Raw genomic sequence first — 54,091 nt, 5'->3', positions numbered from 1 at the left:
CTCGACAGCGGCGTAGTCCACCAACAGGCCATGGCGTCCCACCTCCAGCAGATGCCCGATCACCGACTGGGACTGCTGGTAGATGCTGACGCCCTGCCCGTCGATATCCCGGGAAACGTAGTCGAGCGCGCCCGGCAGGGTCAGCGTTGGCCACGTCCGGAATACGGCGCCGACCAGGCTGTGTTTGGTGCGGCCGGTGGCGTTGAAGAACACCGCGCGCGCCTTGTAGCCCTTGTACCGCTCCTTGTTCTCGTCGCTGAGGTCGTGGGCGTTGGGCCTGGGCAGATACAGCTCGCCAGCCGCCTTAATGGTTTCCGAGCCTTTGCACACGTCACGCACCAGCCGCCAGCGGCTCTTCGCCGCGTCGTACTCCGGGCGAGTGAAGGTGACGTCGTTAGCCATCAGCGCGCGAACCCCATGTTCAAGGTGGTGACCGGTTTAATGATCGGGAAGTCTTTGTGAATGAAGTAGCCGCCCGCGTCGTTCGCGTGGTCGTTGCCCTGGCTCTTATCGGGTTCGCCGTTTGGCGCCCAGATCTGCTGCTCAAGGCCATCGGCGTACGTCGGGCACGTGAAGGGGTTGACCTGGTAACGACGCTCGCCCTGGGCGTTGCAGAACATGGCGTTCATCGCGTTGATGCGGTCCTTCACCGGCGGGTTAGCGGCCGGCGCGATGACCGTGAACCCCGCCTGCTTGAGCATGGCGATATCGGTGAGGCTGGCGTTCACCGACTTGCGCGAGTCGCCCGACGCGTCCGGGTAAATCCGAATCTCACAGGTCTTTTCAAACGTGTTGCCGTTGTACCGCCAGTACCGCTCCTTGATACGCTTGATCATGTCCGGCGTGTCGTAACCGTTGGTGAACTCGTCGACCGCGCGGGGCATGCCCTGATCGCGCTTCACGTGGGTGATCGCTGCCATCTTGCCAACGTTGAAGTCCATGCCGATGAACAGCGGCTCGCCCGCCTGGACCGTGTCGAAGCATTGGTTCATCTTGCGGTCGTACGCGTGGTAGATCGACCCGGACGTCAGGTTGACGAACTGACCGTTCAGATAGGCCCGGATCAACTGCTCCGGGTAAGACTCCATCAACGACGGTATGTAGTCGTCTGGCAGGTTCAACTCGTTGTCGAACGTGCTCGCTTGCACCAGGCCGTACATGCTGGTCAGCGCCGGCTTCTCGCGGAGCTGTTTGACGAACTGCTGGAACACGAACTTGAAGCCTTCCGGCGTCGTCGTGACATCGACGCCATTCTTTAGCCCGGGCACGTTGTAGCGCATCCGCGCGATGATCTTGCGCCAGGCGTGCTGCGCCTTGAGCGACGGCAACACATCGAGCTCATCGACCAGCGCATGACCGATCTTGAAGCCAACGATGGTTTGCGGCTTCTCCATCGACCGGCAGATCGTTGTGCTGCGGTACTGCCTGCCGCTGTAGAAATCGACCTCTTTGTCGCTTTCCTTGGTCCGTACTTTGAGGCCCCAGTCGTAGGCCACTTCTTCAATGGTCGGGAAGAAGATGTCTCGGATCTGCGGGTAGGTCGGCGCGAAATACCCAGAGTTGATGCCCGGCCATTCCCACACGTGTTTGCACAGCGCCGCGCAGCCCACCCACGTCTTGCCAGAACCGAACCCTGCGACGAATCCACGAAACTTGTGCGGCAGTTGCAGGAAGTCAGCCTGGGGAACGTTCAGGCTCGGCATCCCGCTTCCTCGCGTCAATCACATGAACCGACACTGCGGTTGGGACAACGGGCTCATCGTCTGCATCGGCCTTCTTCTGCCGGTTGACGTACATGTCGCCCGCTTCTTTGGCGGCCTGCTCCAGGATCTGCATTGCGAGCCCGATATTTTTCGTTTTCTCGGCGCGCTCGACGAACCTGTTCATGGCGCGCAGGCGATAGGCACGATTGGCGATCGGGATATCGGCAGTCTCTTCGCGGAACCTCTTGCGGGTGTCCTCAAAAAGCGTGACCCAGCGCTTGGCCAAATCTCGTCCGGCACGCTTGGTCGGGTCATGGGCTTCGCACTTCTGCCGAGGCACTTCAATGCCGAATTCTTCTCGGACGGCGGCCGAGACCTGCGAGGGGGTGTCAAAGCACGCCAGGGCCTGAACGATAAAGGCCTTCACCTCGTTGTTCAGGGTGGCCATAGGCTGGATTCCGTCTGGGGTCTGTCAGGGGTCAGGCAGACTTGAGTAGACAGGTTCCGCAGGCCCTCGAAATATTCAGTTTGCCCACCTCGGCGGGTTTGTTTGCTGCATCGACCAACGCCTGAACCTCGGCGCTCGCGCCATAGCGGCGGACCACACCGACAAACTCTTCGACGTCGTGACCCTGGAGCTTCAGCTTGGGTCCGCCTTCCTGAGTGAAAGCAGGCTGACCGTACTTGTCGGTGGCGTGAGCCAAGTGATACAGCTCGTGCTCGATTAAGGCGCAGAACTCGGTGTCGCTGCAGGTCGAGCAGTAGTCAGCCGCCAGGGTGATGATGAAAGCCGGCACATCGCAGAACCAATCACGCATCTGTTGCTCCATGCGTGCCTTCTGCCAACCACCGGCGCGGAAGGCGACCTGTTCGGCCTGGCCCAGCACGCGACGCCCCGCCTTTTCGAAGCTAGACGATGCCCACATGACGGCGATGTCAGCGTCGATGAGGTGGGCGTGGTCGGGGTTGTGGATGCTGCCGGTGTCGGCGAGGATCTCCATTTCAACCCAATCCCAGACCTCGGGTGCTGGCCCAAGCCTTATGGTTAAGTCGTGCAGCTCAACCAATAGTCCTGGCGGCATCGGTCTGTCCATTACACTTCGCACTTGAAATAGTGGCTGAATGCCGGTATCTGTGCCTGCTTTTTGCAGCAGCTTCCGGATCAAAGGGATGTATGAAGAAGCCACAAGTAGATTTTGAATACATGCGGGACCTTATTGAGGAGTTCTTCAAACGTCCGGCCATCCGATCGTCCCTCAAGGTCATAGAGGAAGCAGGCATAACCGGGTGGGAAATCTGGTTTCAGGTTGAGTTCGCTCGGTTTTTGGCAGCGCACGAATCAAAGCTCGACTGGGCTCGTGAGTGGCCTATCGAGTTTGATTATCGGCGCGAGAAGACCAGGAATTTTCTTAAGGCCGACTTCCTCATCAGGAAAAAGGGATCGGCTGTCGACCGATGGATTGCGCTTGAGATCAAGCAGCACGTTAACGCAGGTAACTGCATTAACAATATGGTGTCCGACCTCGCAAAGGTCGCCAAAATGCGCAAGTCCGAGTTGGACATGCGATCAATCTGGGCGCTGGGTATCTTCTTGCATGACGAGAAAGACATTCCAGAGATGATCAGAGAGAGGTTGATAATCGCTGGCCAGTCCTACCACGAAGGAAGAATGATTACGAAACCGATTTCCCGAACCGGCTTTAGCTACGCCCTTTTCTAGCGGCTCAGCTGCAGCGGCTTGTCGCCCTAACCGGTGGCTTCGATTTTTTGGTGGTTGGTTCGCCTATCTCGGATGATTGCGGCGGTGATCAATACTGGGCGATTGGATGGTCGCACGCCGATCGCGAAGGCAGTGCTCACTGCTAAGCTTAAAGCAGATCCATTTCTTCACTGCCTGCCAGTACGTGACCATGAACATATGGCGCATCCCAGCGAGGCAAAGGGACGCGTGAAACGTCAGCCCGGCATTCGTCGCGCCGATGAACAATGCCTGATCGCGCGTCATCACGACAAACCCGCTAATGGCGATCGCCGAATAGATGATCTTGCCGATGATCCCGTCGCGCACCTTTCCACTCAACACGCACCAGGTAGCCCACAACGCGATTAGCCCGCACGCGATGGAGTTGATCAGTTCGAGGTTCATGGTGGATTACCTCCCCCAAACCGCTGACGAATCAGCGCCCAAAGATCAGCGGCTTTGATGGCTCGGTTGGTCGCCGCCATAAGCGACCCGCCGAACGCCCCGAGCAGAAACGCCATACCCGCTACATCGCTAGGGTCGACGACGCTGAGCTGGTCGCACACGATACTGGTGAGGTAAAACGCGCAGGCAATCCCGGTGACTAGAAAAATCACCCAGGACCAGAGGTCCTTGAGGTCGTCCTTGTGCCACCAGCTGGCGACGATTGCCCCCATCAGACCTGCAATCAGCCAGTCGAGCTTGTCGAGCAGGCGGTGTAAAAACTCCATGCGCTCATGGCTCCAAGCAGACTTAAAGCGGAGTACCACATTTCTGTTGTAATACCACATATTTGATGTATAGTCGGCCCCATGCCTGATAACGTCCGGCGCTGGTCGACTTCTAAGACCTGCTCAAGACCGTCGGAACACAAACGATCAACGAGAAGTGACCATGTTCGACTATGCGATTCGATTCATCCGGGAAGATGTGCCAGGGCTCGCGGTTTTCTGCCGGGATCTACCAGAGTTCCACAGCTATGGCGACGATGAGCAACATGCGCTGAAGGAAGCGGTGGACGGGTTAGAGTCCACGCTTTCTCTTTACGTCGATGAGCGGCGGGTAATTCCAGAAGCCACTCCGCCTGAAAACGGCGAGCACGTCGTGCATTTGTCAGCCGTCACAATCACCAAGATTGCGCTGTGGAACGAGATGATGAAGCGAGACCTGAAAAAAGCGGATTTATGCAGGTTACTGGGCGTATCCCAAACTACAGGGGATCGACTCGTGGACTTCACTCACACTTCAAAAATGGAACAACTGGAGAAAGCCTTGGACGCATTGAACGCATCTGTACGTGTGACGCCAAACGATTCCGAATGGATCAACTTGCCCCATGGAGGGGGTCAGGCAGGGTTTTACGTAGGTCGTCTCGCCGATGAGCTTCGCACTCGATCCAACCAGGAGATGTTGATTGGGGCGGTAAAGAGCAATCTGGATCAGATCCGACCTGAGTCGCTGGATTATTTCCTGCGCACCCGGTACGCCAAGAATCCAAATACCATGCAGGCAGTACAAGCCGTGATCGAGGCGATCGTTTCGACGGGCAAATTCGATTATCTGCCAAAGGCGCCGGGCCAGCCTGCTGGGATTCTTCGGCTCAAATGATCAGAGAGCCCGGTGCTACGCCGGGCTTTTTACGAAAGAATCTTCGCCACCAGGAATTGGATTTTCCGGAGCGCAGATACCAAGCCGCTGCGCTCGCTTCGCCTCGATTTGGCGAACGATGGATTCTCTGTGCTGCAAGCTGTGCTTCTGAAAGGCTGTTCGAGGTAAAACCAATCGGATCGGCATTGGCAACAACTCAAAAACCTTTTCAACCGCCATCAGAAAAACCTCATCATCCTGAAGTCGGTCGTGAGTGACGGTCAGCAGACCGTCAACGACGACCCGCTCAATGTCGGTCCAGTGCTGTTCAACGTATCCGATCGTCGCGGACGCGCCCCCACCCACTCCTTCCAAGACGGCGTCTTTAGCAGACCCGACCTTTTCTCCAACGGCTTCACCGAATGCTTTTGCTTTATCTGCGAGAAATCCGAACATGATCCTGTCTTCCCTGAATTGGATATCAGGATTTATCGGCATGTTTACCAGAATCTTGATTTCGACGACGCAGGCCAAGGGCAGCTCGGATTAACTCGGTCGCAACTGTCCACAGTGCTGTGGCCTTGTAGACCTGAGCACCTTGGACCGGCAGTTAACGAAGGTGCTGAATTCGGCGTCATGACTTGCTAACCTTTTCCAAAAAAAGGCCAAAAAAAACCTGCTCAGGGCAGGTTTTTGAAGCAACTTGCCGGAGGCAAAATACTCAATGTGACAAAATGATGCCCTCAGCCGCACATGAAGTCAAGCGGCCGCCTTCATCGAATAGATCACCGCCCCTACCGGGCTTAACGCCATCCGATCCAAATCCTCGCAGCAATCAAAAGCCAACCTCACAAAGCACTGCCAATCGCGGTCCCAGTTGCATGACTCGAGGCGCACGCCGTACTCGGCCATCAACCAGCCACGAAAACCCTCCGGCTTGATCAATGGGTCCTCGTTCGCCGACTGCCCGCCCTGGTGCATGTAGCGGTACCGGAACATCACGCCCTTCACCACGTACTCCAGCTTCTCGCGCTTGGCGGCGGTCATGCGCTTGGACTTCGAGACGACCATCCCAAAGACGACCTCCTCCGCAGCCTCACAGATATCGTCGTCCCGGTTGGCGGCGTACATGTATTCGCCGAACACGCGGACCTGCGGATGGAGCTTGGCGATCACTGATTGAATGTGCCCGGCCAACGCGCTGTGGATTGCATGATTCGCCGTGGGTCCGCGTTTCGTGCTCTGGACGACAACGCCGAGCTGCACCACGTCCGAGCGCTGTCCCGGCGCCGGGTTGTAAGTGCAGTCATGCCACGCCTGACGTGCGGAGAAAATCTTCATGCTGCTCCCCTCTTAAGTGCTCTGGTCAGTTCCCGGTAATGCGCAGTCAGCGCCTTGAGGTCACTGACCGTGTATTTCTTCGGCGCGTGCGGACCTTCCAGCCACGCGACCTTCTCCGCACCGATGCGCAGCACCAGGCTGATCCGGTAGTTCACGATGTCGCCCGACTTGTGCGTGTTGCATGGCGAGCACTGCAGATGGCAATTCAGCGGCTCGAAGCGGAGCTCTGGCGCGCTTGCCACAGTGCGGTAGTGCCCGGCGTCGTTCTTGCCTTGGTGGAAGCGGCCGCAACTGATGCAAGGCTGTCCGGCGTCACGGGCGCGCACCCAAGCGTTGAAGGCTGCTTGCGTGTCCTTCAGGTGCTCGGATCTGGACTTCAGTTTTTCCTTTCGCGCCCTGACCTCCCGCCGCTCGCGCTGGGCGAGCGCCTTGCGGGCCTTATCCTGATTCGTAACGGCGATGGCCAGGCCGCACTGCCAAGTGCAAACCTTCTGGCCCAGTTGGAACGGAACGAACTCAGCAGTGCATGCGGGATTGGCGCACTGGCGTTTCCTGCGCGTCAGCGGCGACTTCTTAGCTGCCTGTCCGATCACAACTCACCTCCAGACCATCGGCGGCCGGGAGGCAAGTCATGAAGGCGCGCGAGCATGGCGCCGGCCTGATGGAAGACCTTGGCCAACTCAGTCATACCGGCCACCCCACAGATCAGCCTGCGTCCACCGCACCCCATGCTCCGCGCCGAACGCATGCATGACTTCGAACAGATCGCTGAACCACTGCTGCGACTGCTTGCGGGTAGAGATGCCGAGAACGACAAACCCGCCATCGAGCCCAGGCACTGCGCGCTGCTTCTCGACCGAGGCGCTGAAAACGTGTTTCCAGTCCTCATCCGAGAGCTTCTTGCCGTACCAGTCGACCTGCTGTGACACGTCGCGCAGCATCGCCCACATCTTGCGATTGCTGATATCCGGGCGTTTCTCGTCCTTGATCACAACCAGCTTCGGCTTGGACAGATCGGTACCGTGCAGATAGCCCACGATGCGGGCGATATCGGCAGGCGACTTGAGGGCGAACTCAGTCATGGTGAAGCCTGCAGGGTCTGGATCTGCGCACGCAGGGCTTCGACTTCGGTGATCAGCTTCAGCACCACTGCTGGATTAGCGGCCGCGATGTACTCCAGGTCTTCAGGCTCTATGCCCGCGACCACTTCGCCAGGTTGAAACCAGTTCGCGGGGTTGACCTGTTTCTGAGCCAGCGCCTTCAATTTCGAATAGTCAGCCATCAAACATCCTCCTTGCCGCGCTGCGACTCCCAAGTGAACAGCACCAGCTTCCCGCCGTTCTCGCGCAGGCGATCCACGACGCGGTCACCCATGTAAGTCGGCAGCTCGTCCTTGCCCCGGTTGGAAATCACAATGGTGGGTTTCATGGCTTCGTAGCGTGAGTTGATCATCTCGAACATCACCGTCCTCTCGAACTCGGTCACGTTCTGAACGCCCACCTCGTCGAGGATCAGCAGGTCCGGCGACTCGAAAAGCGCGTAGGCCTGCACCTCGGTGTGAGGGCTGTCGCTGCCGAAGGATGCCTTGACGTGGCGGAACGCCGAACTGGCGGTCAGGTACAGCGCTGTCATGCCCAAGCGGCGTATGACGTGGTTGCCGATCGCCGTCGCCAAGTGAGTTTTACCCGTGCCAACGGTCCCGAGCAGCATCAGGCTACGGCCCATTCGAGCGTGGGCGAGAAAGTTCTCCGCGTAATCCGTGCAGATTCGGAGTGCACTGGCCTGCCCTTCCCCGTCTACGCAGAATCCAGCCAGTGACCGGTCCGAAAAACGCCGCGGAATGCAGGAGCGTCCTACCCGGCCCTCAATCGATCGCCGCAAGTTGTCGCGAATCAGCCTTTGCTGTTCCCGACGCGTGTCTTCAGCGCGGTTTGCCGCATTGCAGCGATTGCAGCCATGCCAGGCAGCGGACCGGGCTTTGCCCAAACCGGTCAGGTGATCGGTGTAGTCGCCGTGGGTGGCGCAGCTGCGCTTTTCGGACTTGAGCACCTGGCCCAGCGTCCCGACCAGGCTCACAACCTCAGATGCGGTACGAGCCATCGGCGTTTGCCTCCCCCAGGTTGGCGTGGTGGTCGATCTGGCCCAGCGCGGTGTGACGGGACGGTGCGGCGTGGGAGTGACCACCGATGCGGCGGGTGACCCAGTCCACTTCGAAGCCTTGCCACCCCGAGTCGACGGCGATGGTCAGCGCCTGCTCGGCGCCGATGCCGAAAGCTTTGCACCCAGCGAGCTTGGTGTTCAGGGTGGACCAGATGCGTGCGGTGATCGGCGCACGCTTGGCCTTCCGCACAGCGAGGTAATCGTCCAGCAGCGGCTCGGGAATTCCGTGGGGGTTGGCGGCGAGCATGTCGCGCTTGCCGAACGGCTTCTTGCGCTCGGTTTTCTCAGCCGACGGCTGCTGCGGGGGGCAAGTAACCTCTTCCGAAGGAAGAGTTACTTTGGGGTTCGATTTCTTGGAATAGAGAAGGGAGTCGTCGGTTTTGGTCTGACTCGCGAAAAGTACGACTCGGCCCATTTGATCCGAGTCAGACCGGTTGATCCGACTCGGACGCTCGGCATAAACCCACTCCTTCGTGTCGCAAAGCCCGATGTCACCGCGCGACCCGCCCTCTCGATAGATGACCCTGCGCTTGAGCAGATGACTGATCGCCTTGGATGCGACGTCAGGATGCAGGTGGGTCGCTTTGGCGACGTCTGTGGCCTTGATCCGCAATGCACCCATCTGGAAGTTGATCGTGGCCTTGGCGATGAACAGCGCGACCTTCAGCTCCCGGCCTGGCAAGTCGATGGCCATCAAGGCGTCCATCAAATCGTTGTCCATCCGGGTAAACCCTCGGGACTTGTCAAAGGAGACAATGTTTGTCATGATTTTTCTCGCTTACCGTTTTGATCAAACCGCCCTGCCCGGCGGTTTTTTTATGTCCGAAATTCAGGCTGCCCGAACCGATGCGTCCATCACGTCCAGGCTCTTGCGAACGTGGTCTATCTCGACGCGGATCTGGGATTTCTCAAAGGTGCTGACGTGGTTGTCGCCCAGCGCCTGGTGAACCGCGATCGTCAGATCGGCGACTTCCTTGCCGACGTTGATCAACGACGCAGTGAGCGCCTGAGGCGGCGGCGTCACTCTGGGGATGATGTCGAAGCCGAACTCATTCGCCAGCGCAGCCAGCACGCTACGGCGCCCGGCGTCAGACAGATGCGTGAGCACCTGGCCGAACAGCTCCAGGTTCATGCGGTGCGCTTCCCTGTTCGGGTTGGCGCAGTCCAGCAGTCGTGTTTCGTTGACGCCTATACGCTTGGCCAGCGCGGTACCGCCGCCGGCCTTCACCTCGCGGTGAAGCGTTCTTTCAAAATCTTCCATTGCGAAAACCTCTGTTTTTCTCGCGTGGTGGAGTGTCACCAGTTACCTGATCATTGGCCTGCGACTTGCTCGCTTGGGTACCAGTGAACAACTCTTCAAAACCCAAGCACTGCGCTGTGAGGTTGGCCCCGTGGGATCCGCCCTGCCCCAGATCTAAACGCGTGTCGAATCACCTTGCGCGACGGCAAACGAGGCGCATGATCTAGAGGCCCGAAAGGCTCTCCGAGACTTCGAAAGAGCGACGTTCTCGCTCAGCGCGCAGCACGTTCAGGCGGCGGTTCGCTGGGGCGCGAGCTGGCACGGGAACGGACGAATTTCTTCCGCTGTCATCGTCCCGTTTTCGTGTTCGACAACGAGAATTTCCCGGGCTGCTTTCAGGGCTTTTGAAATAGCTGGAGCGCTGACGCCGAGACCTTTGGCCACTGCGGACTGCCCCATTCGCTCGACCAGCTCTGGCAATGGGATCTTTTTCATTTCTCTGCCTCGACAAGCGGTTTGTTTGTAGATATTAACCGCCGGTTAGCTTATGAGCAATACCGCCGGTTAGCGCAAATAATGTAACCAACGGTTAAATTTCGCGCATGAGTAAAAAGAAAGAATTATCCCCGGAGCTGAAAGCCGAGTGCGACGCCGCCAAGGCGCTATTCGTGTCGAGAAAGAATGCCCTCGGACTCACCCAAGCCAGCCTTGCGGAGTCAGCTGACATCTCTGCGGCAGCGGTCGCCATGTATCTGAACGGCACCAACCCGCTGAACGCGAAATTCGCAGTAGTCTTCTCGCGTTTGCTCGGTGTGCCAGTTGAGAAATTCAGCAAGCGTCTCGCCAAAGAAATTAACGGCCTGACCGTCGCCAGTGAGCAGGCTGTTGAACGTGGGGAGAGCGCTACGGCTTTGGATCTAGTCCGCCAACTGCTGGATAAGCAGGGCAAAGGTATTGCTGAAGACGTCAAGGCAAGGTTGCTTGCTGCTGCTAAATCAGCTGATCGAGGCGAAGTCATGGAGCACGACTCGTGCAGGCCAGGTGCTGTTGGGGACGAAGTGTGGATTACCCACTTGGATATGCGTGCAGCAGTGGGTGGCGCATACACCCCACACCATTATCCGGAAATTTTGCAAGATGTGCGCGTCAGTCCGCGTCATCTTCGCGATATGGGGGTAGAGTTCAGAGAGCCTCGTGACCTGAAGCTGGTTACGGGCTGGGGTCAGTCGATGGCACCGACCATCAAGCATCGCGACCCAATGCTGGTGGATACGAGCGTGCGGGAGTTCGCCGGGGATGGGATCTACATGTTCTGCTGGGAAGATCGTCATTACATAAAGCGACTGCAGTGGGTTGGCGAAGGGGAGTTAAGCATGATTTCAGACGACACCCGCTTTCCTCCGCAATCGATCCGGGCGAAAGATGCTGACATCCAGGCTCGCGCGCTTCTTGTCTGGAACGCGACTTTAATTTAGCCACTTAACCTCCTCATTACCACAAAACGGAATTTGACCATGACAAGCAGAACAGACGACGCCCAGCCGCAAGAACAAAAGCCAGATGACGTGAATGACTCACTTGAGCAGCGTCCTCAAATGTTTCAGAGGCAGCTATTTCCAATAGCCTTGATCAACACGTATCCGAACGACCAAGGGTCTGCGGATCTAGGCATGATCGGTCTTGCCGAGAATGGCAAGGATTATGCTGTCAAGACAATTAGCGACGGCAATGGAATGGTCCCCGCTTCAGAAGCTTTCTGCTATCAACTTGCGCGTCGCATTCTCATAGGCACCCCCGATTTTGATGTTATTGAGCTTCACGACGGTTCTTTAGCATTCGGATCCGCTTGGGAGGGTGGAGTTGAAACTCTCAAGGATCGCACGGAAATAATCCGTATCCTCTCAGGCGAGATTCCAATTGTGGGGCTTAAAGCCTTTTTCAGCAAAGTATATGCGTTAGATCTTTTTGTTAACAACGTCGACCGGCATTTCGGCAATTACATATTCCGCCCGAGTTATAGCGGGAAGATCGGACTAGCGTTTGATTTTAGTCGCGCGTGGTTTGCATTCAATCCTTTCGGATTCGAAGCCACGGAAGATTGCAACACCTTCACGGGCATCAACGCAATCCGCCATTACGGACAATATGATAAACGTGAGGCAGAGAAATGCCTTGACAAAATCCATTTATTGACGGTCGACGATATCGATACTATCATTTCGAACTTTCCAGCTGAGTGGATGCCTGCAGAGAACCGCGGAATGTTCCTAGATTGGTGGGGCTCCCATGCACGAGTGGAAAGAATTGAATTTTTGAAAGGAATGCTTTGATCATGATTACCTATGATTACTCTCTCATAAGATACATGCCCAACCCTAAGCGTGGCGAGATTGTAAATATCGGGCTAATCATTTTTGGCAAAGATGGTATGGAGTTTAGAGTCCTAAATGGAGCAGCCAAGCTACGACTGCTCGATGGGGCATCCAGCCTAAGTGACCTTACTGAATTCGAATATGTGCTCGAGCAGGCCAAGAGCATATGTAGAACACAGGCGGCTACGCTAGAGTTTTTAGCAATGTTCAAGAATGCTTTTAAGATAAGCACCAAAGCAACGTTTTCAATTGATCACGAATCACAATATGAGTCGCAGATAAACCGGCTGTTCAACGAACTCGTCAAGCCATTCAGCACCAGAGAAGGCGTGAAAAAGTCTTCAAGAATACAAACACTGATTAAACACAAATTCGAAGCAATGAATCTGCTTGCGAAAAGCGCCGAAGAACTTAGCTTTCACAAGGTAGTTCAGAACTATAACTTTAGTGATAAGTCCGGATTCACAGCTGATTTTTTGTTGAAAAATGGAAAGTTTCATATCAGCGAAGTCATTGACTACAATGTCAACGACTTATCAGCAAAGTTTAAGGAAACCACCCTCAAGGTCATGACATTCATGGAGGGCAAAAAGCATTTAGGACAAGATTCGGGATGCTATTTCGTTTACTCCGCATCGAGCGCCAGAGAAAAAGAAATTCAATCTCATCTTAATCTGGCCGAAGATTACAGTAGCTCCATTTTCAACATCGCTTCCAAGCAGGAAGAAAAGGCCTATCTGAATCTTATGGCCCGTTTGGCGGGCGCTGATCACCCAATCCTGCATTAGAATCCTTTAGCTTTAGCCTTTGCTATCGCGGCAACGCTTAGCACATTGAAAGCCCGCCGCGAAGCGGGCTTTTTTTGTTCGCTCAAAATCAGTCCCCAGCTCTAACTACGATCCCCCTCAACTGTTGCGTTCTCATTAAAGAAGCCAGCGCGGCCTCCGCCAAGGCTCTGGTTTCGTAGGGGCCGGAGAATACGCGATAGACGCCTGCCGCACTGGTGACATAAGCCAACGATCCGGATGAGTCCAACTGGTCGCGAATGGATGTTGCTTTTCTCCGATCCGCAACAGAGGCAACCTGTACGGACCATCCAGAAATTTTCTTCTCCGAAGGTGCTGTAGGCACACTGGCTTCTAGAGGGGGACTGGGAGTCCGGCTCTTCACTGGATGTGCCGCCTTGGTTGGCGGGGGCGCAGGGTTCACAGGTACTAAAGGCGTCTGAACTTCTGTTTTTGCTGTAGCGGGAGGTTGCGCACGTGGCTCACATTTCCCATCCCAATATACGTCCTGGAAATAGGAGATTCCTGCTCGGTTAAACGCAGCTCTGTCACCCTCCTCGAGGGTAACGTAGCTGACCTCAAGCGCGCCGCGTTTCGAATAACTGAAATTCGCCACGAACCGGCGAAAACCTGTGAATCCACCAAACGAGTTTTTTGAATTAACCTCGCCACATAACAGGCCATAATGCGAGTCACCAATGGTTTGATTCTCAACCATGAAGACCCTGCCGAATGTGGCCGAAGCGGGATCTTTTAGCGCCGAAGCCACCATCTCTTTCCCCTTCTCTACAGCCATGTCTTGGCTGACATCGCAACCGGCTAGAGAGATCGCTATCAAGCTGACAGAGAAGACAAAAAGCCGTGTTTTCGAATCCATGAAGCTCATCCTTGATCAGCGAAATTTCCAGTCGATTTTAACAAGCCGGGCTGTCGCCCAACACCCAAGCTAGGAACAAAGTGGTGGGCGCTCGAAAAGACCGCTTGAGCATCTAGGCGCTGGATGGCCAACCACTGCTGGGGCCCCCCAACGGCTTGATTGACTAGCCGGAGCCCATGAGACCCCAACCCACCAGGTCATCCAGACGAACGCACGTCTTTTCACTAATGCAGGGCAATTCGCCCGCACTAGGCATTACCACTGTGGATTCATACAGAATCAGGCGCGGTACCGTCTCGCCACGCGAGATAAATTAACCGCCGGTATTGACGATCCAGAAACCGGCGGTTAGTTTACGTCCATCGAAGCGCGACGGGTTGCGCAGCGAAGGGCCAGCGGCCCGCCCTCTTTGGGTCGCTCTTTAAAAACCAAACCGTTCAAAGGCCTTCAGCCAGCAAAAGGACTAACGCATCGAGCGTGGGCGATACCCACCTTGATGCGCCGTATCCGAGTAGTCCTGAAGGCCCAAACCGAAAACGTATGGAAAGAAATCAGCGCCCAATCCGCAGGTGGCGAGTAACAGCGGATCGAAGCGACTCCTTCAGCTAGAGCGTCCGGCACGCCGGCGTTTTGGCGAGGAACACATCCGATACATACCCGCGATCGACGCCAGTAGCGGATCGCGGCCCTGAAAGCGATTTCACTGATGCAGCCTGGCTACAGGCTGCATTGGGAAACCACCGTCAGAAGGAACTTCAAGATGCTCATCCTCACCCGCCGGCCCGGCGAAACCATCCGCATCAACGACGACATCCAGATCACCGTCACCCGAACTCAAGGCCAGCAAGTCTGGATCGGGATCACCGCCCCCCGCGAAATTCAGGTGCACAGGGAAGAAATCTACCAGCGCATTCAAGAGCAGCTGTTGAGCCCCGCCCAACCTGCGAACCAGCTGGCCTCATAACCCAAAGCGGCGGCCGTGGAGGCCGCTCAACCAGCTCGCCCAGGAGGCGACCATGACTTACGAAATAATTGTTGAAGAGTTCGTCCTCGAGGTGGAGGTGACTCATTGCGAAAACACGCCGCCCCAGCCTGATAACTGCGACAGCGACTGGGACTGCATGGGCACTCGCGAGCTTGATTACCTCTTGCTGGCAGGCATCACTTATGACCGCAACGGTAAGCCGCAGGACGTCCAACCTTTCGACCTGCGCACCGTCGGCGCACAGCACGACACCGCCATTCGCGTTGCGCTCTGGCACGAGATCGACAGCCGCATGCATCGATCACGGTGGGCGGCATGAGTGCCGAGTCCAGCCACACCAAAGCCGTCGCCTTGATCGACACGGCCATCAGCACACTGGCGACCGGGCATGCCGAAATGCACCTGGTCTACTCGAACGCTGCCTACACCGCGGTCAACGTCAGCCACGAGCTGCAGGCCATCACCGGAGACGAATTCAAACGCTACTGCGAGCGGATCCGCGACATCGACGCGCGCTTCTTGGGGACGTCAGACGAGAGGGATTCGGCATGACCACTTCCATTGGCCAACCGCTTTTCAGTGAGCAGATTTGCGAGCTGCCGCGTCACCTGGCCGTAGCACCCGATCGCGTGCTGATGGTGTTCAAGGGGCTGACGATGCGGGACGCGATGCGTGCTGCTGAGCAGGCCCACATTTCCAACCCTGAGGCCTGGAGCCGGCGCACTTGTCTGTGCGGCGAATGGACCTTGGCGTATGAGGTGCGCAATGAGTGACTTCGGCGAAATGCAAAGCGCGATCAAGGATCACAAGAAACGATTGCAGGCGATGTTCGGCATCGAATGCCCGGAATGCAAACGCCTCCGGCCGCGCGCCAATCCGACCATCATGCTGCCCCAGCAACGCTGCCGGGTGGATGGTTATCGCGATCCCCGCCCTGAACTGAACGACGCGCAGTGGAGTTCAGTGTGAGCCGTCAGCGAGTCCGGCGCGCGGCTTACTGGCGCGGTTCGGCAGTCACCTTTCTTGTTTGCATTTTGTGGATGTTGGTCAGCGCCTACGCCGAGCACATCACCCAGTAACCCCCTCCCCGTTTCATCGCAGCGCGCCGGCAATGGCATGGCGCAAGGAGCAACCGTGTCCGCACCAAACACCGCCCCCGTGGCGCATGAGCAGCAGCTCAACCTCATTACCCACGCCGCGACCACCACCAGCGCCCTGGTGCTGGATGGCGACAGCCTCGACAAGATGATGCGGCTGGCAGAAGTCATGGCCGGCGGCCGCGCAACGATGCCGAAACACTTCAACGGCAATGCCGCCGATTGCCTCGCCGTGGTGATGCAGTCGATGCAATGGAAGATGAACCCCTTCGCCGTAGCCCAGAAAACCCACCTGGTGAACGGCGTCCTCGGCTATGAAGCGCAGCTCGTCAACGCCGTCATCACGACCTGCGCGCCGGTCCTTGATCGGCTGCACTACGAGTGGTTCGGCGCTTGGGAAAAGGTGATCGGCAAATTCACGATCAAGTCCGGCGACAAAGGCGAGTACCGCGTGCCGGGCTGGAAGATGGCCGACGAGGAAGGGCTCGGCGTGAAGGTCTGGGCGACCTTTCGAGGCGAGGACGAGCCGCGCGTGCTCGAACTACTCCTGGCCCAGGCACGAACGCGCAACAGCACGCTGTGGGCTGACGATCCGCGCCAGCAACTCGCCTACCTCGCGACCAAGCGCTGGTCACGCCTCTACTGCCCGGACGTGATCCTCGGCGTGTACAGCCCCGACGAACTGGAAGAAAGCGCCCCGCGCGTCCGCGACGTTTCCCCTCCCCGCAGCGGTGAACCGGCGGGCCTGCCGCCCTATCCGGAGGCCAAGTTCGCCGAGAACCTGCCCAAGTGGCAAAAGTCCGTCGACGACCGCAAGTCATCCCCCGGGCACCTGATCGCCACCATCAGCAGCAAATACACCCTGAGCGAGCAACAGATCGAGCAGATCAACAACCTCGCGCCCATCGAAGGAGAATCCGCATGAAAATCCATAACGTCGCGCAGGGAAGCCCCGAATGGCACGCGCTGCGCGCCAACTACCACACCGCATCGGAAGCCCCGGCGATGATGGGCGCTTCGAAGCAGTTGAAACGCACCGAGCTGCTGCACGCGAAGAAGACCGGCCTCGATCGCGATATCTCGTGGTGGGTGCAGAAGTACCTCTTCGACAAAGGCCATGAAGCCGAAGCCAGCGCCCGGCCGATACTTGAGGCCCGCCTGGATGAAGACCTGTTCCCCATCGTCGGTACCGAGGGCGACCTGCTGGCCTCCCTCGATGGCTGCACCGTGCTGGGCGAGATTCTGTTCGAGCACAAAATGTGGAACGAGCAGCTCGCCGCGGACGTGCGCGCCGGTGAGCTGGACGCCCATTACTACTGGCAGCTCGAACAGCAGTTGCTCGTCTCCGGCGCTGAAAAAGTCATCTTCGTCTGCTCCGACGGTACCGAAGAGAATTTCGTCTCGATGGAGTACTTCCCCGTGCCCGGCCGCGCTGCAAAGCTGGTTGCCGGCTGGAAGCAATTTGAAGCAGATCTGGCCGCCTATGAGCCGGGCGAACCCGCGGCCGAGGCTATAGGTAAAACGCCGGACGCGCTGCCAGCGTTACGCATCGAAGTCACGGGCATGGTGACCGCCAGCAACCTGGAACAATTCAAGGCCCACTCGCTGGCGGTATTCGCCGCCATCAATACCGACCTGCAGACCGACCAGCATTTCGCCGACGCCGAGAAGACGGTGAAATGGTGCGGCGAGGTCGAAGATCGACTGGCAGCGGCGAAGCACCTCGCGCTGAGTCAAACCGAAAGCATCGACGCCCTCTTCCGCGCGATTGACGAGATCAGCAGCGAGGCGCGCGCCAAACGGCTGGAGCTCGACAAGCTGGTCAAGGCACGCAAAACCGCGATCAGGGAAGACATCGTGATGACCGCAGCAAAGTCCCTGCAGGTTCACATCGACCAGATCAATAACACCCTGGGCGGCAAGGCGCGGATGCCGAAGATCGCCGCTGACTTCGCCGGCGCCATCAAAGGCAAAAAGACGATCGCCAGCCTGCGCGATGCGGCGGACAGCGAACTGGCCCGGGCGAAGATCGAGGCCAGCCAAACCGGCGACAAAATGCGCACCAATCTGGACAGCTTCGCTGAGCTCGCGGCTGACTACGTATTTCTGTTCAACGATCTGCAGCAACTGGTGCTGAAGGAGAACGAGGACCTGGTCCCGCTGATCAAGGTGCGCATCAGCGAGCACCAGCGCGCCGAAGAGATTCGTCTCGAAGCGCAGCGCGAGCAGATTCGTCAGGAAAAGGCGCGGCGATTGGAGCGGGAAGCGAACGAGCTGGCGGAGGCGGCAAACGCTGCGGGGAAAACACAGACGTCTGCTCCTGCTGCCAACACGGCCCAGCCGCCCGCGCGTCGCGTCACCTCCGCCGCACCCTCGGCGAAGGTGCCGCCGAAGCCGACCAAACTCGAGGCGAAAGTCACCGATCTGGAGGCGCTGGTGAAAGCTGTTTACGAAGGCCGTGCCCCGTTTGCGGTGCTGACCGTGAACTGGGCGGCGCTGGATGACCTGGTCCTCATTCACGGCGACGCCTTCACCATGGACGGCGTCGAGCTGCAGCAGGTGGCGGCATGATCAGCTTCAGCTTGAACCCTGATGCGCAGAACCGCATCAAGTCGGCCGAACTGGCGGAGGCCGTGGCGGAGTTTGAGAGCCGGGGTGGTCAGATTTTGCAGGGTGAATGCTTCACGGGAAATCCGATCCCGCCGAAGCGGCGGGATTGGATTGATCCGGAGACGGTGCTCAAGCGCAGGCCTCGTGTGTTGTCGGCGGCGGAGCGCGGCCGGCTTCAGCGGAGGGCGCGGGTGGTATGAACAGGAGCTCAGGCTGCTTCGCCTGCAGCCGCGGCGAACGCCCTTGGGCGCAGCGTTCGGCGAGCAGTCATCTTTTGATGGTGACGCGAGTCCTGTACTCAGCTCGCGCCAGGTGTTGAGATCACGGATCGTGGCGCGAGCGTTTCTTGACCGCGTCGTTGAAAAATATCATCCGTGACCAGAGCGGTTGGACCTCCTAAGCGTGACACGATTATTTGGGACGACCTCCCCGGAGGCGCTTCCACATTTCCTCTACTTCAAAGATCGCGTGTGCGAGCTCTTCTTGAATTATACGAAATTCTTCATCCCAACCTGGGCGACCAGGATCAGCGTTCGCGACAAAATCGTTGGACGCTGTTAGTTTCTCGTGCATCTCTCCGGTGAGTTTTGTGTACTCATCCAGAAATTTCTGATCGTCCATCATCACTCCTATATCCGGCCCAATACCGGACCAATCGTATAGCCCACTACCAACCAATTCGCCACCGAACCTTCGGAGGCATCAACTCGCCTGAGGTAATTGAAATGCCAATCCGCAAAATCATCATGCACATGATCGACAAAAAGCCCGACGGGGCCCCCGCCGTGCTGCATGCAGCGAGCGAACTGCTGCTCGAGTCTCAATCAAATGAAGATCTGTTATGGCGTTTGAACGAGAGCTACAACGCTAAGCAAGGTAAGGCTTGGGGCCTGTTCCACGCGGAGTCCGGCGCGCACCCGCTCCGGGGCTGGCTGAGCAAGTACATCGCCGATGAGATCAGCTTTCAAGAGTTCAGCCTGGTTGCCGTCGAGCATTTGCAGCACTTGATGGAAGAATCAAACCTCGCCATCGGAGGGCACGTCCTCTTCGTGCACTATCAGCAGGGCATGACCGAGTACCTTTCCATTGCGGTTATTCAGCAATCGGAAGGCATCGCAGTTGGCGAAGACCTCCGGACCATCACAGCTAAATATCTCGACCTCGATCACCTCCACCTGGCCGGGCGGATCAACCTGTCCGAATGGCAGAACAATCCGGCGTCTCGGCAGTACATCTCGTTTATCAAGGGCAAAAACGGCAGGAAAGCTACGGAATACTTCCGTGACTTCATCGGCTGTCAGGAAGCCATCGATGCTCCTGGCGAAACCCGTACGTTGCTCAGGGCGTTCAGCGACTTTGTGGAAAACGAGGATCTGCCTGAAGAGGCGGCGCGGGAGAAGACACGCACCCTGGTGGACTATGCGATGAGTCAGACCAAATTGGGCGAGCCAATCATCCTTGAGGAACTGTCGGGGCTGGTGGATGAAGATAAACCCAGGTCTTTTTACGACCATATCCGCAACAAGGACTATGGGTTGTCCCCGGCGATCCCTGCCGATAAGCGAACGCTCAACCGATTCCAACGCTTCACCGGGCGCGTGGAAGGGCTGTCCATCAGCTTTGAAGCGCACCTGCTTGGCACGAAGGTGAAGTACGACAAGAACGATGACACGCTCGTCATTAACGGCGTGCCGACTCTTCTGACCGATCAAATCAAGCGCGCCAGTTTAGAGCGGTAACCGTGGAGCAGATTCAAGGACTGCCATGACCATCTCTGCTCCTGTAATTCGCTACCACGGCGCGAAGTTCAGACTCGCACCGTGGGTGCTGCAGCACTTCCCCCCTCATACCTGCTACGTCGAATCATTCGGCGGCGCTGCCGGCGTACTCATGCAGAAACCGCGGTCCTACGCCGAGGTTTACAACGACCTGGATGGGGACATCGTGAACCTGTTCCGGGTGCTTCAAGACCCAGCAACGCGGACGGCGCTTGTCGAGCGACTGGTGCTGACGCCCTACTCGCGAGCCGAGTTTGAGCTTTCGTGGGAGCCGGCCAGCGATACGATTGAGCGCGCCCGGCGGACGATCATTCGCGCACAGATGGGGTTCGGCTCAGCCGGCGCGACGAAGGGTGTCACCGGCTTTCGCATAGACACGAAGCGTCAGTATGGCACCGCCCAGTCACTCTGGGCCGAATACCCCGACTCGCTCGCGGCGGTTGGTCAAAGGCTGTCCGGCGTCTTGATCGAGAACAGGCCTGCCATTGAGGTCATCACCGCACACGACGCAGCGACGACACTGCATTACGTCGACCCGCCTTACCTGCACGACACCAGGTACAAGGGCGCATCGACTGGACGGTATTACCGGCATGAGATGGACGACGAAGAACACAGCAAGCTGCTCGGCGTTTTGCTCGAGCTAGAAGGAATGGTCGTTCTTTCCGGTTACCCGAGCGAGCTTTATAGCGAGCTGCTTACGGACTGGAGCTGTTACAGCACATCTGCGCGGATATCCGCAGGGCGTGGCACCGCAAACCGGACCGAGTGCATCTGGCTGAACCCGGCCTGTGCGGAGCGAGTAAGTCAGCTCGGTCTGGATCTCGGCGAACGCGTGTGAGCCGTAACCCTATCCAACCTTGAAACACGCCACTGGCGGACATTAGTGTCCTGAAAGCGGCGTCACTTTCCAGCTTTAGCTTTTTCCCACTCTTGTTTGAGTATATGCTGACACCAGTAAACTACGCTCTCAGCGAGTTTCTTGGCGGAACCGGCAGCCCGGTCGCACTCAAAGTACAGCTCAATAACCGCCTTCATAAGTTCCTTCGAATCCGTCTCATCAGGATTAATAAGCAACTCAATTTTGGACTTCAAACTTATCAAGTCTTTCATCGCCTGTACGTGAGATGCGGCCCAGTCGGCATGCATTTGATGAGCAATTGATGGCTCTGTCCGCGAGTACAAGCGATATTTGGGCTGAGCAGACTCCCAGTAAATATTAAGTCGCTGGACATTAAGCGCTTCAGCTATATAGGCCGCGCACGTGTTACGCAGATCGTTTATCCAGTCCTGGCGACTTGCCTTTAAAGAATTCTGGTTGGCTATTCGTTCCTGAGTAGCTACCGCATCTCGCTGAAGGGTAAAGTTCTGAGCAGCCACTTTCTCTTGACTTTGTACAGTCTTATTGAAATTCCGAATAGTAAGATAAGTACCAAGCATAAAGATGCAGATTGTACCTAAGAAGGTCCAGAGATTCGACCAATCGAACCCGGTATCAACGACCACTTTTGGGATCTGTTCGAGATAAACAACTGACGTTTCGTACTTCACACCTTACTCCATGGTTATTGGACCTGTCGGCCCATCATAATCCTAGGTACGTACTATGCCCACAGAATCAACGAGAATCGTCTGCCAGTTCAGCTGCGGCGCTGCATCTGCGGTCGCATCCAGGCTGGCACTCGCCGACTACGGCGGCACGCATGACGTGCAGATCATCAATGCCTTCATTGCCAACGAGCACGAAGACAATCGGCGATTCCTCGCTGACTGTGAAACCTGGTTCGGCAGGCCGATCACGGTTCTGCGTGACACCAAATACGGCGCCGATATTAACGAAGTTTTCCGGCGCGAGCGTTACGTGAAAAATCAGTTTGGAGCCCCTTGCACCAAGCTGCTCAAGCGCCGGTTACTCGATGCATGGAAGCAACCAGGCGACGTAATGGTGTTTGGCTACACCGCCGAAGAGCAGGATCGGCTGGACACCTTCCGAGAGCGGAATCCTGATCGCGCTGTCATAGCGCCGCTGATCGATCGCGGGCTGGGCAAGGAAGACTGCAAGGCGATGGTCGAACGAGCTGGTATCAAACTGCCCTTCATGTACCGACTTGGCTACGACAACGCAAACTGCATCGGCTGTGTGAAAGGCGGAGAAGGATATTTCCGAGCCATCCGTGAAGACTTCCCAGAACAGTTCGAATCGCTCTGCCACTTGCAGGACCTGCTGGGCCCAGGCTCGTACCTTCACAGAAACCGCATTACCAATGAGCGTTTCTCGCTAAGGAACTTGGGCGACGGGCCGGTACGGCGGAACGAGAAGATTCCAACCTGCTCCTTTTTCTGCGAAATTGCTGAAGCCGACATAGTAGCCAGCATGTGATCAGTGGATCGTCGGCAGCGCATCAATGCTCATTACGACGGACTAATGACCGTTCGATGATCAGTTGCCCGGCCTGCCATAACGTCACATCCACAACCCTGCATAAATCGCATGGAATCGAACCATGACCCAGCAGCATCAGATTCTGGTCGGCGAGTGCACGAGATGATACGTAAGCTGCTCACCTAATCTATGTCATTTTCATATAAATATTTCGCTATTTGCTTGGTAGCGCTACTATCCATGTGGTTGGAAGTTGTAAATAAAATATCACGATCAAAACTGTGCATGAGCAACTGAATTTCACTCGGGAAAACAGGCCCAAGGAACACCATAAATCGAAAACCAAGTAAGTCGAACTGAAACCCTTCTACCTCTGCAGCCTTAATTCGAGCAGGGAAAGAAAATATCCCGTTCAACGCCTTATGTGTATTGACATCCACGACCATGAAGATATCACTTACCCTTCCCTTCGGGTCTAGCAAAAATTCTTCGATAGCAGTCAGTACTGGCGGAAGCATGGCTCCCTTACAGCTATTCACTTTTGCAAAAGTCGTAGGCCATACAGCTGCTCGCCACACAACACTTAAAGCAAAGTAATAAAGTGAATCCACTATATTAATCGGCACATCAGCCGTAGCATAAATAGCTCTCCGCTGATGATGGGCGGACGGCCCTTGCCTAATTAAAAGGTCAAGCATAGGAAAATCAAAGAAATTCCCCCAAAGTTTCGACGCCGGGGTCTCACCAAATTTGGAAAATTTTATTTCACAGGCACCACATAGAAAATGAGCGGTAACCTGTTTATCCGTCCTACCTGCTTTGCGCAAGGAAGTATCGACTTTCAAAGGTGAACTACCACCTTGGCTTTTCGGATCACGTACAAGCTTGTACACCGCTTTGGGCACCAAATGGCTATTGTGCAGAATTCCGTCCTTTTTACAGAGACCACAACGTCCATTTTTCATTAAAATTCCTAGTTCAGTGATTTCAGCCGACCGATATTGTGGGTACGAGAAGCGAGGATACGTTATGTCACGCTTTCGAGATGTTCGAAATGACTCCAGTTAGCTTTCAGCCGCGGTGTCACCAACCGGGGTGACCAGCGACGGCGCTGTTGCGCTTCGGCCGGCGCGAGGTATCAGGATAAGCTAGATTACTCCGCCCCCCAATTCGACATGTTGGCCGACCCCGAAGACGCCATCGCGTGTTTCTGCAGCGGTTGCGTCAGCCTTTGAAAGCAGAAACCAACCCGGTAACCGCTCCGATTAAACCCACGGCCATGCCGAACCAATACCCTACCGACTCTCTGCGTTGCTTTTGCTCTGCTCTTATTAAATCCCTAACCGTTCGCAATCCAAGCGGCGTCAGATAGTAGGGTTCGTCAGGGTGGACATCCCAATCGACACGGGAAAAAAAAGATGAATCTGACTCGTCAGGCATTTGCACTAGGAGTGATTCGGCTTTTCTACGGTAATAACTGGTTTGTATCGAAGCTCTCCACTGTTCAGAAAGCTCCCACCTTCGAACATAGTCCGCCATTTCACCGCTTTCGTAAGATTGCTCGCTGTCCGGCGGCTCGCTTTTGCGTAGAGCATTGGCATCTCGCCGGTGCTTAAACAGCTCGACGCGGTACTGCACGTAATTCGGCAACATCCTTTTCCCCCTCAGAAATTCCAAATCGCAATATACCCGCGAGGATCCCCTATGTCCGCACATCAGAAGAAACACCCCCTCGATTTCAAAACTCAGTACGGCCTAGGCTTCGACCCGCAAGACGATGAGATCGTCGTGGACTTCTTCTGCGGCGGTGGCGGCGCCGGTACCGGGCTGGAGATGGGCCTCGGTCGCAAGGTCAGCGTGGCGAAGAACCACAGTGCCAAAGCGATCAGCATGCACACCATCAACCACCCGGGCGCCAAGCATTTCACGACCGACGTGTTCGATGGTGATCCGGACACCGAGTGCGGCGGAAAGGCGGTGGGCTGGTTCCACATGTCGCCGGACTGCACCCATCACAGCCAGGCCGCCGGCGGACAGCCGCGTAAGCGCGAGATCCGCAACCTGTCGTGGATCGGGCTGAAGTGGGCAGGCAAGAAGAAGCCTCGAGTCATCAGTCTGGAAAACGTGAAGCAGATCCTGCAATGGGGCCCGCTGATCGCCAAGCGCGACAAAGCGACCGGCCGCATCATCAAGCTGGTGCCAGGCGTGAACAAAAAGGGCAAAGAAGTGCTGGTGAAGGTAGTTGCTGAACCCGGCGAGATCGTTCCTGTCGGTGAGCAGTTCTTGGTCCCAAACCCCAAGCGCAAAGGCAGCACGTGGCAACGTTTCGTGGAGCTGCTGGAGCAGCACGGTTACGTGGTCGAGTGGCAAGTGATCAAGGCGTGCGACTTCGGCGCGCCCACCAACCGGGAACGCCTGTTCATGATCGCTCGGTGCGACGGACTGCCGATCGTCTGGCCGGAGCCGACCCACGCGAAGAAGCCCGGCAAGGGCCAGCTGAAGTACCGCACCGCCGCCGAGTGCATCGACTTCAGCGATTTGGGTAAGAGCATTTTCGGCCGCAAGGATGAGCTGGCCGACGCCACCAAACGCCGAATCGCCAAGGGCATGAGGAAGTTCGTCATCGACCACCCTGCCCCGTTTATTGTGCCGATCGCGAACTGGTCGACTGAGACGGTACAGTCGCTGAACGAGCCGCTGCGCACCGTGACGTCTTACCCGAAAGGCGGGGCGTTCTCGGTGGTGAGCCCAATCATCGCACCGGCCACGCATCAGGGCAGTGACCGTATCAACGATCCACTTGAGCCGCTGCCGACTGTGACCTGCGCCAACCGCGGCGAACTGACATTGATCAGTCCTACGCTGGTTCAGACCGGCTACGGGGAGCGCGCGGGCCAGCAACCGCGCGTGCCGGGATTGGATCAGCCGCTGGGGACCGTCGTCGCTGGAGGCATAAAGCACGCACTCGCTGCGGCGCACCTGGTGAAGTTCAGATTCAACGACGAGGGCAAATCGCTGGACGAACCGCTGCCAACCATCACTAGCGGCGGCAACTACCAGCGTCCTGCCGGCGCCGCGCACGCCATGGGCATCGCCACCGCTTTCATGGCGCAGATGAACGGCGGATTCAACACCACTGTCGCGAAAAGTCTTGAGGACCCGGTAACCACAGTGACGAACACTGGCAGCCAGCAACAGCTGGTGACGGCAACGCTGGTCACCAACACGACCGGCCACGCCCCTTCAGATATCGAAGGACCGGTACCTACGCTCACGACCGGGCAGCACCACATGCTCGCCACGGCGCACCTCCTGCACCTGCGTGGCAACTGCGACGCCCGCGCAGCCGCCGATCCACTCCACACGGTCAGCGCCGGCGGCACACACCACGGACTCGTCACCGCTTTCATAGAGCGTCAGTTTGGCGCCAGTGTTGGCCAGCACCTGGATGAACCCGCACCGACCATCACGGCCGGCGGCGGAGGCAAGAGTTCGCTGGTCAGCTTTGAGTTGTCGCCAGAGCACGAAGAAGGAGCGTTGCGTGTTGCCGCCTTCCTGATCAGTTACTACGGCACGGAGAACATGAGCAGCTGCGACCAGCCCGCTCCGACGATCACCACAAAGGATCGTCTCGGCCTGGTCACCGTCATGGTCAAGGGCACGCCCTACGTGATCGTCGACATCCGACTGCGGATGCTGCAACCGGCCGAGTTGTACCGGGCGCAGGGCTTTCCGCCGGACTACATCATCACCCATGGCGCAGACGGCAAGCCATTCACGAAGACGGAGCAGGTCCACATGTGCGGCAACAGCGTCAGCCCGCCGCCGATGGCCGCCCTCGCCCGCGCGAACGATCCTTGGCGAGTGGCGGCAGAGCAGGCAGCCGCAGCGTAACTTGCTCACAGCCAGCCCAAACGCACAAGCGACTCGATGACGGCTAGCACGGCAACAAGCAGATTGACCAGATTGGTGAGTCGCTTCATGAATTTCTCGGTTGGCTGATTTGCTAATCCGAGTCGACGATGCGCTGACAGTAATGCTCGATGGTCTGCGCGCTCAACACGCTGCGCTCGTCATGGCGCCCGACTCCCAAGAGAGCTCGTTTCACACCCCCATTGCCTGCTGCGTATGCAGCGAGGAGATATCTGTGCGCCTGAAAAAGCTGGAGCGCGAGCAGGTCCGCATGAAATACGGCGGCCGCTGCACATATTGTGGAATCGAACTTGGTGGCCGTTGGCACGCTGACCATTTGGAGCCTGTCACGCGGGAGTTGATCCCAAAGCAAAATGCCAACGGCACATGGCGGCTGGACGCCGGGAAACCGCTCAGGCCTGAGAACGACCACATCGGGAACATGATGCCGGCTTGCGCGCCCTGCAACATAAGCAAAGGCAGCCAGAGTCTTGAGGTTTGGCGCACGTGGATTGCCCGGCACGTCAACAGCCTGAACCTATACCACCCCATCTACCGACTGGCAAAGGCATACGGCCTGGTCGTCGAGACGGCGGCACCTGTGGTGTTCTATTTCGAGACAGTGACGTTATGAAGCCATCTCGAAACCAGCGGCGCATTCTCGCCAAGGAAAACGCCAAGCAACCGTCCTCGCTTCAACTTGTGCCGCGCAAGCGGTGGCCGAATCTCGGCCCGCCGGATCTGATCGAGGTCTGGAGATCACGCGGTTTTCTCGTCCAGATATACAGCGAGCCCAGGGATTTCCAGCGTATGAGCGTGTGCCGGGCACATCACAACAGTGAAAGCTGGGTAGACAAAATCACTTGGGATGAACTGATGCAACTGAAGCGTGAGTGCGGCAGAGGCAATAAGGACGCGCTGGAGGTTTTCCCTGCGGACGTCGACATCTTGAACGTCGCCAACATGCGGCACCTGTTCTTTCCGCCCGAGCCGGTCGCGTTCAAGTGGTCGCGGTCATGACCTGGTACACAGAAAGCTGGCAGCGTATGGATTCCGTTTACTCGCGATGCAAGGCTGAAGGCATGGATGCTGCAGCTATCAGCAAGGCTATCGACGAATCGTACCCCTACAGCTCGCGCAGTGGCTGGGCTTACAAGGCTTGGCTGTCAGCGCGGCGCAATTTTTTTCCGAAGCACAACCTTCCACTTCGCCGGGCCAAGCGCCCACCGCCAGACCTGCTGGACTAACCCCTTCCCCATCTATCCACATGCCTGCCGGTGCACGGCGGGTGAGGAATTTTCATGTTCATCGAAAACATGCCCGTCATGCGCGGCGTTAACATCAAGCAGATTCCGATGCGACTGCTGCAGCCATTCGAGAAGCAGGCGCTGCGCAATCACAGCCAGTCTTTGCAGCGGCTGGCCGAACGCGGCGGGATGAACGCCTGCGAAATCCTCGGCATCATTCAAGGCCTGAGCTGGAGCCAACTGAAGCACCACGAGGATGACGAGGCCTGCCTGATTAAGTGGGTTGCCGCACAACCCCTGAACCACGTATAGACCCCGGACGGAGTAGCCAACATGAACACAGCTCAAAAAGTCGAACCAATCGAGTACATCCGCTTGCCGGAGGTGCGGCGCATCACCGGGCTCAGCACCGCAACCATTTACCGCATGGCCGTCGGCGGGAGATTCCCCCGCCAGGCGAAGGTCGGCGAACAAGCTGTTGCCTGGATACGCTCAGAGGTCGAGCAATGGGCGGCAAGCAAGGCTGAGGCGCGCAAGCGCGTGCCTTAAATGGCCTCGACCTTGTCCAGGTAGTCAGCCCAGTTCTGCATCATCTCCCGCCGCTGTTCCACGTACTCGGCATGGTTGTACGTCTTCCGGATCTTGCTTGATCCTGCGTGCGACAGCTGCGCCTCGATCCAGTCCTCGTTGTACCCCATCTCGTTCAGGGCAGTCGAAATCGTCGCGCGGATCCCGTGCCCGGTCAGTCGGCCCTCATATCCCATACGCTTAAGCGCCATGTTGACCGTTCCGTCGCTTATCGGCTTTGCCGGGTCACTTCGGCCCGGCAGTAGCAGTGTGTAAGCGCCGGTCATTTCCATGACGTTGCGTATCTCCTCCACCGCCTGCCGCGACAGCGGCACCAGATAAGGCGGCACCTTTGCCCCATCTTTTCCTCGAATAAGCTTCTGCAACTGCTTCACGCCTGAGGGCGGAATCGTCCACAGCCCGCCGTCCAGGTCGAACTGATCGCGGGTAGCGAACCGAAGCTCGCCAGTGCGAACGCCGGTCAACAGCAATATCCTCACCGCGCTGCGCGTGTACTCGGCGCCGGTGAATGTCCGCAGCGCATTGAGAAACTCGGGAAGCTCAGCCAGCCGAAGCATCGGGTTGTGCTTCTCGGGCGGCTCCTTCACCGCGACGATGTCCAGGTCGGACGCAGGGTTGTGCTCTATGTAGCCGGAGGCGATCGCGAACCGGAATATCTCATTCAGCCACGAGCGGCACTTCCTCGCGACATTCAACGCGCCCCGGGCCTCAACCCTTCGCATGGTCGACAGCACATCGCTGCGACGGATATCAGATATCGGCAACTTGCCTAGCGACGGAATGAGGTCTTTGTCCAAGTACATGCGCGATTGAGTTGCACCGCCTTTCCGGGCCGCCGTCATGCGCGGTGACTTGAAGGCATGCCATTCTTCAGCGACAACTTCGAAGGTTTTCACTGCACCGGTGCTGGCGGTCAGCTTTTCTTCACGCCGGGCGGATCGCGGATCTACTCCTTTTGCTATGAGCGAGCGGGCCTGGTCCCGGCGTTCGCGTGCTTGCTTGAGGCTGACTTCAGGGTAGGTGCCGAGGGAGATGCGCGGTTGGCGGCCGTGCCAGGAGAACCGAAAATGCCACGACTTCGCGCCCTTTGCAGCAACGAAGAGCGACAGCCCGGCCGAGTCAGTGAGGCTGTAGTCCTTGTCGCGGGGCTTCGCTTGCCGGACGGCAGTGTCAGTGAGGGGCATTAGTACATCACCAGATTAATCGAATTGAGTATGTGCTGGTAAATGTACTAAAAATTCTGAGCAGGCGTGAGAAGAGTTGCGGATGCCTAAGAACAGAAAACCCCGCGTGGCCTGCGCCAGCGGGGTTTTCTGAGCATGCCTGAGAGGGCATGAGAATCGAATATGGTGCCCCGAGCCGGAGTCGAACCGGCACATCCTTTCGGACGACGGATTTTAAGTCCGGTGTGTCTACCAATTTCACCATCAGGGCGGTAGCACATATCAGCCTTGACCTTCGCGCGTCGTATCGCGAGGCCAGCCGACAAGAGTGGGGAATATATACACCCCGGGCCCTGGAGGCAAGTTCAAAGCTTTCGGATTCAATTGGTTACGTTTGTTTGTCGTCGCAAGGGCGATAGCTTGTCTATGCTCTCTCCCCACACAGGGCAACCCTCTGTGCGGCTGTCTTGCTACTTTCTTCGAAGAATTAAATGAGGTGTCTATGAAATCCGCTTTGTGGCTTGGCCTGATTGGAGCATTTACGGTGAGCGCTCAGGCGGCGTCGCTCAATGTCCCAATGAACCTGGTGAGCGCTGACGGCGCCCCACAGCCTGTTGGCGAGGTGACCATCAGCGAGACCGCTTACGGGTTGGTGTTTACCCCCGAGCTAAAATCGCTGCCCGCCGGGATTCATGGTTTTCATGTGCACGAAAAGGCGAGTTGCGATTCGGGCATGAAAGACGGCAAAAAAGTCGCGGCACTCGCAGCAGGCGGCCATTTTGACCCGGCCAGCACCGCCAAGCATCTGGGGCCATACGGCGATGGCCACCTGGGCGATCTGCCCGCGGTCTACGTCAACGCTGATGGGGTGGCCAACTATCCAGTGCTCGCACCCCGCCTGAAAAAGATTTCCGACATCAAAGGTCACGCGCTCATGATCCATGTCGGCGGCGACAACCACTCCGACAAGCCTATGCCATTGGGCGGTGGCGGTGATCGCATGGCGTGCGGTGTTATCTGATCGAGCTAAAGCGCGCTTGGCGTCAGCTGACCCGGTAATGGAGAAGAGTGGGCTGGGATGCGGGCTATCGTTTCTTGGCGTGTTGCGGGTGCGATAGTTGGAGTTGCGGAAGCAATTCACCAAACGCAACCCACAAAAAAGCCCGTAAGACGTTGATCTTACGGGCTTTAAATGTGGAGGCCGAGGTCGGAATCGAACCGGCGTAAGCGGATTTGCAATCCGCGGCATAACCATTTTGCTACTCGGCCTCAAACGCTCAACGATCCAACCACTACCGCTAAACGCATACAAACTGGAGCGGGAAACGAGACTCGAACTCGCGACCCCGACCTTGGCAAGGTCGTGCTCTACCAACTGAGCTATTCCCGCTTTGTGTGGGCGCCATTCTATACACTCAAATGACCCCGTCAACCCCTTGATTTAAAAATACTTATTTTTCATCGGTGGTCGTGCGCAGATGCGGCCATGCGGCCCGCAGGTACTGCACCATCGACCACAGCGTCAGGCCCGCCGCGATCATCAACAGCACGTAACCCAACACAACCCAAAAGGTGAACGCAGGGGGATTGGCCAGCAGAATGACCAGCGCGAGCATCTGCGCAGCGGTTTTCCATTTGCCCAGATTTGATACGGCCACCTGTGCCCGAGCACCCAGTTCAGCCATCCACTCGCGCAAAGCGGAGATGACGATCTCGCGCCCGATGATCACGGCAGCTGGCAGGGTCAGCCAGAGGTTGGCGTGAGCTTGCACCAGCAATACCAGCGCAACGGCCACCATCAGTTTGTCGGCCACCGGATCGAGAAAGGCGCCGAACGGCGTGCTTTGCTCCAGACGTCGGGCCAGGTAACCGTCCAGCCAATCGGTCGCGGCTGCCAGTGCGAATACCGAACTGGCAGCCATGTAGCTCCAGTGGTACGGCAGATAGAACAACAGAATGAAGATCGGAATCAGCAGGACACGTAATACGGTGATCAGATTAGGGATATTCATCGGCACAACTGGCTACGAGGTGAGCGAGCATTCTACTCGCTGTGCAGGTTTGCATAAATCGACTCTGCGAGCTTTTTGCTGATTCCCGGCGCCTTGGCGATTTCTTCGATGCTGGCCCGGGACAATTCTTGAAGGCCACCGAAGTGCTTGAGCAGATCGCGACGACGGGTCGGGCCTACGCCTGCCACCCCTTCCAGGGTTGAAGTGCGACGGGTTTTGCCACGCCGCGCACGGTGCCCGGTGATCGCGAACCGGTGCGCCTCGTCGCGGATTTGCTGGATCAGGTGCAGCGCGGGGGAATCGCCCTTGAGGGTGAACTCATGGGCCGCGTCATTCAAGTAAAGCGTTTCGAAACCGGCTTTGCGCGTAGCACCTTTGGCGACACCCAATAGAATCAGATCGGGTATGGCCAGTTCGTTCATCACGTCACGGGCCATGCTCAACTGGCCCTTGCCGCCGTCCACCAGGAGGATGTCCGGCAATTTGCCTTCGCCGTCCTTGATTCTGCTGAAGCGACGGGTGAGCGCCTGGTGCATGGCGGCGTAGTCATCTCCCGCCGTAACGCCTTCGATGTTGTAGCGGCGGTAATCAGATTTGATCGGACCCTCGGGCCCGAACACCACGCACGACGCCACCGTGGCTTCGCCACTGGAATGGCTGATGTCATAGCATTCCAGACGCTGCGGCGGCTCCTCGAGTTTGAGCACTTGAGCCAACGCCTCAAAACGCGCAGTGACGTGCTGGCGATTGGCGAGCCGCGCCATCAGCGCCTGCTCGGCATTGGTCACGGCGAGTTGCTGCCAGCGCGCACGAGTGCCACGCACCCGATGGCTGATGATGATTTCGCGGCCGCGCGAAGCATCAATTGCGTCGATCAGCGCCGGAAAATCCTCGCCGACCACGTTGACGATGACTTCGCCCGGCAATTCGCGCTCGCCGCCGCCCAGGAAATACTGAGCCAGGAATGCGGACATGACCTCGCCCACCTCCTCCTCGATACCGACCTGGGGGAAGAAGTTCTTGCTGCCAAGCACCCGCCCGCCACGTACGCTGATCAGGTGTACGCAGGCGCCGCCCGGATTGACGAACGCCGCCACCACGTCAACGTCGCCGGTGCCGCCGTCCATGCTCTGCTGGTCCTGAACACGGCGCAGCAGCCCGATCTGATCTCGCAGCTCAGCCGCATGCTCGAAATCGAGGTTCATGGCCGACTTTTCCATCAGCGCGTTGAGCTCGTCAGTGAGCGCATTGCTGCGCCCCTCAAGAAACATCACCGAGTGACGCACGTCCTCGTTGTAGACCTGAGGCTCGACGAGGTTCACGCAGGGCGCCTTGCAGCGCTTGATCTGATACTGCAGGCAAGGCCGGGTGCGGTTCTTGTAGAAGCTGTCTTCGCACTGACGAACATGGAAGGTCTTCTGCAGAATGCTCAGGCTTTCGCGAATCGCACCGGCGCTAGGGTAAGGCCCGAAGTAGCGGCCCTTGGCCTTTTTGGCACCACGATGAATGCTCAGCCGGGGAAATTCGCCGTCGGACAGGTGCACATAGGGGTAGGACTTGTCGTCGCGCAACAGGATGTTGTACGGCGGACGCGACTCCTTGATCAGGGTTTGTTCCAGCAGCAGCGCCTCGGTTTCGTTGGCGGTGATGGTGGTTTCAACCTGGGCGATCCGCGCGACCAGCGCACCGGTTTTCGGGGCATGGCCGGTCTTGCGGAAATAGCTGGCGAGCCGTTTCTTTAAATTCTTGGCCTTGCCGACGTACAGCAGCTTGCCGTCGATATCGAACATTCGATATACGCCGGGGCGGCCACTGCAGGTGGACAGAAAAGCACTGGGATCAAACGGTTGGGTCATTTATGCGCTGGCGTCGACCATGCCGTGACGAACGGCCAGCAGGGCCAGCTCAACGTCACTGCTAATCGACAGCTTCTCGAATATGCGGTACCGGTAGGTATTCACGGTTTTGGGGGACAGGCAGAGCTTGTCGGATATTGTCTGCACTTTCTGGCAGCCAACAATCATAAGGGCAATCTGGATTTCCCGCTCGGACAAGAGATCGAACGGCGAGTTGCTGGTCTGCGGCTGGAACGACTTGAGCGCCAGTTGCTGGGCGATCTGCGGGCTGATGTAGCGTTGCCCCGCGAACACCAGGCGAATGGCCTGAACCATTTCGGTCAGACCGGCGCCCTTGGTCATGTATCCCGCCGCGCCGGCTTGCAGCAGCCGTGTGGGAAACGGGTCTTCTTCGCACACCGTGACCGCCACCACCTTCATGTCGGGGTGGCTGCGGATGAGTTTGCGCGTGGCTTCCAGCCCGCCGATGCCGGGCATCTTGACGTCCATCAGCACGACATCGGGTTTCAGCTCGCGGGCCTTCTGCAACGACTCTTCGCCGGACTCGGCCTGTCCCACCACCTGCAAGCCTTCAATGTCGGCCAACATGCGCGTGATACCTGTCCGAACCAGATCGTGGTCATCGACAACCAGCACCCTAATCAAGCAGACACCTCACCGAGCAATTCATGACGACTACCCGCCACGTTAACAAAAAGAAAGTAAGCGACCTGCTCTGGAGCACTGCTTGTGCATGTGTGCCAGATGATCTGTAACGATGCCGACAAACTATCATCATCGACCCAAAAACTTGATAAAAATCTTCAAACGCCCGACCGCTGCATCGCTCGAAATGCCCTATGGCTTCTTGTCTGGGGCGTAGCTGCTCTGGTATTCCGCCAGGGTGGTAGTCAACCGGCAGATGGCATCCTGCTCTTCCTTGCCCAGCGTGCGATAACTGCCCACCATCCACTCCTCGTTTTCGCTCAGACCGACGATGGGCACCGGCGTACGAGACCCCGTCAGCACGTACAACACGTCAACACCGCGAGGTGCAACGCGGGCAAGATAATCAGCCTTGGGGGTGCGTTCACCGTTTTCGTACTTGCCCTGAGCGTTGGCTTCCACGCCACCTATTTCACCGAATGCGCGCTGTGAAAGCCCCAAGCGCTCGCGCTCTTCCCTAATTCGGGCACCTATTCCACTCATTTGGATGCATAGCCTTGTTGACACCACTCTTTTGAGTGATAGAATCGAAATAATTTGAACGAACTTGAACGGTTTTGAACTATGCCCGGAATCCGTACTGCCGCACAAGCCAAGGCATGGCTGGAACAGCAAGGCAAATCAGTTCAAGAGTTTGCCAGGGAGCACAACGTGGACCCGGCGACAACCTATCAAGTGTTATCCGGGCGCAAGAAGGGGCGCCGGGGCGAGTCGCACAAAGTCGCGGTGCTGCTGGGAATGAAGATCGGCGTGATACCCCATGAAGCCGGGTCTTCGGAATTGCCCGAGGACTGAATTGGCTTGTTGCCGCTTTAAGCATTGCTTCTTATAGGGCCCCAATCACTTCCATTGCAATTTCCAATTGAAGAACCCGACGGGTCTGAAGTAAGCTCGGCGGCATTCCACGGAGACAGACCATGTTGCCTTCCCTTTCCACCCAGCTGTTCAGCGCCGCAGACGGTTCACGTCTGGCTGAGCGTGCGGCTGCCTGGAATGCGACGACGTCTAACGCTCCTGCTTCTTATTTTTATGGGTATTGGTTTAGCCACTGGCGCGCCTGATACCCACACGGCGCCCTGAACTTCGGGACGCCCACCAGAGATAACTCTCACCCCCGGTCGGCTTCCCGACCGGGGGTTTTGTTTTTCTGGGCCACACATTTCTGACTGATTGATTCGAGGAGCAACACATGAACCGCAACCACTATTACCGCAACGACACCGACCTCGCCTGGCGATTTAGCAACCTCCGTTCGGGACAGCCTGCCGCCTCCGATCGGTCACTGACAGGTGGCATCGCCCTGCTCACAGCCAATCCGGCCAATTGTCGAACACCCCAGTAGGTCCGCGCGGGACTACCCGCCGACCAGGAAGCCAGCACATGAATTCGCCCGTCGTCAGCAATACCCTCATCGATCTTCCGTCCGGCGCCGTCATCCTGGATGACAGCCGCCCTGCCCCGAAACGCCTGCCCACGCCGTTCGCGCTGAAACATCAGCTGCCGCTGGATGCTGCCCAGACAGCCCAGGTCGCTGCCCACCGCCATTCGATCCGCGCCATTCTCAACGGTGAAGATTCGCGCCTGCTGGTCGTTGTCGGCCCGTGCTCGATCCACGATCCCCACGCCGCCCTCGAATACGCCGAGCGCCTGGCGCGCTTGGCCGCCGAAGTCAGCGACCAGATGCTGCTGGTGATGCGCGCTTATGTCGAGAAGCCCCGCACCACGGTCGGCTGGAAAGGCCTCGCGTACGACCCCGCGCTGGATGGCAGTGACGACATGGCCGAGGGCCTGGCCCTGTCGCGGCAGCTGATGCGTGAAATGGTCCGGCTCGGCCTGCCGATCGCCACAGAGCTGCTGCAACCAATGGCGGCGGGTTACTTCGATGACGTCCTGAGTTGGGTGGCGATTGGCGCAAGGACAACCGAATCGCAGATCCATCGGGAAATGGCCAGCGGCCTCGGCGTGCCCACGGGCTTCAAGAATGGCACCGACGGCGGCATCTCCGTGGCCTGCGACGCCATTCGCTCGGCGGCCCACGCCCACCGCCATTTCGGCATGGACTCCCAGGGCCACCCAGCGATCGTCGAGACGTCGGGCAATCCGGACACCCACATCGTACTGCGGGGCGGTCACGGCGGTCCCAACTACGACGCGGAGAGCGTTGCAGCGGTGAATGCCAGCCTGGCGAAGCACCGCATGGCCGCCCGCATCATGGTCGATTGCAGTCACGCCAACAGCGGCAAGGATCCGCTGCGTCAGCCGGCCGTGTTCAACGACGTGCTGCAGCAACGGCTGGCCGGCGACCGAACACTGATCGGCATGATGCTGGAGAGCCATCTGTTCGAAGGCTGCCAGCCGCTGAGTGCTTCCCTTAAATACGGTGTGTCGGTGACGGACGCGTGCCTGGGTTGGGCGTCCACCGAGGACCTGCTGCGCGATGCCGTGAACAAACTGCGCTACAGGTAACTCATGCAGTTACGTGTCCAGCCGCCTTTCCAGTAACGTCTGCAAACAGGAAGCCGGTGCCGGCCATGTCGCCGGCTTCCCGCCTAATCGTCGTCGCCATCAGCGGCGGCCCGTGGCAGCGAAGACGCCCGTCGTGGGAAAGCGCCCCGCGCGCCGGGTGTATTTGCACCGCAGCGCCAGCGCCTTTTCCAGCCTCTCCGGAACAAAAGGCCTGAAGCGGTGCAACGCTCCCCACAGCCTGCACTAACCGGCGCATGGCCACACCCCGCGACCCCCTCCGCCCATGACTTTCGCTGGTTAAGCTCGATCCTTCTTTTATATCCAAGGAGTGATCGACATGTACAAGGAAGTCACCACCAAGTACCCCCTCTTGCTGGTCCACGGTTTGTTCGGTTTTGACCGGATCGGCAACGCTGAAATGTTCCATGCCATCCCTCAGGCATTGGAGAAAGCTGGCTGCAGGGTTCACGTGCCGGCGTTGTCTGGCGTCCACGACAACGAAACCCGCGGCGAGCAGTTGATTGATCAGATCGAACGCTTCCTGCGCCGCACCGGTTACCTAAAGGTCAACCTGATCGGACATAGCCAGGGCGCGTTGACCTCACGCTATGCTGCCGCGCTGCGCCCCGACATCGTGGCGTCGGTCACTTCCGTGAGCGGCCCCAATCGCGGCTCGGAGGTAGCAGACCGGGTGCGCCGGGCTCTGACGCCCGGGGAGATGCCTGAAGCCGTGGCTTCGCGGATGACTGCAGGTTTCGCTCACTTCCTTGCGCTGCTGAGCGGCAACTCGGACCTTCCCCAAGACCCGGTTCAGGCGCTGGATGCGCTGACGACCGAGGGCGTCGCGGTGTTCAACCGCAAGTATTCCCAAGGGCTGCCATCGACGTGGGGCGGCGAAGGCGCTGAACGGGTCAACGGCGTTCACTATTACTCGTGGAGCGGCTGCATCGACGGCTCACTGTTTTCCGAAGGCCGCAATGCCTTAGACCCCCTGCACCTGGCGTTGCGCAGTTACGCGCTGCTGTTTGAGAAGGAGACTGCATCCAACGACGGTCTGGTCGGCCGCTTCAGCTCCCACCTGGGCAAGGTGATCCGCTCCGACTACCCGATGGACCATGTGGACTCGATCAATCAGAGCGCCGGTCTGGTGCGCAAGCAGGTCGATCCGGTAAAGCTGTACGTTGAACATGCCGGTCTGCTGTTCAGCAAAGGTCTTTGAGCGACGATGTCGTCTGTCACGGCAAGACAAAGGCGCCTGAACTTTCTCGGGAAACGCGGCCCTTATTCCGGTACGCTCGTTTCTTTTTTTTTCACAGGAGTCAACCCCATGGCCAAAGCCACTGCCCGCCACATCCTCGTATCCAGCGAAGAGAAGTGCAACGAACTCAAGGCGCAGATCGAAGGCGGCGCTGATTTTGCCGAAGTCGCAAAATCGAACTCCAGCTGCCCGTCCAGCCGTCAAGGCGGCGACCTCGGCTCTTTCGGCCCCGGTCAAATGGTCAAGGAATTCGACACCGTGGTGTTCAGCGCACCGGTGAACGTCGTCCAGGGCCCGGTGAAAACCCAGTTCGGTTACCACCTGCTGGAAGTGACCAGCCGCCAGGACTGATCCTCCGCGCTGCTGCACGAACGGCCCGCCCTTGAAAGCGGGCCGTTTGTTTATCGAATCCTTGCTCCAGAGCTGTATTGTCCGGTTACAAAGACTCCGGCTTTGCGGTACCTTGCCACCGGGGTAATCAATAAAAAACCGGACCGGCCACCCGCGCCGTCATGACCTTCAACCCTGATGTTGCTCGCCAATGTCAGTCAGGATTCGTGCAATGCGTTTTGTTTTGTCATCGCTGATGGTCGCAACACTCGTCTTCGTTTCTGGTTTTCAGGTTTTGTCCGCCGCCCCGCAACACGCGTTGACCGTTTACGGTGAGGCGCCGCGCTATCCGGCTAATTTCGGACACTTCGATTACGTCAATGCCGCCGCCCCGAAAGGCGGCAGCATGCGCCGCTCGGCGCAGGAAATCGGCCAGTTCGATCACATCATGCCGTACCTCGACAAAGGCACCGGCGTCTCCCAGGTCAATGGCTTGCTTTACTCGCCCCTGGCAGTCAAGTCGCTGGACGAGCCCTACACCGTGTATGGCCTGATCGCAGAGAAAATGGAGCGCGCTGCCGACGGCATGTCATTGCGTTTCTACCTGAGCCCTAAAGCGAAATTCTCCGACGGCTCGCCCATCACCGCCGAAGACGTGCGCTACACCTACAACCTGCTGATGACCCAGGGCAGCCTGTCGTATCGCACCGAGTTTCAAGACGTCAAAGGCGTGGAAGTCGAGTCGCCGACGCAGATCCGCTTTGATTTCAAAAGCAGCGAAAGCCGCACCCTGCCGCTGGATCTGGCCTCGCTGCCGGTATTTCCCGAACATTGGTGGAAGGACCGCGACTTCGCCAACGGCGGCGGCTTCGAGATCCCGGTGGGCAGCGGCCCGTATCGCATCGGCAAGGTCGACCCGGGTCGCAGCGTCACCTTCGAGCGCAACCCCGACTGGTGGGGCAAGGACCTGCCGGTCAATCGCGGCCAGTACAACTTCGATCATTTCAGCGTCGAGTATTTCGGCGACACCGATGTCGCCCGTCAGGTGCTGCGCGGTGGCGGCTATGATTACAACCGTGAATATTCCGCCACCGGTTATTCCATCGGCTATGACGGCCCGGCGTTGACCGAAGGCCGTCTGCAGCGGGCGCACCTGGCCAAGGGCGCGGTGCAGAGTTCCCAGGGCTTTATCTTCAATCTGGACCGTCCGAAATTTCAGGACCGTCGCGTGCGTCAGGCGCTGGCGATGCTGTGGGACTTCGAGTGGACCAACAAACAGATGATGCGCAACGTCTATGTGCGCCAGAACAGTTACTTCTCCAACAGTGATCTGGCGGCGACAGCGCTGCCCACCGAGTCCGAGCTGAAGATTCTTGAGCCGCTGCGCGGTCAGGTGCCGCCGGAAGTCTTCACCACGGTGTTCCAGACCCCGAAAACCGATGGCAGCGGTTTCATCCGCGACAAACAGCTGCAGGCCCTTGCGTTGCTCGAAGAAGCAGGCTGGATGCCCCAGGGTGACAAGCTGGTCAACACCCAGGGCGAACCGTTGAGTTTTACTTTTCTCAACGGCCAGAGCGGCTTCGAGAAAATCCTGCTGCCCTACAAGCGCAATCTGGCGCAGATCGGCATCGATTTCGAAATCCGCCGCATCGACTCGGCACAGTACCTGAACAGGGTCATGGCCCGGGATTACGACATGATCGTCACCGGCTACGGCGTCTCGACCTCCCCCGGCATGGAGCTGTACAACAACTTCGGCTCGAAAGTCGCGACCGATTCCGGCTCCAGCAACTACATGGTCCTGCGCGACACGGCAGTCGACACGCTGATCGAGGGCCTGGCAAAGGCCGACAGCAAGCCCGCGATGATCGATTACGCCCATGCCCTGGACCGGGTGCTGCAGTGGGGCTTCTACTGGATTCCCAACTATTACCCGCCCGGCTCGTCCACGGTGTGGTGGAACCGCTTCGGCATTCCCAAGGTGCAGGCCAGCAACAGTGAGGCCATCGACACCTGGTGGGAAGTCAGCCCCCAGGCACTGACCAACGAAGAGTTCGCCCGACAACGGGGCGCTTCGGCCATCCCCTCGGAGGTCAAGTAATGCTCGGCTACCTGATGAGGCGCCTGCTGCTGATCATTCCGACGCTGCTGTGCATTCTGTTGGTGAACTTCTTCATCGTACAGGCCGCGCCCGGCGGCCCGGTCGAGCAAGCCATCGCCAAGCTGCAAGGCGTCGCCGGCGGCACCATTGGCGCAGGCCACACCGAAACCATGAACGCCGGGCAGTCCCGGGCCAGTCGCGGGCTTGACCCCAAGCTGATCAAGGAAATCGAGCATCAATACGGCTTCGACAAACCCTTGCATGAGCGCTTGTGGCTGATGCTGAAGAACTACGCGCAGCTGGATTTCGGCAACAGCTTCTTTCGCGGCGCCAAGGTGACGGACCTGATCCTGCAGAAAATGCCCGTCTCTATCTCACTGGGGCTATGGGCCACATTGATTACCTACTTGGTGTCGATACCCCTGGGCATCCGCAAGGCGGTCAAGCACGGCAGCCACTTCGACATCTGGAGCAGCACGGCAATCATCATCGGTTACGCGATGCCGGCCTTTCTGTTCGCCATGCTGTTGGTGGTGCTATTCGCGGGAGGCACCTCGCTGAGCTGGTTCCCGGTGCGCGGGCTGGTGTCCGAAAACTTTGATCAATTGAGCACCCTGGGCAAGATCGCCGACTACTTCTGGCACCTGGTGTTGCCGGTGACGTCACTGGTGATCGGCGGTTTCGCGACGCTGACCATCCTGACCAAAAACTTCTTCTTGAACGAAGTCACCCGCCAGTACGTGGTCACCGCCCGCGCTAAAGGCCTGAGCGAGCGGCGCGTCCTGTACGGCCACGTGTTCCGCAACGCCATGCTACTGATCGTTGCCGGCATCCCCCAGGCGTTCATCAGTGTGTTCTTTGCAGGTTCGTTGATGATCGAAGTGATCTTCTCCCTCGATGGCCTCGGCCGCATGAGTTACGAAGCCGCGGTGTCACGGGATTACCCTGTGGTGTTCGGTTCGCTGTTCATCTTCACGCTGTTCGGGTTGCTGATAAAGCTGGTCGGGGACATCTGCTACACCCTGGTTGACCCCCGAATCGACTTCAGCGCGAGGAATGCGTGATGCGCAGACTGTCTCCGGTGGCACGCCGTCGCTTCGAGCGCTTTCGCAATAACCGCCGGGGCTGGTGGTCGTTGTGGCTGTTCTGTGGGCTGTTCATCCTCAGCCTATGCGGCGAGCTGATTGCCAACGACAAACCCCTGGTGCTGAGTTATCAGCATGAGCTGTATTTCCCCGCCTTCAAGCGCCACACCGAGCAGGAATTCGGCGGCCAGCTGCCGTTTCAGCCGGATTACCGCAGCGATTACGTGCGCCAGTTGATCAGCAAGGGCGACGGCTGGATGCTGTTTCCGCCGATCCCGTTCAGCGATGACACACCCAACTATGACCTGAACAAACCCGCACCAAGCCCGCCCTCCTCGATCAACTGGCTGGGCACCGACGATCAGGCTCGGGACGTGCTGGCCCGGGTCATTTTCGGCGCGCGGGTGTCGATTCTGTTTGCCTTGGCGCTGACCTTCATCAGTGCGCTGATCGGCATCGCCGCCGGCGCATTGCAGGGCTATTACGGCGGCTGGGTGGATTTGATCGGTCAGCGCCTGCTGGAAGTCTGGTCCGGTCTGCCGGTGCTGTACCTGCTGATCATCCTGTCGGGCTTCGTCGAGCCAAATTTTTGGTGGCTGCTGGGGATTATGGCGCTGTTTTCGTGGCTGGCGCTGGTGGACGTGGTGCGCGCCGAATTCCTGCGCGGGCGCAATCTGGAATACGTCAAAGCGGCGCGGGCGCTGGGGCTGGATGATCGCAAAGTGATCCTGCGGCACATCCTGCCCAACGCGATGAACGCCACCCTGAGTTATCTGCCGTTCATCCTCACCGGGGCGATTTCCACGCTGACCGCGCTGGATTTCCTCGGCTTCGGCATGCCCGCCGGCAGCGCGTCACTGGGCGAGCTGATTGCCCAGGGCAAGCAGAACCTGCAGGCGCCATGGCTGGGCTTCACGGCATTTTTCACACTGGCGCTGATCCTGTCGCTGCTGGTGTTTATTGGCGAGGCCCTGCGGGATGCCTTCGACCCGAGGTCCTGACATGTCCGAAAACCTGATCGAAATCCGCGACCTCTCGGTGTCGTTCAACGGCCATACTGTGGTCAAGCACCTGAGCCTGGACATTCCGGCCGGCGAGTGCCTGGCATTGGTCGGCGAGTCGGGCTCGGGCAAGTCGGTGACTGCTCACTCGATCCTTCAACTGCTGCCCCAGGCCGGCACACTGAGCACCGGCAGCATTCGCTACCGCGGCAAGGAACTGCTCGGCGCCGATGGCAATGTCATGCGCGAGCTGCGCGGCAATCAGATCGCGATGATCTTTCAGGAGCCGATGACCTCTTTGAACCCGCTGCACACGGTGTCCCGGCAGATCGGCGAAACCTTGCTGCTGCACAAGGGCCTGACGGGCAAGGCGGCCCAGGCGCGGATCATCGAGCTGCTGGAGCTGGTCGGCATTCAACACCCGAAAAAGCGCCTGAAGGCCTACCCCCACGAGTTATCCGGCGGCCAGCGTCAGCGGGTGATGATCGCCATGGCCCTCGCCTGCGAGCCGGAACTGCTGATTGCCGATGAGCCCACCACGGCGCTGGACGTGACGGTGCAGCGTAAGATCCTGCTGCTGCTCAAACAGCTGCAGCAACGGCTGAACATGTCGCTGCTGCTGATCAGCCACGACCTGAATCTGGTGCACAGCATCGCCCAGCGGGTGTGCGTGATGCGCGCCGGGGAAATCGTCGAGCAGTCCAATTGCCAGCTGTTGTTCAAGAACCCGCAACACCCTTACAGCCGTCTGCTGCTGGACGCGGAACCGGCGGGCGAGCCGTTACCCCGTGACACCCGCGAGAAGGTGCTGGAGGTCGATAACCTGCGGGTCTGGTTCTCCCTCGGGGGCGGGATTTTCAACCGGCACCGCGAATACCTGAAAGCCGTCGACGACATCAGCCTGAGCATCGAGCGCGGCAAAACCCTGGGAATCGTCGGCGAATCCGGCTCGGGCAAGTCGACACTTGGTCAGGCCATCCTGCGCTTGCTGGAGTCCCGTGGCAGTATCCGCTTCAAGGGTCATGCGCTGGACAGCCTCAATCAGAAGCAGATGCGCCCATGGCGCAAGCAGATGCAGGTGGTTTTTCAGGACCCTTACGGCAGCCTCAGCCCGCGCATGTCGGTGGCACAGATCATCAGCGAGGGCCTGGAAGTTCACAGCGACCTGGACAAGGCCAGCTGTGAGGCCGAAGTGATTCGCGCGCTGGAGGAAGTCGGCATCAACCCGTCGAGCCGGCACCGCTATCCCCACGAATTTTCCGGTGGCCAGCGTCAACGTATCGCCATTGCCCGCGCCCTTGTGCTCAAACCTGCCTTGATATTGCTCGACGAACCGACCTCTGCGCTGGATCGCACCGTGCAGAAACAGGTCGTCGCGTTGTTGCGTCAGTTGCAGGAACGTCATGGCCTGACTTATCTATTCATCAGCCACGACCTGGCCGTGGTCAAGGCGCTGGCCCATGACCTGATCGTGGTCAAGGACGGCAAGGTGGTCGAGCGCGGTGCGAGCCACGACGTGTTCGATGCGCCACAGCATCCCTACACCCGGGAATTGCTGGCGGCGGCGCACCCCGGTTTCAACTGAAGCCATTTTGAATCTGTAGTCTGTGCGGCCAGATGCCGAGGAACAGGATGGATGGAACCGCTCATGAAAGACAGTGAGAGCCTGAAGGACTACCGACGCGTTCGGCGACTGGCGATCCGTTCGCTCTTCGAGATCATTGAGCAGTCCAGCGAAGGCACGGTCATCGTCGACCGGGACGCCCGCATCGTCTGGATCAACGAGCGTTACGCACGCCGCTTTGGCCTCGAAGACCCGGGCCGAGCGGTGGGTCAGCCCTGTGAGCAGGTGATTCCCGGCAGCCTGCTGCGGCAGGTGGCGAGCAACGGCCAACCTATTCTGCTGGACATGATGGACACGGCGAAGGACCCACTGGTGGTCATGCGCCTGCCAATCCACGACGACGGCGGCGCGGTGATCGGCGCCATCGGTTTCGCGCTGTTCGATGAGCTGCAGGCCTTGTCGCCGCTGCTCAAGCGCTATGCGAGCATGCAGCAGGAGCTGGCCTCGACCCGCTCGCTGCTGCGCGCACGCCAGGCCAAATACAGCTTTGCCCACTTCATCGGCACCAGTGCCGCCAGCCTGGAAGTCAAACGCCGGGCACGGCGTAGCGCCAGCACCGATTCCCCGGTGCTGCTGCTGGGTGAGACCGGTACCGGCAAAGAGCTGCTCGCCCACGCGGTGCACAACAGTTCGTCCCGCGCCCACAAACCCTTCATCAGCATCAACAGCGCAGCGATCCCCGAAGCGTTGCTTGAGGCGGAGTTCTTTGGCACCGCCCCTGGCGCATTCACCGGCGCCGACCGTAAGGGGCGCCAGGGCAAATTGCACCTGGCCGAGGGCGGCACGCTGTTTCTTGATGAGATCGGCGACATGCCCCTGCCGTTGCAGAGCAAGCTGCTGCGCGTACTGCAGGAAAAGGAATACGAGCCCGTAGGCTCCAACGAGATGATCAAAAGCGATGTCCGCCTGATCGCCGCAACCTCCACGGATCTCGAAGCCGCGATCAAGCGTGGCGAGTTTCGTGCTGACCTGTATTACCGGTTGAGCGTGTTGCCCATCCAGGTGCCGCCGTTGCGCGAGCGTCTGGATGATATTCCGGCGTTGACCGAAGCGATTCTCGAGGACCTGCGCAGCCAGCACGAACTGGCGCCGGCAGCCATGGCCGCCCTCGCACAGCATGCCTGGCCGGGCAACATTCGCGAGCTGCGCAACGTGCTCGAACGTGCGGCATTGCTCAGCGACGATCTGCAGCTCAATCCCGGCGACATCCGCGCGGCCATCGGCACGCTGGTGCCGGTGACCAGCCCGCCGGCAACCGGCCCCTTGGCATCCAATGATCAGACCTACAGCGAGGCTCGGCAGCATTTCGACCGGGAACTGATTCAGGCGAAGCTGGCGCAGTGCGCGGGTAACGTGATTCTCGCGGCCCGGCAATTGGGGCTGGGGCGTTCGACGCTGTACAAGAAGATGGCGGCATTGGGGATCGCCGAGTCTCAATAGAGAGACTGTCCGTCTACGAATCTGGAATCAGCCTCAGGTATCCCGATCCAGAGCGGTTGCGAGGCAGGGCAACTGACTTGGCATACGCCCGCTTGCACAGGAGTGGTCTCATTTTCTGGACAGATCAGCCGCGTGATGCTCACGCCATCAAAATAAATCGTTAAAAATCAGCCAGTTAGCGTAATGGCATGAAACTGGCTATACCTCCTGTTGCGCGGCCTCGCCGCACCCAAAATAAAAACAACAGGAGACACTCGATGAGTGTGATCATCGCTTTAGCGGCGCTTACGCTGCTGATGCTGGCTGCCTACCGGGGTTACAGCGTTATCCTCTTTGCCCCCATCGCGGCCCTCGGCGCCGTGCTGCTCACCGACCCATCAGCCGTGGCGCCCGCCTTCACCGGCGTGTTCATGGACAAGATGGTCGGCTTCGTCAAACTCTACTTTCCGGTGTTTCTGCTGGGTGCCGTGTTCGGCAAGCTGATTGAGCTGTCGGGCTTCTCGCGCTCCATCGTGGCGGCTGCCATTCGCTTGCTTGGCACCCGCCAGGCGATGCTGGTGATCGTGCTGGTCTGCGCGCTGCTGACCTACGGCGGCGTGTCGCTGTTCGTGGTCGTGTTTGCGGTCTACCCGTTCGCCGCGGAGATGTTCCGCCAGAGCAACATTCCCAAGCGCCTGATTCCGGCGACCATTGCCCTGGGCGCATTCTCGTTCACCATGGACGCCCTGCCCGGCACACCGCAGATCCAGAACATCATCCCCTCAACTTTCTTCAACACCACGGCGTGGGCGGCGCCGTGGCTGGGGCTGATCGGCACGGCGTTCGTGTTCAGCGTCGGCATGCTGTTTCTGCAGCGCCAGCGCAACCGGGCCCAGCGTGCCGGCGAAGGTTATGGCACCGAACTGCGCAACGAGCCGGACACTCCGGACGATATCGCCCTGCCCAACCCGTGGATCGCGTTGGCGCCGCTGTTGCTGGTCGGGATCATGAACCTGCTGTTCACCCAGTGGATTCCCCAGTGGTACGGCAAGACCCACACCCTCGCGCTGGCGGGTATGGCGACGCCGGTGCAGACCGACATCGCCAAGATCACCGCGATCTGGGCCGTGGAGGCGGCGTTGCTGGTGGGCATTCTCTTCGTGCTGCTGTTTGCCTTCCGCACGGTGAAATCGAAGCTGGCCGAGGGTAGCAAAGGTGCGGTCAGCGGTGCCCTGCTGGCGGCGATGAACACCGCGTCGGAATACGGTTTTGGCGCTGTGATTGCTTCGTTGCCCGGATTTCTGGTGCTGGCGGACGGGCTGAAAAGCATTCCCAATCCGCTGGTCAACGAAGCGATTACCGTGACCTTGCTGGCCGGCATCACCGGATCGGCGTCCGGAGGCATGAGCATTGCCCTGGCAGCGATGTCCGACAGCTTCATCGCGGCGGCCCATGCGGCGAACATCCCGCTGGAAGTGTTGCACCGGGTCGCGGCCATGGCCAGCGGCGGAATGGACACGCTGCCGCACAACGGCGCGGTCATCACCTTGCTGGCGGTCACCGGCCTGACCCACCGCGAGGCCTACAAGGACATCTTCGGCATCACGATCATCAAGACCCTGGCGGTGTTTGTGGTGATCGGGGTTTTCTATGCAACCGGCATTGTATGAGGAATTGAACATGAGTCTGCAAGGCAAAACCGCACTGGTCACCGGCTCCACCAGCGGCATCGGCCTGGGCATCGCGATGACACTGGCCAAGGCCGGTGCAAATCTGCTGCTCAACGGTTTCGGCGATGCATCGGCGGTGATCGAGCAGGTCAAGCAATATGGCGGCAAGGTCGGTCATCACCCCGCGGACGTCAGTGATGTGGCGCAGATCGCCGACATGATTGCCTACGCCGAACGTGAATTCGGCGGCGTCGACATTCTGGTCAACAACGCGGGGATTCAGCACGTCGACGCGGTGGAGGACTTCCCCGTCGAGAGCTGGGACAAGATCATTGCCATCAACCTGTCGTCGGTGTTCCACAGCACACGGTTGTGCCTGCCGGGCATGCGTGCCAAGGGCTGGGGGCGCATCGTGAACATTGCGTCGGTCCATGGCCTGGTGGGTTCGACGGGCAAGGCGGCCTACGTGGCGGCCAAGCATGGCGTCATTGGTCTAACCAAGGTGGTCGGCCTGGAGACGGTCGCCAGCAATGTCACCTGCAACGCCATCTGCCCCGGGTGGGTGCTGACGCCGCTTGTCCAGAAGCAGATCGATGATCGGGCTGCGCAGACGGGTGATGTGGAGCAGGCCAAGCACGACCTGCTGGCGGAGAAGCAGCCGTCGCTGGAATTCGTGACGCCTTCGCAGCTAGGGGAACTCACCCTGTTTCTGTGCAGCGAAGCCGGGGCACAGGTGCGTGGCGCGGCGTGGAATATCGACGGCGGATGGTTGGCGCGATAGACGGGGCAAGGCCAGTAGGACCGGCTTTAGCCGGGTAAACGTCTGTCGCTACACCTCAAAAATGTGTGGTGCTCAAACCGGCCTCTTCCCGGCTAAAGCCGGTCCCACCATGGTACGCGGACATTTGTGGAACCGGCTTTAGCCGGGAAGGCGTCGGTGATGACACCGCAAATCATCGCCTCGGAAACCTCAACTCCCCGGCTCGTCCCGCTCGTCCACCAGCCCCCAATCTTTGACGTCCACCTGCGCGGCCGGCTGGGGCGCGCGCGGCGCCGTAGCGATGGTCGACGGCCCGTCCTCGCTGTGCAATTTCAAGCGCAGGCGCACGTTGTTGGCCGAGTCGGCGTTCTTCAAGGCCTCGTCTTCGGTGATCGCACCCTCCACCGCCAAGTCATACAGCGCGTTGTCGAAGGTCTGCATGCCGAGGTTGGTGGACTTCTCCATGATGCCCTTGAGCTCGGTCAGCTCATTGCGGTGGATCAGGTCGCGAATGGTCGGCGTGCCGAGCATCACCTCCACGGCCGCGCGGCGCTTGCCGTCGGTGGTCTTGACCAGCCGCTGGGAGACGAACGCCTTGAGGTTGTTGCCCAGATCATGCAGCAACTGCGGGCGGCGCTCTTCGGGGAAGAAATTGATGATGCGGTCCAGCGCCTGGTTGGCGTTGTTGGCGTGCAGCGTTGAGATCGCCAGGTGGCCGGTGTCGGCAAACGCCAAGGCGTGTTCCATGGTCTCGCGGTCGCGGATCTCGCCGATCAGAATCACGTCCGGCGCCTGACGCAGGGTGTTCTTCAGGGCCGCGTGAAAGCTCCGGGTGTCGACGCCCACTTCGCGCTGATTGATGATCGATCGCTTGTGCTTATGGATGAACTCCACCGGGTCTTCGATGGTGATGATGTGGCCGCTGGCGTGGCGATTGCGATGATCGATCAAAGCCGCCAGCGAGGTGGACTTACCTGAACCGGTGGCGCCAACGAACAGCACCAGACCGTGCTTCTCCATGATCACGTCGAGCAGGATCGGCGGCAGATGCAGGTCTTCGAATTTGGGGATGTCGAGCTTGATGTTGCGCGCCACGATCGACACTTCGTTGCGCTGCTTGAAGATGTTGATCCGGAAACGCCCGACACCAGACAGGGAAAAGGCCAGGTTCATTTCCAGCTCGCGTTCGAAATCCACGCGCTGCTCGGCGTCCATGATGCTGTTGGCAATCACTGCGACGTCACCGGGCTTGAGCGCTTCCGTGCCCAGCGGCTTGAGCACGCCGTTGAACTTGGCGCAGGGGGGCGCGCCCGTGGACAGATAAAGGTCCGATCCATCCTGGGTGGCAAGCACCTTCAACAACGCCGGAAAATCCATAAGGCAACACCGCACAAGAGGTTTGAGGAGACTGCAGGCCTACAGTGTGTCGACCTTCGGCCGGTTTCAACGTTCGGGCTGTTTGACTGGCCGGGTCGGGCGTGTCTCAGTGCCGATTTACACGTTCGTCCGGCCAAGGTGTGGGAAATTACCCGAAATCGCGCAGCAAAGGCATAATGCGCGGCTTTTTTATCGAGACGTCCGGACCATCATGAAAGCCCAAGCCCGCCATATTCTGGTCAAGACCGCTGAAGAAGCCGAGCAACTGAAGCAGCGCATTGCCAAAGGCGAGGCCTTTGACGTGCTGGCGAAGAAGTATTCGACCTGCCCGAGCGGCAAGCGCGGCGGCGATTTGGGTGAGGTGCGCCCGGGCCAGATGGTCGGCGCGATCGATCAGGTGATCTTCAAAAAGCCGCTGCGGACCGTGCACGGGCCGGTCAAAAGCAAGTTCGGGTATCACCTGGTGCAGGTGTTCTATCGGGATTGACGGGCTGTAGCTTGATTTGTGTGGTGGCCATATTGACCCCTTCCCGGCTAAAGCCGGTCCTAAAGGGGTCCGCATTCCTTCAGCCAGTGCCACTGAACGCGCGCGATTCTTTAGTGGGACCGGCTTCAGCCGGGAAGAGGCCCGAATGCGCACCCTCGATTTCGCGGTGTGACGCGCGACGCCTTCCCGGCTAAAGCCGGTCCTACGCAGAGTTCTCGGCCCCGCTCAAACTGGCATCACACTCCTCGGGATCAACGCCCCCGGGTGCTGAATCACCAGGCTCGCCAACTGATGCCCGGCGTCGGCCGCATCTTTTGGACTGCCGCCGCGCAGACGCCGAGCCAGATACGCCGCGCTGAACGAATCCCCCGCCGCCGTGGTGTCGATGACTTTCTGCACGGTATGCGCAGGCACCTCATAACGCCGATCATCGACACTCACAAGACAGCTCTGCGCGCCGCGCTTGACCACCACCTCGCTGACGCCCATGGCCCGATAGGTCTGTAGAATCTGCTCGCCGTCGCTGTAATCGAACAGTGCCTGCTCGTCCTCCTCGGTCAACAACGCCAGGTCCACTTCGTGCATCACCGCGCGATAAGCCTGGCGCGCCTGCTCGACGCTGCGCCACAAGCGCGGCCGGTAGTTGTTGTCAAACACCACCCGGGCGCCACGGTCGCGGGCATCGCCGAGGGTCGAGAGCAGCCGCGCCCTGCCCGTTTCACCCAGCACCGCCAGGGTGATGCCGCTGAAATACAGCACGTCGTAATCCGGCAGCGCGGCCAGCACCGGCTCGGCCGCTGGCGTGGTGAAGCATTCGCGCACCGCCGCCTCGTTGCGCCAATACAGGAAACGCCGCTCGCCGCTGGCATCGGTCTGAATGCAATACAGACCCGGCAGCCGCCCCGGCAGACGCTGTACCCGACTCAGACCAATGCCCTCATCGGTCCAGACCTGGCACATGGCGTCGCTGAAACTGTCGTCGCCCAGCGCCGTGACGTAATCCACCTGCGCCGCCGAACCCAATAGGCGCGACAGGTACACCGCCGTGTTCAGCGTGTCGCCGCCGAAGCTCTGCTTGAGCGTGCCGTTGGCGTGCTGTTGCAACTCGATCATGCATTCGCCGATCAAGGCGACGCGCGGGTAGCTGTGACTGACCATTTCACTCATCGCAGACTCCTGTCAGAAGCAGGTATCGAAGGATTCGATGACGCACAGATCATCACCCACCAGGCACCCCGTGCGCCATTTGTCGAAGGTCAGGCACGGGTGCGAGGTGCCGAACGAAATGATATCGCCGACCTTCAACTCGCAGCCCGGCGCCACGGTCATGAACGCGTGTTGGTCCATTACCGCTGTGACGGTGCAAGCGCTGACGTCCTCGCCACTCGCCGGTACCACGCCTGGCGCATAACGCTTGATGGGGTTAGGCATGCCGGCATCGAACGCCACGTCGCGCTTGCCCATGGCGATCACCGCAAAGCCCGGCTCCGGCATCGATTGCACGTGGGCCCAGACTTCCATCGCCGGACGCAAACCTTCGCTCAGGTCGTGGCGACGGTCGAGCACGCAGCACTGCGCGTCTTTGTAGATGCCGTGGTCGTGGACCACGTAACTGCCGGGCCGCAACACGCTCAGGAAACGCTCGCGCACCTGCTGTTTGTCGAATTCTTCGGCGATCAGGTCGTACCAGGCCGAACCCGAGGCGGTGACGATCGGGCGATCCAGGGCGAAAGCGCCCTTGTTTTGCAGGGTCACGGCCAGCCGCACCAGCGACGTGGCGAACGCACGAATGCCGCTCACCGCCTGGTCGCCATGAATCACGCCCTCGTAGCCCTCGATGCCAGTCAGCTTCAGCGCCGGTTGTGCAGCAATCGCGTCGGCCAGGGCCATGACCTCGGCTTCGCTGCGGCAACCGCAACGTCCACCGACCACGCCGTACTCGATCATCACATTCAGGTTCAGGCCCTTGGCGGCGAAGAACTCGCCCAGCGCCTTGACGTTGTCCGGGTGATCGACCATGCAGTGAAAGTCGAACATGGAGTCAGTGAGCATCTCGGCGATGATTGCCATGTTCGGCGCGCCGACCAGTTGATTGGCCATCAGCACCCGACGCACGCCGTGGGCGTAAGCCGCGCGGGTCTGCACGGCAGTCGCCAGGGTCATGCCCCACGCGCCGTGCTGCAACTGCCGCAGAAACAACGCCGGGACCATGCTGGTCTTGCCGTGGGGCGCGAGCTCGGCGCCGCTGTCGCTGACGAACTTCTGCATCCAGCGCAGGTTGTGCTCCAGCGCCGTGTCGTGGATCACCAGCGCGGGCAGGCTGACATCGCGCACCAGGTGATCGCCGGGTTGCGTGGCGCCTTTTTCAATCGCGGCAATGCTCATCTCTGTTCTCCTGAATTTTTTGTTCGAGTGTACGTAAGGCCGACGCTATTCGATGACGCGCCGAGCCAGGCCGTTGGCGCTGTCGATCAACACGCGCCGGTAATGATCGTAATGGGCAGTGGCATCGGCGCGCGGGGCGACAATGCACAGGGTTGCGATGCAGATGCCCTGCTTGTCCCGCACCGGCGCGGCGAAGCAGTGGGTGAAGGTGTCGGCGATGCTGTCGAAGGAAAAGAAGCCTTCGTCGTGGGCCTTGCGGATCTCGGCGAGAAACGTCTCGATGGGCAGGCGCTTGCCATCTGGAAGGATGAAATCCTCGTCGTCGATCAGGTCGATGATCGCCTGATCGGTGAGGTGCCCGAGCAGCAGGCGCCCCGAGGCCGTCCACGGAATCGGCGCGTCCTCGCCGATGTCCGAAGAAATACGAAAATGCCGCGCGCCTTCTTTCATCAGCGCGACGGTGTATTTGCGGCCATTGAGCAGGCACATCTGGGCGGTTTCCCGGGTCTGCTCGACGATCTCACCCAGGCTGACTTCGGCCTCGCGGGTGAAGTCGAAATGACGCAGATGCGCCTGCCCGAGGAAGTACAGCTGCCGGCCCAGGTACACGTGGCCGTCCTTGCCGACGGTTTCGAGGATGCGCCGCTCCAGCAGCGAACTGACCAGCTCATACACCGTCGATTTCGGGCTGCCGATGCCGCTGGCGATCTCGTTGGGCCGCATCGGCGTGCCGGTTTCCTTGAGAAAATCGAGAATATCGAACGCTCGGTCTAAACCACGGGCCCGGCGTTTGATGTCTTCGGTCATAAGAGCGGCTCCAGGCCATAAGGAAGTTTCAAGCGGCAAGCTTCAAGCGGCAAGCGTTCGATCACCGCTGTATCGACTTGCAGCTTGCAGCTTAAAGCTTACCGCTCGCCTCACTTGCGCTTATAGGCAATGCAATCGATCTCAACCTTGCAGTCGACCATCATGTTGGCCTGTACACAGGCGCGGGCCGGGGCGTGTTCCGGGGAAAAGTACTCGCCGAAGACCTTGTTGAAGCTCCAGAAATCACGCGGGTCTTCCAGCCACACGCCGACGCGCACGACGTCTTCCAGGCCATAGCCGGCTTCGGTCAGGATCGCTACCAGGTTCTGCATGGTCTTGTGGGTCTGCTCGACGATCCCGCCGTTGATGATCTCACCGTTTTCGGCCGGAACCTGACCCGACACATGCAGCCAGCCATCGGCTTCAACGGCGCGGGCGAAAGGACGTGGCTGACCGCCACCTGCGGTACTGCCGGCACCGTAACGAGTAATGCTCATGAAAATCTCCTTTGATTGAGCGTCTTAAAAACGAATGTTCTTGAGGAATTCAGCCAGACGCGCTGACTTGGGTTGTTCGAATAATGCCTTGGGCGGGCCCTGTTCTTCGATGCGCCCCTGGTTCATGAAGACGATCTGATCGGACACCTCGTAGGCGAAGCGCATCTCGTGGGTCACCAGCAACATGGTCATGCCCTCTTCGGCCAGGCCCTTGATCACGCTGAGCACCTCACCGACCAGCTCGGGGTCCAGCGCGGACGTGACCTCGTCGAACAGCATCAGGCTCGGGTTCATGGCAATGGCGCGGGCAATCGCCACGCGCTGCTGCTGGCCGCCGGACAGCTGGCCGGGAAAGTGATTGCGCCGCTCCAGCAGGCCGACGCGCTCCAGCCACTTTTCGGCCAGCGCGATGGCCTGATCCTTGGGCAGCTTCTTCACTTTGAGCAAGCCGAGGGTGACGTTCTGCAGCGCGGTCAGGTGCGGGAACAGGTTGAACTGCTGAAACGCCATGCCGGTCATCGCCCGGTGCTGGGCGATGAGCTTTTCCGGATGACGCACGCGCTTGCCACTGACGTCGCTGTAGCCAATGTCCTGGCCTTCGAGACGAATGTGCCCGCCCTGAAACTCTTCCAGCAAGTTGACGCAACGCAGCAGCGTAGTCTTGCCCGAGCCGCTGGAGCCG

At 59.0% G+C, this 54,091-nt stretch carries 66 protein-coding genes and 3 tRNA genes (2 of these 69 only partly in view); 35 read left to right on the top strand and 34 right to left on the bottom strand.

Features of this window, described 5'->3' with window-relative positions:
• The 4 genes in view from FX982_RS18975 to FX982_RS18960 are tightly spaced (at most 31 nt apart) and all read right to left on the bottom strand, a layout consistent with a single transcriptional unit that may run on beyond the window.
• A protein-coding gene (locus tag FX982_RS18975) for a DUF4055 domain-containing protein (RefSeq protein WP_172612039.1) crosses the window boundary here: on the bottom strand, positions 1-402 show its beginning. It extends 1,065 nt beyond the left edge of the window; 402 of the gene's 1,467 nt are visible here — the first part of the coding sequence; its start codon is at positions 400-402; its stop codon lies beyond the left edge, outside the window.
• A complete protein-coding gene (locus FX982_RS18970; RefSeq protein WP_172612038.1) occupies positions 402-1,703 on the bottom strand; it encodes a terminase large subunit domain-containing protein in 1,302 nt (433 codons plus the stop codon). Before FX982_RS18970 ends, FX982_RS18975 begins: the two co-directional genes overlap by 1 nt.
• A complete protein-coding gene (locus FX982_RS18965; RefSeq protein ID WP_172612037.1) occupies positions 1,675-2,151 on the bottom strand; it encodes a DUF2280 domain-containing protein in 477 nt (158 codons plus the stop codon). Before FX982_RS18965 ends, FX982_RS18970 begins: the two co-directional genes overlap by 29 nt.
• Positions 2,152-2,182: 31 nt before the next feature.
• Positions 2,183-2,797 carry a putative metallopeptidase gene (locus FX982_RS18960; protein WP_172612036.1) on the bottom strand — a complete coding sequence of 205 codons (615 nt, stop codon included), beginning with the start codon at positions 2,795-2,797 and terminating at the stop codon, positions 2,183-2,185.
• A gap of 80 nt (positions 2,798-2,877) precedes the next feature.
• On the opposite strand from FX982_RS18960, the gene FX982_RS18955 reads away from it, so the two are divergent.
• On the top strand, positions 2,878-3,423 hold the full coding sequence (locus tag FX982_RS18955; protein WP_172612035.1) for a hypothetical protein: 546 nt from the start codon (positions 2,878-2,880) through the stop codon (positions 3,421-3,423).
• A gap of 63 nt (positions 3,424-3,486) precedes the next feature.
• Here FX982_RS18955 and FX982_RS18950 read toward each other — a convergent pair whose 3' ends face one another.
• Both FX982_RS18950 and FX982_RS18945 read right to left on the bottom strand, forming a co-directional pair.
• Positions 3,487-3,849 carry a hypothetical protein gene (locus tag FX982_RS18950; protein ID WP_172612034.1) on the bottom strand — a complete coding sequence of 121 codons (363 nt, stop codon included), beginning with the start codon at positions 3,847-3,849 and terminating at the stop codon, positions 3,487-3,489.
• Positions 3,846-4,175, bottom strand: a complete 330-nt coding sequence (locus FX982_RS18945; protein WP_172612033.1) for an MFS transporter — start codon at positions 4,173-4,175, stop codon at positions 3,846-3,848. Before FX982_RS18945 ends, FX982_RS18950 begins: the two co-directional genes overlap by 4 nt.
• Positions 4,176-4,338: 163 nt before the next feature.
• Here FX982_RS18945 and FX982_RS24675 point away from each other — a divergent pair, with 163 nt between their 5' ends.
• Entirely contained in the window at positions 4,339-5,052 is a 714-nt protein-coding gene (locus FX982_RS24675; RefSeq protein ID WP_367948761.1) for a type II toxin-antitoxin system HicB family antitoxin, read from the top strand.
• A gap of 15 nt (positions 5,053-5,067) precedes the next feature.
• Here FX982_RS24675 and FX982_RS18935 read toward each other — a convergent pair whose 3' ends face one another.
• The 9 genes from FX982_RS18935 to FX982_RS18895 all read right to left on the bottom strand — a co-directional run bounded on the left by FX982_RS18935 (position 5,068) and on the right by FX982_RS18895 (position 10,267).
• Positions 5,068-5,565, bottom strand: a complete 498-nt coding sequence (locus tag FX982_RS18935; protein WP_172612032.1) for a hypothetical protein — start codon at positions 5,563-5,565, stop codon at positions 5,068-5,070.
• Positions 5,566-5,790: 225 nt separating this feature from the next.
• Positions 5,791-6,372, bottom strand: coding sequence for a hypothetical protein (locus FX982_RS18930; RefSeq protein ID WP_172612031.1), 582 nt, complete (start codon positions 6,370-6,372; stop codon positions 5,791-5,793).
• Positions 6,369-6,965, bottom strand: a complete 597-nt coding sequence (locus FX982_RS18925; protein WP_254074820.1) for a recombination protein NinG — start codon at positions 6,963-6,965, stop codon at positions 6,369-6,371. The genes FX982_RS18930 and FX982_RS18925 overlap by 4 nt, the downstream gene beginning before the upstream one ends.
• Positions 6,966-7,052: 87 nt before the next feature.
• Positions 7,053-7,454, bottom strand: coding sequence for a recombination protein NinB (locus FX982_RS18920; RefSeq protein WP_172612030.1), 402 nt, complete (start codon positions 7,452-7,454; stop codon positions 7,053-7,055).
• Positions 7,451-7,654, bottom strand: coding sequence for a hypothetical protein (locus tag FX982_RS18915; RefSeq protein WP_172612029.1), 204 nt, complete (start codon positions 7,652-7,654; stop codon positions 7,451-7,453). The genes FX982_RS18920 and FX982_RS18915 overlap by 4 nt, the downstream gene beginning before the upstream one ends.
• On the bottom strand, positions 7,654-8,472 hold the full coding sequence (locus FX982_RS18910) for an ATP-binding protein (protein ID WP_172612028.1): 819 nt from the start codon (positions 8,470-8,472) through the stop codon (positions 7,654-7,656). The genes FX982_RS18915 and FX982_RS18910 overlap by 1 nt, the downstream gene beginning before the upstream one ends.
• Positions 8,453-9,298: a replication protein gene (locus FX982_RS18905; protein ID WP_172612027.1), complete on the bottom strand. Its 846-nt coding sequence runs from the start codon at positions 9,296-9,298 to the stop codon at positions 8,453-8,455. The genes FX982_RS18910 and FX982_RS18905 overlap by 20 nt, the downstream gene beginning before the upstream one ends.
• Before the next feature lie 63 nt (positions 9,299-9,361).
• Positions 9,362-9,793, bottom strand: a complete 432-nt coding sequence (locus FX982_RS18900; RefSeq protein WP_172612026.1) for a phage regulatory CII family protein — start codon at positions 9,791-9,793, stop codon at positions 9,362-9,364.
• A 267-nt stretch (positions 9,794-10,060) separates the two neighbouring features.
• A complete protein-coding gene (locus tag FX982_RS18895; protein WP_172612025.1) occupies positions 10,061-10,267 on the bottom strand; it encodes a Cro/CI family transcriptional regulator in 207 nt (68 codons plus the stop codon).
• Positions 10,268-10,374: 107 nt separating this feature from the next.
• Here FX982_RS18895 and FX982_RS18890 point away from each other — a divergent pair, with 107 nt between their 5' ends.
• From FX982_RS18890 to FX982_RS18880, 3 genes are read left to right on the top strand one after another with little or no spacing between them, the layout of a single operon-like run.
• A complete protein-coding gene (locus tag FX982_RS18890) occupies positions 10,375-11,247 on the top strand; it encodes a LexA family transcriptional regulator (RefSeq protein ID WP_172612024.1) in 873 nt (290 codons plus the stop codon).
• Positions 11,248-11,286: 39 nt separating this feature from the next.
• Positions 11,287-12,102 (top strand): hypothetical protein, encoded by an 816-nt coding sequence (locus FX982_RS18885; protein ID WP_172612023.1) that lies wholly within the window; start codon positions 11,287-11,289, stop codon positions 12,100-12,102.
• A gap of 2 nt (positions 12,103-12,104) precedes the next feature.
• Positions 12,105-12,932, top strand: a complete 828-nt coding sequence (locus FX982_RS18880) for a DUF3037 domain-containing protein (RefSeq protein WP_172612022.1) — start codon at positions 12,105-12,107, stop codon at positions 12,930-12,932.
• An 88-nt stretch (positions 12,933-13,020) separates the two neighbouring features.
• Here the strand turns inward: FX982_RS18880 and FX982_RS18875 are convergent, their stop codons facing one another.
• Entirely contained in the window at positions 13,021-13,806 is a 786-nt protein-coding gene (locus tag FX982_RS18875; protein WP_172612021.1) for an SPOR domain-containing protein, read from the bottom strand.
• 760 nt (positions 13,807-14,566) lie between these two features.
• Between FX982_RS18875 and csrA the strand changes: the two genes are divergently transcribed.
• From csrA to FX982_RS18835, 8 genes are all read left to right on the top strand, one after another.
• Positions 14,567-14,770: a carbon storage regulator CsrA gene (csrA, locus tag FX982_RS18870; protein ID WP_172612020.1), complete on the top strand. Its 204-nt coding sequence runs from the start codon at positions 14,567-14,569 to the stop codon at positions 14,768-14,770.
• A 52-nt stretch (positions 14,771-14,822) separates the two neighbouring features.
• Complete coding sequence (locus FX982_RS18865; protein ID WP_172612019.1) at positions 14,823-15,110, top strand: hypothetical protein; 288 nt, start codon at positions 14,823-14,825, stop codon at positions 15,108-15,110.
• Positions 15,107-15,343 carry a hypothetical protein gene (locus tag FX982_RS18860; protein ID WP_172612018.1) on the top strand — a complete coding sequence of 79 codons (237 nt, stop codon included), beginning with the start codon at positions 15,107-15,109 and terminating at the stop codon, positions 15,341-15,343. Before FX982_RS18865 ends, FX982_RS18860 begins: the two co-directional genes overlap by 4 nt.
• Positions 15,340-15,564 (top strand): hypothetical protein, encoded by a 225-nt coding sequence (locus tag FX982_RS18855; RefSeq protein ID WP_172612017.1) that lies wholly within the window; start codon positions 15,340-15,342, stop codon positions 15,562-15,564. The genes FX982_RS18860 and FX982_RS18855 overlap by 4 nt, the downstream gene beginning before the upstream one ends.
• Positions 15,557-15,760 carry a hypothetical protein gene (locus FX982_RS18850; RefSeq protein WP_172612016.1) on the top strand — a complete coding sequence of 68 codons (204 nt, stop codon included), beginning with the start codon at positions 15,557-15,559 and terminating at the stop codon, positions 15,758-15,760. The genes FX982_RS18855 and FX982_RS18850 overlap by 8 nt, the downstream gene beginning before the upstream one ends.
• A 165-nt stretch (positions 15,761-15,925) precedes the next feature.
• Positions 15,926-16,813, top strand: coding sequence for a RecT family recombinase (locus tag FX982_RS18845; protein ID WP_172612015.1), 888 nt, complete (start codon positions 15,926-15,928; stop codon positions 16,811-16,813).
• Entirely contained in the window at positions 16,810-18,459 is a 1,650-nt protein-coding gene (locus FX982_RS18840) for a YqaJ viral recombinase family protein (protein ID WP_172612014.1), read from the top strand. The genes FX982_RS18845 and FX982_RS18840 overlap by 4 nt, the downstream gene beginning before the upstream one ends.
• The gene (locus FX982_RS18835; RefSeq protein ID WP_172612013.1) at positions 18,456-18,698 is read left to right on the top strand and encodes a hypothetical protein; all 243 of its coding nucleotides are present in this window, start codon (positions 18,456-18,458) and stop codon (positions 18,696-18,698) included. Before FX982_RS18840 ends, FX982_RS18835 begins: the two co-directional genes overlap by 4 nt.
• 211 nt (positions 18,699-18,909) lie before the next feature.
• Here FX982_RS18835 and FX982_RS18830 read toward each other — a convergent pair whose 3' ends face one another.
• Positions 18,910-19,119, bottom strand: coding sequence for a hypothetical protein (locus FX982_RS18830; RefSeq protein WP_172612012.1), 210 nt, complete (start codon positions 19,117-19,119; stop codon positions 18,910-18,912).
• Between the two features lie 104 nt (positions 19,120-19,223).
• On the opposite strand from FX982_RS18830, the gene yejK reads away from it, so the two are divergent.
• Both yejK and FX982_RS18820 read left to right on the top strand, forming a co-directional pair.
• A complete protein-coding gene (yejK, locus tag FX982_RS18825) occupies positions 19,224-20,237 on the top strand; it encodes a nucleoid-associated protein YejK (RefSeq protein ID WP_172612011.1) in 1,014 nt (337 codons plus the stop codon).
• Between the two features lie 25 nt (positions 20,238-20,262).
• Positions 20,263-21,117 carry a DNA adenine methylase gene (locus FX982_RS18820; RefSeq protein ID WP_172612010.1) on the top strand — a complete coding sequence of 285 codons (855 nt, stop codon included), beginning with the start codon at positions 20,263-20,265 and terminating at the stop codon, positions 21,115-21,117.
• Between the two features lie 62 nt (positions 21,118-21,179).
• On the opposite strand, the gene FX982_RS18815 is transcribed toward FX982_RS18820, so the two are convergent.
• Complete coding sequence (locus FX982_RS18815; RefSeq protein WP_172612009.1) at positions 21,180-21,827, bottom strand: hypothetical protein; 648 nt, start codon at positions 21,825-21,827, stop codon at positions 21,180-21,182.
• Between the two features lie 55 nt (positions 21,828-21,882).
• Between FX982_RS18815 and FX982_RS18810 the strand changes: the two genes are divergently transcribed.
• On the top strand, positions 21,883-22,656 hold the full coding sequence (locus FX982_RS18810) for a hypothetical protein (RefSeq protein ID WP_172612008.1): 774 nt from the start codon (positions 21,883-21,885) through the stop codon (positions 22,654-22,656).
• A 185-nt stretch (positions 22,657-22,841) separates the two neighbouring features.
• Here the strand turns inward: FX982_RS18810 and FX982_RS18805 are convergent, their stop codons facing one another.
• Together FX982_RS18805 and FX982_RS18800 are read right to left on the bottom strand one after the other, a co-directional pair.
• Complete coding sequence (locus FX982_RS18805; RefSeq protein WP_172612007.1) at positions 22,842-23,624, bottom strand: hypothetical protein; 783 nt, start codon at positions 23,622-23,624, stop codon at positions 22,842-22,844.
• A 259-nt stretch (positions 23,625-23,883) separates the two neighbouring features.
• A complete protein-coding gene (locus tag FX982_RS18800) occupies positions 23,884-24,312 on the bottom strand; it encodes a hypothetical protein (protein WP_172612006.1) in 429 nt (142 codons plus the stop codon).
• Positions 24,313-24,363: 51 nt separating this feature from the next.
• On the opposite strand from FX982_RS18800, the gene FX982_RS18795 reads away from it, so the two are divergent.
• The 5 genes from FX982_RS18795 to FX982_RS18775 all read left to right on the top strand — a co-directional run bounded on the left by FX982_RS18795 (position 24,364) and on the right by FX982_RS18775 (position 28,367).
• A complete protein-coding gene (locus FX982_RS18795) occupies positions 24,364-26,553 on the top strand; it encodes a DNA cytosine methyltransferase (protein WP_172612005.1) in 2,190 nt (729 codons plus the stop codon).
• A 100-nt stretch (positions 26,554-26,653) separates the two neighbouring features.
• Positions 26,654-27,205, top strand: coding sequence for an HNH endonuclease (locus tag FX982_RS18790; protein ID WP_254074819.1), 552 nt, complete (start codon positions 26,654-26,656; stop codon positions 27,203-27,205).
• A complete protein-coding gene (locus FX982_RS18785; RefSeq protein ID WP_172612004.1) occupies positions 27,202-27,591 on the top strand; it encodes a DUF7694 domain-containing protein in 390 nt (129 codons plus the stop codon). Before FX982_RS18790 ends, FX982_RS18785 begins: the two co-directional genes overlap by 4 nt.
• A 281-nt stretch (positions 27,592-27,872) precedes the next feature.
• Positions 27,873-28,130: a hypothetical protein gene (locus tag FX982_RS18780; RefSeq protein ID WP_172612003.1), complete on the top strand. Its 258-nt coding sequence runs from the start codon at positions 27,873-27,875 to the stop codon at positions 28,128-28,130.
• Positions 28,131-28,151: 21 nt separating this feature from the next.
• The gene (locus tag FX982_RS18775) at positions 28,152-28,367 is read left to right on the top strand and encodes a helix-turn-helix transcriptional regulator (RefSeq protein WP_172612002.1); all 216 of its coding nucleotides are present in this window, start codon (positions 28,152-28,154) and stop codon (positions 28,365-28,367) included.
• Here the strand turns inward: FX982_RS18775 and FX982_RS18770 are convergent.
• Complete coding sequence (locus FX982_RS18770) at positions 28,364-29,590, bottom strand: tyrosine-type recombinase/integrase (RefSeq protein WP_172612001.1); 1,227 nt, start codon at positions 29,588-29,590, stop codon at positions 28,364-28,366. The genes FX982_RS18775 and FX982_RS18770 overlap by 4 nt on opposite strands.
• 163 nt (positions 29,591-29,753) lie before the next feature.
• Positions 29,754-29,840: transfer RNA gene (locus tag FX982_RS18765), tRNA-Leu, on the bottom strand.
• Between the two features lie 231 nt (positions 29,841-30,071).
• Here FX982_RS18765 and sodC point away from each other — a divergent pair.
• Entirely contained in the window at positions 30,072-30,590 is a 519-nt protein-coding gene (gene sodC, locus FX982_RS18760) for a superoxide dismutase family protein (protein ID WP_172612000.1), read from the top strand.
• Positions 30,591-30,764: 174 nt separating this feature from the next.
• Here the strand turns inward: sodC and FX982_RS18755 are convergent.
• From FX982_RS18755 to FX982_RS18730, 6 genes are all read right to left on the bottom strand, one after another.
• Positions 30,765-30,838, bottom strand: a tRNA-Cys gene (locus tag FX982_RS18755).
• Positions 30,839-30,883: 45 nt separating this feature from the next.
• Positions 30,884-30,959, bottom strand: a tRNA-Gly gene (locus tag FX982_RS18750).
• 61 nt (positions 30,960-31,020) lie between these two features.
• Entirely contained in the window at positions 31,021-31,581 is a 561-nt protein-coding gene (pgsA, locus tag FX982_RS18745) for a CDP-diacylglycerol--glycerol-3-phosphate 3-phosphatidyltransferase (protein ID WP_065990459.1), read from the bottom strand.
• A gap of 32 nt (positions 31,582-31,613) precedes the next feature.
• Entirely contained in the window at positions 31,614-33,437 is a 1,824-nt protein-coding gene (uvrC, locus tag FX982_RS18740) for an excinuclease ABC subunit UvrC (protein ID WP_172611999.1), read from the bottom strand.
• Positions 33,438-34,082 (bottom strand): response regulator transcription factor GacA, encoded by a 645-nt coding sequence (gene gacA, locus FX982_RS18735; protein WP_065990451.1) that lies wholly within the window; start codon positions 34,080-34,082, stop codon positions 33,438-33,440.
• Positions 34,083-34,274: 192 nt separating this feature from the next.
• Positions 34,275-34,625: a helix-turn-helix domain-containing protein gene (locus tag FX982_RS18730; RefSeq protein ID WP_122624578.1), complete on the bottom strand. Its 351-nt coding sequence runs from the start codon at positions 34,623-34,625 to the stop codon at positions 34,275-34,277.
• 81 nt (positions 34,626-34,706) lie between these two features.
• On the opposite strand from FX982_RS18730, the gene FX982_RS18725 reads away from it, so the two are divergent.
• From FX982_RS18725 to FX982_RS18670, 12 genes are all read left to right on the top strand, one after another.
• Positions 34,707-34,937 (top strand): DNA-binding protein, encoded by a 231-nt coding sequence (locus FX982_RS18725; RefSeq protein ID WP_172611998.1) that lies wholly within the window; start codon positions 34,707-34,709, stop codon positions 34,935-34,937.
• 394 nt (positions 34,938-35,331) lie between these two features.
• On the top strand, positions 35,332-35,484 hold the full coding sequence (locus FX982_RS18720; RefSeq protein ID WP_172611997.1) for a hypothetical protein: 153 nt from the start codon (positions 35,332-35,334) through the stop codon (positions 35,482-35,484).
• 38 nt (positions 35,485-35,522) lie between these two features.
• On the top strand, positions 35,523-36,608 hold the full coding sequence (locus tag FX982_RS18715) for a 3-deoxy-7-phosphoheptulonate synthase (RefSeq protein WP_172611996.1): 1,086 nt from the start codon (positions 35,523-35,525) through the stop codon (positions 36,606-36,608).
• Between the two features lie 337 nt (positions 36,609-36,945).
• Positions 36,946-37,827 (top strand): triacylglycerol lipase, encoded by an 882-nt coding sequence (locus FX982_RS18710; RefSeq protein ID WP_172611995.1) that lies wholly within the window; start codon positions 36,946-36,948, stop codon positions 37,825-37,827.
• 108 nt (positions 37,828-37,935) lie between these two features.
• Positions 37,936-38,217, top strand: a complete 282-nt coding sequence (locus FX982_RS18705; RefSeq protein WP_027898593.1) for a peptidylprolyl isomerase — start codon at positions 37,936-37,938, stop codon at positions 38,215-38,217.
• 211 nt (positions 38,218-38,428) lie between these two features.
• Entirely contained in the window at positions 38,429-40,297 is a 1,869-nt protein-coding gene (locus FX982_RS18700) for an extracellular solute-binding protein (protein WP_172611994.1), read from the top strand.
• Positions 40,297-41,361: a microcin C ABC transporter permease YejB gene (locus tag FX982_RS18695; RefSeq protein ID WP_172611993.1), complete on the top strand. Its 1,065-nt coding sequence runs from the start codon at positions 40,297-40,299 to the stop codon at positions 41,359-41,361. The genes FX982_RS18700 and FX982_RS18695 overlap by 1 nt, the downstream gene beginning before the upstream one ends.
• Positions 41,361-42,383 carry an ABC transporter permease gene (locus FX982_RS18690; RefSeq protein ID WP_172611992.1) on the top strand — a complete coding sequence of 341 codons (1,023 nt, stop codon included), beginning with the start codon at positions 41,361-41,363 and terminating at the stop codon, positions 42,381-42,383. Before FX982_RS18695 ends, FX982_RS18690 begins: the two co-directional genes overlap by 1 nt.
• 1 nt (position 42,384) lies before the next feature.
• Positions 42,385-43,968 carry an ABC transporter ATP-binding protein gene (locus tag FX982_RS18685; RefSeq protein ID WP_172611991.1) on the top strand — a complete coding sequence of 528 codons (1,584 nt, stop codon included), beginning with the start codon at positions 42,385-42,387 and terminating at the stop codon, positions 43,966-43,968.
• Positions 43,969-44,031: 63 nt separating this feature from the next.
• Complete coding sequence (locus FX982_RS18680) at positions 44,032-45,447, top strand: sigma-54 interaction domain-containing protein (protein WP_172611990.1); 1,416 nt, start codon at positions 44,032-44,034, stop codon at positions 45,445-45,447.
• Between the two features lie 257 nt (positions 45,448-45,704).
• Complete coding sequence (locus FX982_RS18675) at positions 45,705-47,096, top strand: GntP family permease (RefSeq protein ID WP_172611989.1); 1,392 nt, start codon at positions 45,705-45,707, stop codon at positions 47,094-47,096.
• A gap of 10 nt (positions 47,097-47,106) precedes the next feature.
• Complete coding sequence (locus FX982_RS18670; protein WP_172611988.1) at positions 47,107-47,877, top strand: 3-hydroxybutyrate dehydrogenase; 771 nt, start codon at positions 47,107-47,109, stop codon at positions 47,875-47,877.
• Positions 47,878-48,066: 189 nt separating this feature from the next.
• On the opposite strand, the gene FX982_RS18665 is transcribed toward FX982_RS18670, so the two are convergent.
• Positions 48,067-49,233, bottom strand: coding sequence for a PilT/PilU family type 4a pilus ATPase (locus FX982_RS18665; protein WP_172611987.1), 1,167 nt, complete (start codon positions 49,231-49,233; stop codon positions 48,067-48,069).
• Positions 49,234-49,444: 211 nt separating this feature from the next.
• Between FX982_RS18665 and FX982_RS18660 the strand changes: the two genes are divergently transcribed.
• Positions 49,445-49,720, top strand: a complete 276-nt coding sequence (locus FX982_RS18660) for a peptidylprolyl isomerase (RefSeq protein ID WP_037009819.1) — start codon at positions 49,445-49,447, stop codon at positions 49,718-49,720.
• Between the two features lie 225 nt (positions 49,721-49,945).
• On the opposite strand, the gene FX982_RS18655 is transcribed toward FX982_RS18660, so the two are convergent.
• From FX982_RS18655 to FX982_RS18635, 5 genes are all read right to left on the bottom strand, one after another.
• Positions 49,946-50,887 (bottom strand): sugar kinase, encoded by a 942-nt coding sequence (locus tag FX982_RS18655; RefSeq protein ID WP_172611986.1) that lies wholly within the window; start codon positions 50,885-50,887, stop codon positions 49,946-49,948.
• Between the two features lie 12 nt (positions 50,888-50,899).
• Positions 50,900-52,105, bottom strand: coding sequence for an amino acid deaminase (locus FX982_RS18650; RefSeq protein ID WP_172611985.1), 1,206 nt, complete (start codon positions 52,103-52,105; stop codon positions 50,900-50,902).
• A gap of 45 nt (positions 52,106-52,150) precedes the next feature.
• Positions 52,151-52,912, bottom strand: a complete 762-nt coding sequence (locus tag FX982_RS18645; RefSeq protein ID WP_172611984.1) for an IclR family transcriptional regulator — start codon at positions 52,910-52,912, stop codon at positions 52,151-52,153.
• Positions 52,913-53,022: 110 nt separating this feature from the next.
• Positions 53,023-53,409, bottom strand: coding sequence for a RidA family protein (locus tag FX982_RS18640; RefSeq protein ID WP_172611983.1), 387 nt, complete (start codon positions 53,407-53,409; stop codon positions 53,023-53,025).
• 24 nt (positions 53,410-53,433) lie between these two features.
• Positions 53,434-54,091 carry the 3' portion of an amino acid ABC transporter ATP-binding protein gene (locus FX982_RS18635; RefSeq protein WP_108119374.1) on the bottom strand. The gene runs 134 nt beyond the window's last position, so 658 of the gene's 792 nt are visible here — the last part of the coding sequence; its start codon lies beyond the right edge, outside the window — the gene reads right to left on this strand; it ends in the stop codon at positions 53,434-53,436.

The sequence above is a fragment of the Pseudomonas graminis genome (assembly GCF_013201545.1).
In the GTDB taxonomy this organism is placed as follows: domain Bacteria; phylum Pseudomonadota; class Gammaproteobacteria; order Pseudomonadales; family Pseudomonadaceae; genus Aquipseudomonas.
The sequence above is the reverse complement of the archived record's forward strand: the minus strand, read 5'-3'. Positions and strand labels throughout refer to the sequence as shown.

Coding starts and splice junctions, on each gene's coding strand:
- FX982_RS18645 (WP_172611984.1), bottom strand. CDS start 52,912: ATGACCGAAGACATCAAACGCCGGGCCCGTGGTTTAGACCGAGCGTTC.
- FX982_RS18855 (WP_172612017.1), top strand. CDS start 15,340: ATGACCACTTCCATTGGCCAACCGCTTTTCAGTGAGCAGATTTGCGAG.
- FX982_RS18650 (WP_172611985.1), bottom strand. CDS start 52,105: ATGAGCATTGCCGCGATTGAAAAAGGCGCCACGCAACCCGGCGATCAC.
- FX982_RS18835 (WP_172612013.1), top strand. CDS start 18,456: ATGATCAGCTTCAGCTTGAACCCTGATGCGCAGAACCGCATCAAGTCG.
- FX982_RS18690 (WP_172611992.1), top strand. CDS start 41,361: ATGCGCAGACTGTCTCCGGTGGCACGCCGTCGCTTCGAGCGCTTTCGC.
- FX982_RS18695 (WP_172611993.1), top strand. CDS start 40,297: ATGCTCGGCTACCTGATGAGGCGCCTGCTGCTGATCATTCCGACGCTG.
- FX982_RS18890 (WP_172612024.1), top strand. CDS start 10,375: ATGAGTAAAAAGAAAGAATTATCCCCGGAGCTGAAAGCCGAGTGCGAC.
- FX982_RS18840 (WP_172612014.1), top strand. CDS start 16,810: ATGAAAATCCATAACGTCGCGCAGGGAAGCCCCGAATGGCACGCGCTG.
- FX982_RS18820 (WP_172612010.1), top strand. CDS start 20,263: ATGACCATCTCTGCTCCTGTAATTCGCTACCACGGCGCGAAGTTCAGA.
- FX982_RS18725 (WP_172611998.1), top strand. CDS start 34,707: ATGCCCGGAATCCGTACTGCCGCACAAGCCAAGGCATGGCTGGAACAG.
- FX982_RS18800 (WP_172612006.1), bottom strand. CDS start 24,312: ATGTTGCCGAATTACGTGCAGTACCGCGTCGAGCTGTTTAAGCACCGG.
- FX982_RS18850 (WP_172612016.1), top strand. CDS start 15,557: ATGAGTGACTTCGGCGAAATGCAAAGCGCGATCAAGGATCACAAGAAA.
- csrA (WP_172612020.1), top strand. CDS start 14,567: ATGCTCATCCTCACCCGCCGGCCCGGCGAAACCATCCGCATCAACGAC.
- FX982_RS18670 (WP_172611988.1), top strand. CDS start 47,107: ATGAGTCTGCAAGGCAAAACCGCACTGGTCACCGGCTCCACCAGCGGC.
- FX982_RS18905 (WP_172612027.1), bottom strand. CDS start 9,298: ATGACAAACATTGTCTCCTTTGACAAGTCCCGAGGGTTTACCCGGATG.
- sodC (WP_172612000.1), top strand. CDS start 30,072: ATGAAATCCGCTTTGTGGCTTGGCCTGATTGGAGCATTTACGGTGAGC.
- FX982_RS18770 (WP_172612001.1), bottom strand. CDS start 29,590: ATGCCCCTCACTGACACTGCCGTCCGGCAAGCGAAGCCCCGCGACAAG.
- FX982_RS18920 (WP_172612030.1), bottom strand. CDS start 7,454: ATGACTGAGTTCGCCCTCAAGTCGCCTGCCGATATCGCCCGCATCGTG.
- FX982_RS18945 (WP_172612033.1), bottom strand. CDS start 4,175: ATGGAGTTTTTACACCGCCTGCTCGACAAGCTCGACTGGCTGATTGCA.
- FX982_RS18640 (WP_172611983.1), bottom strand. CDS start 53,409: ATGAGCATTACTCGTTACGGTGCCGGCAGTACCGCAGGTGGCGGTCAG.
- FX982_RS18810 (WP_172612008.1), top strand. CDS start 21,883: ATGCCCACAGAATCAACGAGAATCGTCTGCCAGTTCAGCTGCGGCGCT.
- FX982_RS18785 (WP_172612004.1), top strand. CDS start 27,202: ATGAAGCCATCTCGAAACCAGCGGCGCATTCTCGCCAAGGAAAACGCC.
- FX982_RS18775 (WP_172612002.1), top strand. CDS start 28,152: ATGAACACAGCTCAAAAAGTCGAACCAATCGAGTACATCCGCTTGCCG.
- FX982_RS18885 (WP_172612023.1), top strand. CDS start 11,287: ATGACAAGCAGAACAGACGACGCCCAGCCGCAAGAACAAAAGCCAGAT.
- FX982_RS18730 (WP_122624578.1), bottom strand. CDS start 34,625: ATGAGTGGAATAGGTGCCCGAATTAGGGAAGAGCGCGAGCGCTTGGGG.
- FX982_RS18830 (WP_172612012.1), bottom strand. CDS start 19,119: ATGGACGATCAGAAATTTCTGGATGAGTACACAAAACTCACCGGAGAG.
- FX982_RS18965 (WP_172612037.1), bottom strand. CDS start 2,151: ATGGCCACCCTGAACAACGAGGTGAAGGCCTTTATCGTTCAGGCCCTG.
- FX982_RS18880 (WP_172612022.1), top strand. CDS start 12,105: ATGATTACCTATGATTACTCTCTCATAAGATACATGCCCAACCCTAAG.
- FX982_RS18685 (WP_172611991.1), top strand. CDS start 42,385: ATGTCCGAAAACCTGATCGAAATCCGCGACCTCTCGGTGTCGTTCAAC.
- FX982_RS18875 (WP_172612021.1), bottom strand. CDS start 13,806: ATGGATTCGAAAACACGGCTTTTTGTCTTCTCTGTCAGCTTGATAGCG.
- FX982_RS18680 (WP_172611990.1), top strand. CDS start 44,032: ATGAAAGACAGTGAGAGCCTGAAGGACTACCGACGCGTTCGGCGACTG.
- FX982_RS18675 (WP_172611989.1), top strand. CDS start 45,705: ATGAGTGTGATCATCGCTTTAGCGGCGCTTACGCTGCTGATGCTGGCT.
- FX982_RS18970 (WP_172612038.1), bottom strand. CDS start 1,703: ATGCCGAGCCTGAACGTTCCCCAGGCTGACTTCCTGCAACTGCCGCAC.
- FX982_RS18805 (WP_172612007.1), bottom strand. CDS start 23,624: ATGAAAAATGGACGTTGTGGTCTCTGTAAAAAGGACGGAATTCTGCAC.
- FX982_RS18720 (WP_172611997.1), top strand. CDS start 35,332: ATGAACCGCAACCACTATTACCGCAACGACACCGACCTCGCCTGGCGA.
- FX982_RS18780 (WP_172612003.1), top strand. CDS start 27,873: ATGTTCATCGAAAACATGCCCGTCATGCGCGGCGTTAACATCAAGCAG.
- FX982_RS18710 (WP_172611995.1), top strand. CDS start 36,946: ATGTACAAGGAAGTCACCACCAAGTACCCCCTCTTGCTGGTCCACGGT.
- FX982_RS18705 (WP_027898593.1), top strand. CDS start 37,936: ATGGCCAAAGCCACTGCCCGCCACATCCTCGTATCCAGCGAAGAGAAG.
- FX982_RS18655 (WP_172611986.1), bottom strand. CDS start 50,887: ATGAGTGAAATGGTCAGTCACAGCTACCCGCGCGTCGCCTTGATCGGC.
- FX982_RS18700 (WP_172611994.1), top strand. CDS start 38,429: ATGCGTTTTGTTTTGTCATCGCTGATGGTCGCAACACTCGTCTTCGTT.
- FX982_RS18895 (WP_172612025.1), bottom strand. CDS start 10,267: ATGAAAAAGATCCCATTGCCAGAGCTGGTCGAGCGAATGGGGCAGTCC.
- FX982_RS24675 (WP_367948761.1), top strand. CDS start 4,339: ATGTTCGACTATGCGATTCGATTCATCCGGGAAGATGTGCCAGGGCTC.
- FX982_RS18900 (WP_172612026.1), bottom strand. CDS start 9,793: ATGGAAGATTTTGAAAGAACGCTTCACCGCGAGGTGAAGGCCGGCGGC.
- FX982_RS18865 (WP_172612019.1), top strand. CDS start 14,823: ATGACTTACGAAATAATTGTTGAAGAGTTCGTCCTCGAGGTGGAGGTG.
- uvrC (WP_172611999.1), bottom strand. CDS start 33,437: ATGACCCAACCGTTTGATCCCAGTGCTTTTCTGTCCACCTGCAGTGGC.
- FX982_RS18665 (WP_172611987.1), bottom strand. CDS start 49,233: ATGGATTTTCCGGCGTTGTTGAAGGTGCTTGCCACCCAGGATGGATCG.
- FX982_RS18930 (WP_172612031.1), bottom strand. CDS start 6,372: ATGAAGATTTTCTCCGCACGTCAGGCGTGGCATGACTGCACTTACAAC.
- FX982_RS18660 (WP_037009819.1), top strand. CDS start 49,445: ATGAAAGCCCAAGCCCGCCATATTCTGGTCAAGACCGCTGAAGAAGCC.
- FX982_RS18915 (WP_172612029.1), bottom strand. CDS start 7,654: ATGGCTGACTATTCGAAATTGAAGGCGCTGGCTCAGAAACAGGTCAAC.
- FX982_RS18955 (WP_172612035.1), top strand. CDS start 2,878: ATGAAGAAGCCACAAGTAGATTTTGAATACATGCGGGACCTTATTGAG.
- FX982_RS18960 (WP_172612036.1), bottom strand. CDS start 2,797: ATGGACAGACCGATGCCGCCAGGACTATTGGTTGAGCTGCACGACTTA.
- yejK (WP_172612011.1), top strand. CDS start 19,224: ATGCCAATCCGCAAAATCATCATGCACATGATCGACAAAAAGCCCGAC.
- FX982_RS18910 (WP_172612028.1), bottom strand. CDS start 8,472: ATGGCTCGTACCGCATCTGAGGTTGTGAGCCTGGTCGGGACGCTGGGC.
- FX982_RS18715 (WP_172611996.1), top strand. CDS start 35,523: ATGAATTCGCCCGTCGTCAGCAATACCCTCATCGATCTTCCGTCCGGC.
- FX982_RS18860 (WP_172612018.1), top strand. CDS start 15,107: ATGAGTGCCGAGTCCAGCCACACCAAAGCCGTCGCCTTGATCGACACG.
- FX982_RS18950 (WP_172612034.1), bottom strand. CDS start 3,849: ATGAACCTCGAACTGATCAACTCCATCGCGTGCGGGCTAATCGCGTTG.
- FX982_RS18795 (WP_172612005.1), top strand. CDS start 24,364: ATGTCCGCACATCAGAAGAAACACCCCCTCGATTTCAAAACTCAGTAC.
- pgsA (WP_065990459.1), bottom strand. CDS start 31,581: ATGAATATCCCTAATCTGATCACCGTATTACGTGTCCTGCTGATTCCG.